This window comes from uncultured Limimaricola sp. (assembly GCF_964022235.1).
Lineage (GTDB): Bacteria > Pseudomonadota > Alphaproteobacteria > Rhodobacterales > Rhodobacteraceae > Limimaricola.
The window spans coordinates 1-43,383 of record NZ_CAXHZL010000019.1; the positions used below are offsets into that span (position 1 = coordinate 1).

Here is a 43,383-nt window from a genome sequence, read left to right on the forward strand (position 1 = left end):
TCATGCTCCACCTTACTCAGGAGTTGAAGCCTCCGACAAAACCGGGGCGCTTCAGGTATTCCAAGTCCATGCGATCGGCGCCAGTGGCGCCGTGATGGTCAAAAGCAAACCCCGCCGTAGCGAAGTGCTACCGTTCTTTTCATCCCTGCCGCCATGCCTTGTTGGTATGAAAGCCTGCGCCTCCGCCCATCATTGGGGACGAGAGTTTCTTGCCCTCGGACATGAGGTGCGGTTGATGCCACCGGCCTACGTCAAACCATACGTGAAGCGCGGCAAGACGGACGGTAAGGCAGACCGTGGCCCCAGTGGGGCCGCGTAAGCTGACGAACGAGGCGGAGGCGATTTGCGAGGCAGTGACGCGGCCGACCATGCGCTTCGTCGCCGTGAAGAGCCGAGAGCAGCAGGGCGTGTTGATGCTTCACAAGACGCGGAATCTGCTGGTGCGGCAGAGAACGGCGCTGATCAATGCGCTACGTGCGCATCTGGCTGAGTTCGGGGTCGTTACCGCCACCCAGCCCGGTGGCGTGAAGGCGCTGACCAAGCTACTGCACGAAGCGCGGGACGAGTTACCTGCTCACGTGCGCACGGCCCTGGCATCGCTGGTGGCACAGCTCGACGGACTTGCTGCTGAGATCGAACGGTGGGAGGCCGAGATCATGGCTTGGCACCGATCCGACGACACCAGTCGGCGTCTCGCGACCATTCCCGGCATCGGTCCCATCACGGCCTCGGCCATCGCCGCGTCTGTCCCCGATCCAATTCAGTTCAGATCCGGCAGACAATTCGCAGTCTGGCTCGGCCTGACGCCAAGGCCGAACAGTTCGGGCGGCAAGGAGCGCTTGGGCGGTATCAGCAAGCAGGGCGACGGATATCTCCGACGTCTTCTGGTCGTCGGCGCGACCGCTGTCGTGCGGATGGTGCGACGAGATCCACGCCGCCAGCCGTGGCTTGCCAGCCTTCTTGAGCGAAAGACCGTCCGTGTCGCGACGGTGGGCTTCGCGAACAAGACAGCCCGGATCGCTTGGGCGGTCATGACACGAAAGGAGGTCTACGCGGTCTGAACGGCATTCCCAGCGCTGGCCCACAAGGCGCCGGGATGGTGGAAGGGGGCTGAGTGGTGATGACGAACCGGTCAGACCGGGGATCGGCCAAACCCAGGGGAGCAGAGCGCTGCGAGCGCGTTGACCTGATTAGGGACCCGATCTGCGGACTTTATCAGGGCCAGCAGGCATGTCGACCTGCGCAAACAGGCCGAACACATGGATGCACCCGACCAGTGCGCATCGCCATTGAAATCCCTTGCACCGCAGAGGCCGTCCACACATGGCTCAACGGCCAAATCATCGCACACTACGGTGGTGCAGAGGCCGTCCACAGCATCAGATCATTGCGCAAACAACGCACGTACTCAACTTCTTGAAGGACGGGCGTCGATGATGCTCTACCCCAGAAGCGAAGCCGCCGCTGCGGTTTGGCAACCTCCCGGTACCATAAGCCAAGATCCGACTTGTTCGAGGCACTGGCCTGTCGCATGCTTTGCTTCTGGAAGGCGCTCTCGACAGCATCTTCTTCGAGACCCCGGAAAACGGGGCCGAGCAGTGATGAGGGACCATGAACACAGGTAGCCTGCATGCGGGCCAAATGACTCGGCGTAATCTTGTCTGCGCACTTAGCGCAACCTTTGCCACACCGCTTCTTTCAGGCTGTGCCGCGCGCGGCTACGAAAAGCTGCCCCCGCCCACGCGGTCCGGCACGCGGTTGGACTTTATGTTCCCACGAGGGGACAGCTACCTTGACATCACGAATGCCCATACCGGCGAGCGGTCGGCCTTGCGGTTCATGAAGGACGGCCGCGCCGATCGGCGCGCCCTGCGCCAACTGGACTGGTTGTTCCGGGATTGGCGCGATGGAGAGGACCCGAGCATGGACCACAGGATTTACTGGGGCATGTCGGCCCTCTCGGATGCGGTGCGGCGGCAAGGGCATTCTGGCCAGATCATCTTGCTTTCTGGTTTTCGCACGCCGCAGACCACACGGCTTTTGCAGAGCCGCGGGGCAGGTGCCTCGTCCAACAGCTATCATATGAAACGACGCGCCGCTGACATACAGTTTGAGGGCATTCCGACGGACGACGTGGCGGACCTTGCACAATGGCTGCAGATTGGAGGCGTCGGCCGTTACCACGGCTCGAATTTCACGCATATCGACACCGGGCCGGTCCGCACCTGGCGAGGCTGATGCTGTCCGACTTCGCCAATATTCCCTATCCACTCGAATTATGGCGCTACGGAAAGATGAACGCAGTCAGAAAGTCGGCGCGTGCCGTGATGGTACGGTCTCCTGGGTGCTGGCCCAGATGTTTCGAGGGTCGTATCCCTTGAGGTGATATAGCTACTGGTAGCCATCGACGCGCAGGCGCGAGGCGACCTGTATGAGCGAGCGGTTTGCCTTCGAGTGCTCTATGACAGCCTAGCGCAATGCTGTCATCCGGATCAACTTTCGGCGCAGATAGCGTTGATCGGCGGCTTGCTTCTGGGCCAGTTTACCGTGATAGCCACGTAGGTAGAGCAGTTCGCTTTCTTCGGAATAGTTGTTTTGGATCTCGCGATAGGTTGTTAAGCGATGTCGAGACCCGCAGTGAGCCGCGCTCGCAGCGTGCGGCTCGCACGTCGCTACAAAATATGCTGCGGTCTCGATAAAGACCAGCTTGGGTGCCGAAGGTCTTGATGCTCGCGAGGTTGCGATCGTCCTCTAGCGCGGACATGGCCTGGTCAAGCTCAGTGCGTTTGAGCAGGCCGTCCTCCCCAAGGGTTCTACGACGCCGATGCCGTTCAATCGTTTGGGGCGTGCCGTCGGTCCCTGTCGGAAAGAGATCCGAGAACGATCAAGTGAAAGGATTGCGAATCCTTAGTCGCCCTTCAACCAGCAGGCCGTCATGCATGTCTTCGGACCACAGGGTTTCGCAATCGGCGATCAAGGCCGCAGCCACTATCATCGAGTCGTAGACCGAAAAGTTATAGCGTTCCTGCAGAGCTACGCCCACGTCATGGGTGTGTAGGTCGAGATTGCGGATTTGGCATAGTTGGCGAATACCGTGCAGGAACTCCTGCGCTTCGCCTTGATCCATGCGAGCCTTACGGCGGCAGTTGACGAGTGCCTCGTTCAGAACCTGAACGCTAATCGTGCCGCCTTGTGTCAGCAGCGCTTCGGCCTGATCGCATTTGCCCCCATCATCCAGCAGGTAAAGGATGACATTTGTGTCGAAGAAGCTGCCGGGCATCAGCAATTGTTCGCCTCGTCTCGGCTCAGCCGATCCCCTGCTGCTAGACGGCCACGGAAGCGGCGCAGCCCTGCGAGAACCTCCTCGGGTCGGGGCTGGCGGGCTACCGCAAAGCCATCAGCATCAGGGCGAAGAATAACATCGTCGCCTTCACGAAGATCGAGCGCTCTGACCAGTTCCGCAGGCAGGCGCACGGCTAGGGAATTTCCCCATTTCGCTATTTGCATGTGCTTGCCTCTTGGATTAATCTACATTTTTCAATGTATATCATTTTGTGTCAGTTAACAAGCCCAAGACGTCGGATGCGACGAGAACTAATGGCGTTCATTGCTGGTCATGGCGGGCTTCCTCGAAGAGAAGCCCCGCCTGCTTCGCGCGCTCCAACAGATGCGCCACCGAGGACGTCGCCCATTTCGACCGCCCCAGTGGCGTCGGCTCGCGCATCGCCTCGAGCCGCTGAGCGATCTCCTTCAGCGTCATCTCGGGCGCCGAGCTCTTGATGCCAGCGATGATCGCCAGCAGCCGATCGTCCTTCTGAGAGGGTGGGGCGCGGTCGAGGACCTCGCGATCGAGAAGCCTGTCCATCACGAAGCGCCCGGCGGCGCGGCGCAGCCGCTCGACAGTCCAAGGCGTGGCGCCGGGATGGCGGCTGTTGATGATCCGGACGACATTCTCCCAAGGGAGCCGTGGCCGGAATTGCCTGACGGCGGGCAGCCACTGCTGGGCTTCCTTGTTGAGCTTGTGGAAGTAGCTGCGGACACGCGCACGGGCCACTTTGGCGATCGCCTCGGGGTCGCGGTTGCGCAGGCCGGGATTGCCGCCGACACGACCCTTCTCACGCGCCGAGGCCAGCCCCGCCAAGGTCCGCTCGCGGATCAGCGCCCGCTCGAACTCGGCCGTGGCGCCGAGGATCTGCAGCGTAAACTTGCCCTGCGGCGAGGTGGTGTCGATCGGATCGCCCAGCGACCGGAAATGCGCACCCTTGGCCTCCAGCGTCTCGATGACCTCGAGGAGGTGCGACAGCGAGCGGGCAAGGCGGTAGATCCGCACCACGACGAGCACGTCGCCGCGCCCGGGGCTCGCCACGAGCTTCGCGAGCACCGGCCGCGCACGCATGGTGCCCGAGGCGAACTCTTCGTGGATCTCGGTGCAGCCCGCCGCCTTCAATTCACGGCGCTGCGCAGCCGTATCCCGTAGGTCGGTCGAGACGCGGGCATAGCCGACAAGGGACATAGACCTTCGCATGGGGTGCCAAACGCCCCTATACAATTTAATACGTCCAGAGAATACGGTTGTAGAGCTCTGCGAGGCGCCGCTCGGCGTGGCGGACCACCTCACCCTCGCCGAGACGGCCGATCTGCTGCTACTCGACGGGGTGCCACGCTTTGGACCCGGCAGTCCCGACATCAGGCGGCGGTTCGTGACGCTGATCGATGCGCTCTACGACGCCCGGGTCGAGGTGTTCGTCCGCGCGGATGCCGAGCCCGCCGCGCTCTGTGCCGAGGCTGACACCGCCAGGGACTTCACGCCGACTGCCAGCCGGCTGGAGGAAATGCGCAGCACGCGCTGGCCGAAAGCGTCTCTGCAATAGCTTGCCCATGGCGGCTGAACGCGTCCCGCGTGGCCTTCATGTCGTTCGTTCCGCCCGGCACCGTCATTGCCCTCAATGCCACCTTTCCCTCCAGATTGTTGACAGTTGACATGTGCCTGACTTACTTGGTTCAAGCAGATGCTGAGGGAAGCATATGGCGGAGCGCAAACCAATGACCAAGTTCGCGATTGCACTCGGTCTGTCCGCCTTGGGCGGCGCCCTTTGGGCAAGCCTCGGACTGCCGCTGGGCTGGCTGATGGGAGCGGCGCTGGTGACCGGCGCGTTGGCCATGTCGGGATGGACCATAGATATCCACAAGCTGCCACACCGCGCCGGGCTGATCGTGATCGGCAGCAGCGTGGGCCTGACGCTGACGCCGGACATTGCGCTGCGGATGGTGGCCTGGCTGCCGATGATGCTGCTTGTCGCCGCGCTCGGCATCGTCGCGGCTGCGGCCTGTGCACCACTGCTGGCGCGGGTGGGACGAATGAGCCTCTCCACCGCTTATTTCTCATTGTTGCCGGGCGGGGTCATCGAAATGGCGCGGATCGGCGAAAGCCATGGGGCCGATCGCACCATCATCGCCGCGCTGCACGCGGTGCGCGTGGCGCTGGTGGTCGGGCTTTTGCCCTTGGTGCTTCTCGGATTACTGCCGAGCGACGCCGCCGCTGCGACTGAAGGCGCCACGGCGGCCTGGCCGCAGCTCCTTCTGGCGCTGGCGGTGGGCACCCTGGGCGGCTGGCTCGGCACCAAGGCAGGGCTGCCCGCCGCATGGCTGCTGGGGGCCGTGCTGGCCGTCGGCGCTGTCGCGGCGAGCGGCGCCGTGGGGGGGCGGATGCCGTCCGAGCCTCTGGCAGCGGCGCAAGTCGTCGTCGGCATGGCGCTCGGCGCGCGGTTCCAGCGAGACCGGCTGGCGGCGATTCCGCGCGCCCTGGCGGCGGGGTTGCCGGTTCTGCTCGGGATCATCGTCGTGATGGCGGCGGCGGCGGCGCTGGCGACGATCTGGACCGGACAAAGCGTGGCATCGATGGTACTGGCCTTTTCGATCGGCGGTATGGCCGAGATGGTGCTGACCGCCAAGGCGCTGCATCAGGACGTCGCCCTTGTCGCGGCGTTCCAGGCCCTGCGCGGCGTCGCGGTCAATGCCGCCGCAGGGTCGGTCTGGCGGATCCTCGACGCGCGGCTGTCACGGCGGCGTGGCCGCGACTGAGCGGCGCTCAGCGTCGAGGCAGGATCACCTGCGGCACTACCATGTTGGTGAGAACCGAGCGCAGGATCTGAAATTCGGCGACGAGGCCGACCGACGCGCCACTCGACTTGGCCGCGGCGATCATCTCGCCCAGCCCGCCGGGCGCCACGCCAAGCGCTACCGCACCCGGGGCGAGACCGCCGAGCGCCGCGATCGCGGGCGCGGCACCCTGCACCATCACGAGGGTCAGCACGAGACTGCACGCCGCCCCCGCTAGCGCGGCGCGGGGCAGGCGTGCCAGCAGATCGGCCCGCAGCCGCAGGCCGAGCTCATGTCCGATCAGCAGCGGGGCAAGTACCAAGCCCGCCGTCGGCAAGGGAGCGACGGGGATCCCCCATGCCACAAGTAAGGCGCCCAAAATCATCGGCGCCACTACATATGGGTTCAGAAATCCGACCTGGCTCGCGCCCTGTGGCACTAACCAGCCACCGCCGAGGCAAACTAGCAGGGCTGCGATACTGCTCTCAGCACGGATCTCCGTGAGCGATTCACCCGGCGCCAGATTGACTAGCAACGGCACCAGTACCACCACCTGCACGACGCGCAGCATGTGCACCACCGCCACTACCTCGCCCCGCGCGCCCAGATCTTTGGCAAGCAAGGTCATTTCAGCCATGCCGGCGGGTAGCGAGGCAAGCAGTGCGGTGGTGCGGTCGACGCGCGCAAGCCGGGCGAGTAGGATCCCGGACATGTTGGCCAAAAGCTCCGCAGCGCGCATCAGTGGCAGCATGGCGGTGATCTGTTGCGGGGTGTCCGGCGTCAATGCCCCTGCCGCCGCGGCGCCGATCAAGAGCTGCCCGGCGCGCCGGATCCCACGCGTCCCGGGTGGCATGGTTGAGAAACTGGCCGCCATGGCGCCCCCCGCGAGGGCGCCGAGCATCCAGGCCAGAGGTACTTCGACCGAGGCCAGCGCCGCCCCGAAAGCAACCGAGAGCAGCGCTCCGAGCAACTGCCGAGCCGCCATGGCTTCGCTCACGCGAGGTAGGCGCCGCCGTTGAGCTGCAGGGTTTCGCCAGTGATGTAGCGCGCCTTGGGCGAGCACAGGAAGGCCACCGCGTCGGCCACCTCCTGCGTCGTGCCACGTCGGCCCACGAGGTTGGTGCGGCTGTCGTGATGTTTAGGCGCTGTGCCGCCCTGCGCCACGCGTGCCGTATCGATCAGCCCCGGCGCGACGCAGTTCACGGTGATACCGCGCGGGCTCAGGTCATGCGCCATGGCCTTGGTCAGCCCAACGATCGCGGCCTTGGAGGTGATGACATGCGCCCGATCGCCTGCGCCGGAGTGGCCGGTCAGGCCACCGAGGCTGACGATGGCGCCGTTGGGGCTTTGCGCCAGATGCGGGACCGCCGCCTGGCAGACCAGAAACACGGCGTCGAGATTGACCCCCATGACGCGGCGCCAGTCGGCGAAGGTGAGATCTTCGAACGCTGCCTCGGGCCGGATCGCGGCATTGTTGACGATGATGTCTAGGCGGCCGCGGGCCGCGGCCGCCTCGGCGACGACCCGCTTGGCGGTGGTCTCGTCCGACAGGTCGCCCTGCAGCACCGTAGCGCTGCCGCCCCCGGCTTCGATTTCGGCCATGGTCTCGGCGGCGGCGTCGGTGTCGCGGCCGACGTGCACGGCGACGTGGGCACCCATCCGCGCCAGTTCAACCGCGATGGCGCGGCCGATGTTGCGCGAGGCGCCGGTGACGAGGGCAGTGTGGTCTTTGAGTGGCTGTGTCATGCGAGGGCGAGTCCTTGGAGCAGAGCGGTGTCGGCATCGCCAGAGGCGATGCGGTTGCAAGTGTCGAGAAGCGCCTTGGCCTGCGCCTCGGTGGCGCCACCAAAAGCCAGATTAGCCTCGAACTTCGCGTCGATTTCGTCGCGGCTCAGCGGTTCCTTCACGCCGCCACGCATGTGGCCTTGTTCCTGTTCCTCGACCCGGCCGTCGGCATATTCGATGCGGACATGGCCGGTGAAAGCGGCGGGGTAGGGATTGTCGGGGTCGACCTCGAAGCCAACCTTGGCGGCAAGCGCCCGCAGGTCAGGATCGAACACCGCGGCTTCGGTGAACTCCTCGAGCGTCGCGCGCCTGCGCGCCAGCCCGAGCGCCACGCCGTAAGGCACCGAGAACTTGGCGGCGTAAGCGGTGGGCGGCGCCTGTTTCAGATCGAGCGGCTCCCAGAGCCGGTGCACGATGCCCTCGGCGGTCTTGCAGGTGATCCGCTCGATGCCCTCTAGGGAAGCGCCGCGCTGCCCGAGCGCCACGGCGCAGTCGATATAGGGCTGCACCATGGTGCCGCAGGGGTAGGGTTTGAAGGTGATGGTCTGCATCACCCAGTCGCGGCCCAGCCCTTCGGTGATCCGGGTCGGGTCGGCCTCGATCGAGGGGGCGAAGGCGCGGAATGCGCCATGCGTACCTTCGAAGACCCGGCGCGGCCCTATAAAGCCCGCTGCGGCGAGGGCATGAGCGCGCAGCGCCGATTGCGCGGCCCAGCCCGGGTGCATCCGCTTGGTCCAACTACCGTCGCCGAGATATTCGATAATGCCCGACGCCATGGAGCCCACGGTGCCGAGTGCGTTGGCTGTGGTGCGCCGGTCGGCGCCGGTGGCGGCGCAGACCCCGGCTGTAGCGGCAAAGGCGCCGAGCACGGCGGTCGGGTGGAACCCCGCCTTGTGCACTGCTTTGGGCACGGCGAGCGCGAGGCGGCACAGAAGCTCGGTGCCGACCGCGAGGCCTAAAACAAGCCGGTCGTTGCCGAAACCATGGGTCTGCGCGGCAGCAATCATCGCCGGCACCAGCACCACGCCGGAATGCACCGGCCCGCCTTCGAAGGTATCGTCGAAATCCTCGCCATGCGCGGCGGTGCCGTTGACCAGCGCGGCCGAGGAGGCGGCGGCGCGGCGCGATTGGCCGATGATGACATGCTCGCCCGGCTCGGTCGCACCTAGCGTCGCGGCGACGTAGTCAGTGTGACGAGCGGCCACGCAAAGCCCGGTGATATCGACGAGGATATCGCGTGACTTGGCGCGGCTGGCCTCCGGCAAATCGCTCGGCTCCAGACCCGCGATCCAATCCGCGATCTGCTCGGATAGAGTGATGTCGTCGAGGCGAGCGGTCTGGCTCATGCGGAATCTCCGGTATGGGGGGCGGGAACAGGTCGGCGCAGCAGATCGACCAAGCGCTTGCCGAGCGAGCCGAAGATGAACACCGCGGCTAGAATGAGCAGCCCCAGCGAGACCTTGTCGGTCAGGAAAATCGTGTAGTCGTCGCCCGACAGCACCAGCGATCGGCGGAAGTTGCTCTCGACCAGGTAGCCAAGCACGAGGCCCAGCACAGCAGGTAGGAAGGGGAACTTCAGCATCCGCATCAGAAAGCCGATGACGCCGGCGGCCATCATGATCGACAGGTCGAACAGCGAATTGTGGATCGAATAGATGCCAGACATGATCAGCGCGAAGATGAAGGCCGAGAGCCAAGGCCGGGGCCGGTTCACCATCCAGATGCAGATCGGCAGCATCGCCATACCGATGAACAAAAGGCTCACCGCCGCCACCAGCAGCCCGCCGTAAAGGCCGTAAACGACGTCGCCGGAGCGTTCGAACAGCATGGGGCCGGGCACGATGCCGTGGATCAGGAAACCACCGAGCAGGATCGCGGTGGAGTTGGAGCCGGGGATGCCGAAGGACAGCAGCGGCACCAGCGCGGTTTCGGCAACGGCGTTGTTGGCGGCTTCGGGGGCGGCGATGCCCTCGGGCGCGCCTCTGCCGAACTGGTCGCGGTTGGGGGACCAGCGACGCGCCTCGTTGTAGGCCATGAAGGAGGCGATGGTGCCGCCGGCGCCGGGCATGCAGCCCTCGAAGGTGCCGATGCTGGCGCCGATGGTTTGGGGCACGAACAGCCGCTTGGCCATGGCGAGGTTTGGAAAGCTGATGCGCGGCCGCGAGGTGACGCGCTCGCCCTTGCTGCGGTCGGCGGCTTGCACCAGCAGTTCGCTCATTGCGAAGAGCCCGACCATGACCATCACCGGCTCGATGCCCGACAGCAGGTCCGAGCTGCCAAAGGTGAAGCGGTTGCCGCCCGTCACCGGGTCGGTGCCGATGGTGGCGACCATGAGCCCGAGCGTGGCGGCGGCCATACCCTTGAAGATGCTGTCACCCGAGAGCGTCGCAATCACCGACAGGCCGAGCACGCCGAGCGCGAAATAGGCGGGCGGGGTGAAGGCCAGCGCCACCTCGGCCAGCGGCTTTGACAACAGCACCAGCATGATCAGGCCGAACAGGCTGCCGAGCACGCCCGAATAGAGCGAGATGCCAAGCGCCTCGCCGGCCTTGCCCTGCTTGTTCATCTCGTAGCCGTCGATGACGGTAGCGGCGGCGGCGTTGGTGCCGGGCGTGCGGATCAGGATCGCGGGGACCGAGCCGCCGTATTCGGCGCCGACATAGGTCGAGGCAAGCAGCACGATCGCGGCGCTCGGCTCCATCGTGTAGGTAAAGGGCAACAGCAGCGCCATGGTGATCGAGGGCGAGATGCCGGGCATCGCGCCGCCCATGATGCCCCAAGCGACGCCGATGATCGCCGCGAGGATGATCGACATGTCGCCAAGGGATTGCAGCGAAAGAAGGATCGTCTCCATGGGTCCTTGGCCTCCTTGAATGAATGGGCGGTCAGCCGGGCAGCAGCACGCCCGAGGGCATCGAGACGCCGAGAAGCAGCACGAAGATGCCCCACAGTGCGGCGGCGCCGCCTACCGAGACCGCAAGCACGCGCCAGCTTGGCGGGGCGCCGCGGTACAGCGCGGTGGCCATCAGTAGCAGCGCGATGCTGATCGCGTAGCCGGCCCAGTTCACCAGCAGCAGATAGGCGATGCCGATGCAAAGGAGCCCGGCGGCGCGCAGGATCTTCTGGCCCTGTCCTGTCCACTGGGCTTGCGGTGCGATGCCCGCCGCCCGATTTCGCCGCGCCCGCAGCAGGGAGTCGGTGGCGATCGCGAGACCGAGGACGATCATGATCAGCCCGTAGGTCTTGGGCAGACCGGCCGGGCCGAAGCTGTCGTCGAGCGCGCTGACGCGCAGCTGCGAGGCATAGTAGTAGTAGACGGTTCCGATAATCGACGTGCCGAGACCGCCGACGAGATCGCGTGACATCTGCATCTGCGCCTCCTCCCGAGGTTTGCATCCGCTTTCAGGGTGCGCCCCGCCGGGGCGGGACGCGGAGCGGCTTACTCGATGATGCCGCTTTCGCGCAGGAAGCCCGCGGTCTCGTCCGCGAAGGACTGCATGAAGGTCACGTATTCGTCATGCGGCATGAATTCGGGCCGCAGGTTGTTGGTCTCGTATTTCGCCATGTACTCGGGGTTCGCGAGCACCTCCTGCGCCGCCGTCTCCCAGGCCGCGATGATCTCGGGCGGGGTGCCCTTGGGGGCTGCGAGGCCGCGGAACTTGCGCACGGTGACGCCGTGGCCCAGCTCGTCGACTGTGGGCAGATCGGGATACTGGTCGATCCGGTTGGCCGAGAAGGTCGCCAGCAGCCGGATCTCGCCCGCCTCGAGCTGCGACTTCAGCTCCTGCACCTCGCCGACGCCGATCTGCAGCGTGCCGTTGAGCACGTTGATCATCATGTCGCCGCCACCCTCATGGGTGACGATCGCCGCCTCGACGCCGGTCTGGGTCTTGAGCTGCTCAAGCGCCTGACGCTCCAGCGAAGCCGGGTTGGCCGCGCCCCAGCGGCCGTGATCCTCACGCGCCGCGTCGAGAACCTGGTCGAGCGTCTCAGAGCCGCTGTCGGAGGCGGTGAAGATCACCTCAGGGTCGATGAAGAAGTTCACCAGCGGCAGCAGATCGTCATAGGTGTATTCGGGATCCGACAGCAGTGAGGTGTAGATGAAGGTCGGCGTGGTGGCGTAAAAGCGCGACCCGTCCGGCGCGGCGGTGGCCAGATCGGCCATCGCCTTGGCACCCGATCCGCCGCGCACGTTCTCGACCACCACGTTGGCGCCGAGCACCGGCGCGAGATAGGTCGACATCTCGCGCAAGAATACGTCGCTGCCGCCGCCGGGGCTGGAATGGGTGATGAGCGTCACCGTGTCGACCGGGTAGTCTTGCGCACCGGCAGCTCCCGTCACGGCGATACCGGCGGCGAAGGCACCTGTCGCGATCATGGTTCTCAGCATCTTGTACTCCCTGTGTTGGCCCCGTTGTCAGGCCCTGCCGGACCCTTCGTTCTCCCAACCCCGCTGGGGCAGCATGGTCGGTAAATGTAAATCGTCAACAATCTGAACCGTCATGGCGCCACAGCTGGCGGACTGCGGCGCTGTCAGGGTTTTTGCGGTATCGCGCCGGGATCGCTCTTGGCGGCGCGGCGCGCCTTGCGGGCGCGGCGGTAGTTGCCGAGCGAGGTGAGCGCGAGAGAGCCGATCATCAGCGCCAGGATCAGCATCGCACCGGGCCGGTCGAGCAGATAGCCGATCTCGCCGCGGCTGATCTGCAGCGTGCGAATTAGGTTCTGTTCCAGCAGGCTGCCGAGCAGCAGCCCGACCACGGCGGCGGCAACGGGGTAGTCGTAGCGCATCATCCCCCAGCCGATCAGCGCGAAGACATAAAGCGTGATCGGCCCTGCCAGAGAATTGGTGATCGCGTAGGCGCCGAAGGTCGAGACTGCGAGAACGCTGGGGATCAGGAAGCGCAGCGGCACCCGCACGATCGAGGCGGCGACGTAGACGAAGAGCAGCCCGACGAACAGCAGGCAGACCGCCTGGATCACGTTCGAGAAAATGATCGTGTAGACGATGTCCTTGTTCTGCGCGATGAATTGAGGCCCACCGATGATGTTGTGCATGGCGAAGGCCGCCAGCAGGATTGCGGTGGCGCCGCCGCCGGGAATGCCAAGCGCGAACATCGTTGCCATGGCGCCGCCCTCGGACGAGGAGTTGGCTGCCTCGGCGGCGATGACGCCTTTTGGGTTGCCCTTGCCGAAGCTGTCGGCGTCCGGTGCATTGCGCTTGGTCTCGGAGTAGGAGATCAGGTTCGAGATCGACGAGCCGACACCGGGGATCGCACCGATGATCGCGCCGATGGTGGCGCCGCGGAAGATGATCGCCGGATGCGACACCGCCAGCCTGACGCCGCCGATGATGGCCGAGAAGCTGATCTTCCGATCGTCCTCATTCTCGATCAGGTAGGTGGTGTTGATCAGGTTCAGAAGCTGGCTCGCCGCCAGCAGCCCCATCATCGCCGGGATCGTCGGCACGCCGTCCAGCAGCCATGGCACGCCCATCGTGCCGCGGATGTACCCGGCCGTGTTCATGCCGATGGTGCCCAAGAGCACGCCGAAGGTGCCTGCGAGCAGGCCGCGCGCCATCGAGGTGCCCGACAGCGAGCCGAGCAGCAAAAGCCCCCAGACCGCGATCGCGAACATCTCGAGCGGGCCGAGCTTGAGCACCACCGCCGAGACCGGCACGATCAGAAACAGCAGCAGCACATAGGATGACAACGTGCCGATCACCGAGGAGGCCAGCGCCACGCCGAGCGCCTCGTTGTGGCGTCCGGCGCGCGCCATAGGGTAGCCGTCGAAGGTGGTAGCGACCGCCGAGGAGGTGCCGGGAATGTTCATCAGCACCGCCGGGACCGAGCCGCCGAAGCCCGCGCCGGTGTAGATCGAGGTGAGGAAGATGATCGCCGGCAGGAAATCCATATACAGCGTCAGCGGCAGGAAGATCGCCATCGCCATGGTGATCGAGATGCCGGGCATCGAACCGAAGACGAGCCCCACCATCAGCCCCGGGATCAGGTAAATCCAAGCCGCGGCCGATGAGGTGAGAAGGTCGATCGCCGAGGCGGCGGAGCCGAGATCGAGCATGGGGTCAGAGCACCATCATGGGAAAGGGATAGGGGACCAGCATCTGGTAGCCGGTGACCACGAGATAGGCGAAGACGAGCGCGTAAAGCCCGATCACCCACAGGCGGCGTTCGCCGCACAGGTAGAGACCGCAGGCCACGAAGACGAATGTCGCAAGGTCGAAGCCCAGCGTTTCGAGCGAGAAGACGAAGGCGCCGAAGGCCATGGCCAGCAGGGCGACGCGGCCCGTCTCGGCGCGGCGCGCGGCGCGGATCTCTGGGCGCTCCTCGGCCGGGTCGCGCTTCGGGAACGCCTGCGACAGCACCACCGCCGAAAGGATGAAGACGAAGATCGCGGCGGGCTGCACCAGTGCCAGGTTGCCGGTCTTGAGCGAGGTGCCGCGCGCGTCGATCAGATAGGCGAGGCTGCAACCGGCCATCAGCGCGATCAGCGCGAGATGGCCCCAATCGATCCGGCGTCCGCTGTTCCGAAACAACATGCTGCGTCCTTTCAGCTCGGTGGGGTGTCGGGATGGCACGGCCACCCCGACAGGTGCAGATCAGCTGCCCTGAAGCAGGTCCACATGCTGCGCCATGACCTTGGCGGTCCGCTCGGTGGCCGCGTTCGAGCTTTCGGGTCCGAACCACTCGGTTGCGAGATCCTGCGCCTGAAGGTTCTCGATCACCGCCGGATCCTTGGAGACCGTCTCGATCGCCTCGAGCAGGGTCTGATAGCGGTCCGGGTGGCTTTCGAGCATCGAACTGTGCACGCCCCAGCCGCGCTGCGAGCCGGCCACGAACTCGGCCTCGGGGCCCGCGATGTCGGTGATTGTCGGCGCATCCCATCCGTCGCGCGGCTCGCTGTCGAAGACCAGAAGCGGCGTGACCTGCTCGGAGAGCGGCAGAAAGCCCTGACCGCCGACCATGCCGATGTCGACCACCGCACCCGCCGTGGCGTTGCGAGCCGGGCCGCCGCCCGAATAGGTAACGAAGCGCAGGCCGTCGCGGTCGATGCCGTTGGCATCGGCGAAGAGCATCATGTTGACCAGGTCGCCCGAGGCCGGCTGGATGCCGATCGACAGGCTGCCCGCGTCGGCCTTGAGCTTTTCGACAACCTGCTCAACGGAAGTGATGCCGGTATCCTTGGCGGTGGTCATCATCGTGTAGTCGCGCGACGGCGTGTTGATCATGTGGAAGTCCGAGACCTCGAACTCCGCGCCCTGGATCAGCGTGTTCAGCGGCAGGTAGGGGGCCGAGGAGGTGCACAGGATGGTATGGCCGTCATCGGGCTGCTGCATGAAGTATGTATGGCCAAGCAGGGCTCCGGCGCCACCGCGGTTGACGATCACCAAAGGCTGGCCGAGCGCCTCTTGCAGGAAAGGCGCATAGGCCCGCGCCAGCCGGTCATTGTAACCACCGGTGTCGAACGGCACGACGACGTTGATGGGCTGGGTCGGATAGGCGCCTTGGGCGCGCAGCACAGCGGGTGCCGCCATCATGGCGCCCGCAGCGCCCGCCATTCTCAGCACGGAACGTCGATTCATCTTGGTCATTCGGTTCTCCTCCCTTGCGTCGCGCCCTCGGTCATCGGCGCAGCGATGCGGGGCGGAATGGGGGGACGCTAGACTGCGCTCCATATAACTGTCAACAATATTCAGATCGCACGCGGATGGATCGATATCACATCCTAAGTCAGCTATTTTTCTGACAATATGAGTGTTTTCGCATGTTCTCGTATCAATCTTCCTCCTGTTTAGCGCCACAGAAATCGAGGAAAGCGGTCCAAATCAGGGGAAATCCGCTACAACCGCAAACAGTGTTGACAGTTTGCAGGGGGTGGCGGTATTCCTCTGACTGACCCCGTATGCGTGGCGGTGGCGCCCCCTGCCTGCGCGGGGCCAAGCCCGCCTGCATCCCGACTCAAGGAGACCACGATGAGCGGACACCAACCCACGCCTCCCGGCACCCCGAACGTTACCGAAATCCTGGCCGATTGGGTGATCGACATCCAAGGTGCCGACATCCCGAACGAGATCCGCTACGAGGGGCTGCGCACCTTCGTGAACTGGGTCGGATGCGCGGTCGGCGGCGCCTCGCACGAGACGGTAGATGCCGCGCTCAAGGCACTGATGCCGTTCAGTGGCAAGGCCACGTCGAGCGTTCTGGGTCGGGCCGAGAAGATGGACGCGCTGCACGCGGCGCTGCTCAACGGCATTACCTCGCATGTGCTCGACTATGACGACACGCATCTCAAGACGATCATCCACCCGGCCGGGCCGGTGGCTTCGGCAATCCTCGCGCTGGCCGAGACCCGCAAGATCTCGGGCTATGATTTCATCACCGCGCTGATCGTCGGGGTCGAGGTGGAGTGCCGGATCGGCAATTCGGTCTATCCCGACCATTACGACCGCGGCTGGCACATCACCGGCACCGCGGGCGTCTTCGGCGCCGCCGCCGCAGCGGGCAAACTGCTCGGGCTGAACAAGCAGCAAATGCGGTGGGCCTTTGGTCTCGCCGGCACCCAGTCGTCGGGCTTCCGCGAGCAGTTCGGCACCATGACCAAAAGCTTCCATCCGGGCCGCGCCGCGCAGAACGGCTTGTGCAGCGCGCTCATGGCGCAGGCGGGCTTCGACAGCTCCGAGCGGGTAATCGAAGCGCCGCGCGGCTTTGCATGCGTGATGTCCGACAAGCAGGACTGGAGCGAGATCATCGACGGTCTTGGCGATCACTGGGAAGCCGGGCTCAACTCCTACAAGCCCTTCGCCTGCGGCATCGTCATCCATCCGGCGATCGACGGCTGCATCCAGCTGCGCGACGAGCTGGGCGACCGGGTCTCCGAGGTCGAGAGCCTGCATCTCGACGCGCATCCGCTGGTGCTCGAACTCACCGGAAAGCGCGACCCCAAGACCGGGCTGGAAGGCAAGTTCAGCGTGTTTCACTCGGCCGCTTGCGCGCTTTTGCGCGGCGACGGCGCACCGACGGCCTTCACCGACGAGGTGGTGCGCGCCCCCGAGATCGTGGCACTGCGTGACGCCGTTACCGCCACCGCCAACCCCGACCGTCATAGCGCCTCGGTACGGATCGAGGCCAAGATGCGCGACGGCACCACCGTCACCAAGGAGGTCGAGCGCGCGCTTGGCAGCCGTGACAAGCCGCTCAGCGACGAGCAGGTGACCGAAAAGTTCCGGGTGCAGTCGGCGCTGGTGATCGGCGAGGCGGCGACCGATCGGCTGCTCGACATCGCCTGGAAGAGCGCGGATCTCGACGACGTGGCCGAGGTGGCGCGGGTCTCGTCTGAGGCGGTGCGCAAGAAGGGCGCCGCCGCATGAACGGTGCCGGTCTGAGGATCGGCGTTCTGGAGGGGGACGACATCGGCCATGAGGTCGTCCCCGCCTCGGTCGAGGTGGCCCGCAAGGCCGCCGCGATCGCCGGGCAGGACGTCACTTGGGTCGAGGTGCCGATCGGACGCCGGGCGCTAGACACCCACGGTCACACCATGCCCGAGGGCACACTCGAGACGCTCGAAAGCCTTGATGGCTGGATCCTCGGGCCGATCGGACATCGCGAGTATCCCAAGATGCCGGAGGCGGTGAACCCGCACCCGATCTTGCGCAAACGCTTCGATCTTTTCGCCAATGTGCGGCCGACCCGGTCGTTTGCCGATATCGGCTGCCTGCATAACGACATCGACCTGGTCATCGTGCGCGAGAACAACGAAGGCTTCCAGCCGGATCGCAACGTGGTGGCGGGCTCGGGCGAATTCCGTCCGACCCAGGACGTGACGATCTCAGTGCGGGTGATCACCATGGAGGGCTCGCGCAAGGTGGCGCGCGCCGCCTTCGAGATCGCGCGCTCGCGCAAGAGGCGGCTGACGCTGGTGCACAAGAACACCGTCTACAAGCTCGGCTGCGGCATGTTCGTCGATGGCTGCTACGAGGTGGCGCGCGACTTCCCGGATGTCGAGGTGGACGAGGTGATTGTCGATACCATGGCGATGCGGCTGGTCCGCGACCCGCAAAGCTTCGACGTGGTGGTGACCACCAACATGTTCGGCGACATTCTCACCGACGAGGCCGCCGGGCTGGTCGGCGGGCTCGGCATGGCGCCGGGGTTGTGCATCGGGCGCGGCTCGAAGGCGATGGCGCAGGCGACGCATGGTTCGGCACCCGACATCGCCGGGCAGGGCCTCGCCAACCCCTATGCGATAATCGAGTCGACGCGCATGCTGTTCGACTGGCTCGGCCACAACCGCGACCTTGCGGGCGCGCGCCGCGTGTCGGAGCTGATGAAGACGGGCATTGATGCTGCGCTTGCCGATCCGGCGAGCCGAACCCCCGATATCCGGGGGACCGGCCGGCAGCGCGATATGGTCGAAGCCATCCTCGCCGCGATGGCATGATCGTCTCCGCGAAGTTGGCCGCAGCCCCACGGCTGCGGCGCCAACGTCATTCGCCGCAGCGGCTTCTCATCTCTCATACGACTGTCTACAATCTATCCGATGGCTAACCAGACCTCAGACAAGGTGAATACGGTGCTTCAAGCGGGCGATCTCGAACTTTTGCGGACCTCGTCTCTGACCGGGGCTGTCGAGAAAGAGCTCGAACACCTCATTCTGACTGGTGAGTTGAAACCCGGCGAACGGCTGAACGAGATACGGCTCTCGAACCGGTTCGGTATCAGTCGGGGGCCTTTGCGTGAGGCGACACGCAGTCTGGCGGCGCGCGGGTTGCTGGACGTCGTGCGCAACAGGGGCGTCTTCGTCCGGTCAATCTCGGTCAAGGAAGCGTTGGAGATCTACGACCTGCGCGCCGCCATCTTCGGTCTCGCTGGGCGGCTGCTTGTCGATCACGTGACCGACGAGATGTTAGCGACGCTGAACGACTACCTGCAACGGATGGATGCCCTCGCCGAACAGCGCAATTTCGACGATTATTACCCGACCAACCTGGCCTTTCACGACCATCTTATCGGCGCGACCGGCAGCGCCTCTTTGGTCAATGAGTATCACGGGCTGGTCGATCGGCTGCACCTATGCCGGGCCAAGGGATTGGTGCAGGCAGGTGGCTTGGCGGTGTCGAACCGCGAGCACCGAGAAATGGTCGATAGCCTTGCGGCGGGGGACAAGCTCAGGGCGCAGGAGGCCTTCTTCCGACATGTAGAGCGATCTAAGCGGCGCTTCGAGATGGCCGCGGAGGCGGATGCTCGAGAAGATGAGGAAAAGAGGGACGGCCGTTAGTGATCCGAGAACGGTCTCAGCGAGCGGTCCCGCCAGCGCAACTCCGCCGTGTGGTAGCGGGATAGGGACTCCCCCCACGCTCCTTCGCCAGCATACCGTGGTAACCACTGAGCAGAGGCAGCTCGCTGCCTTCAAACCGATTGCGCGGAAACTCGCGGTAAATGGTTGAGCGATGGCGAGACATTGCCGTCGCAATCTTTGCGACAGGCATCTTCGCCTGTAGAAGGTCTTCAACCAGACGCCGTTCTCGCAGATCCAGCTCTCTGCGGGCCATCTTCCAAACGCCTGTGTTTGCCACAGAATAGAGCGGTTGTCGCAACCCAGTTTAGAAAGTGCCCCAGATCCTCGACGGCGTCTCTCTCGAGGCCCGCCCCGGCGAGGTAACCTGCGTGATGGGCACCAACGGCGTCGGCAAGACCAGCCTTCTCAAGGCGCTTCGGGCCGCCACCCGGCCAGCCGCGGCGAGATCCGGCTCAATGACGACGTGGTCACCGGGCTTTTGGCCATGCCAAAGCGCGGCATTGGCCACGTGCCGCAGGGGCGCGAGGTGTTCCCGCTCCTTACCGTGCGCGAAAACCTCGAGACCGCCTTCGCCGGGCTGCCCCACGCCGAGCGCCGGGTTCCAGACCAGATCTTCGATCTGTTCCCGGTGCTGCACGAGATGCGGCACCGCCGCGGCGGCGATCTCTCCGGCGGCCAGCAGCAACAGCTCTCGATCGCCCGCGCGCTGGTGCAGAAACCGCGGGTGCTGCTGCTCGACGAGCCGACAGAGGGGATCCAGCCTAACATCATCGCACAGATCGGCCGAGTGATCGCCAAGCTGCGCGATCCCGGCGACATAACGATCGTACTGGTCGAGCAGTATTTCGACTTCGCTTGCGACCTCGCCGACCGCTTAGTGGTGATGCAGCGCGGCGCGGTGACGCTCACGGGTGCGCGGGACGACGTGCCCTGCGCGCGGCTGCTGTCCAAGGTCTCGGTCTGAACATGGCTCGCGGCGACTTCGAAGGCAGCATGCGCGCGACCGAGACGGCGTGGGGGTGTTCGCCGTGGTGAGCGATCCGCTGCGGGTTCAGGGTCGGGCGCTCGCATCCTCGTCTCCGGTATCCTGCCCCGGAACACTCCGGCAGGGTTCTTCATCCGAGGCATTTGCCGGGCGAGGCAATGTGCCCCATCATCCGCCGCGCCCACTCAAAACCTTTCGATCAGCCGCGCTTCGAGGCGCCGCTCGACCGCGCCGGTAAAGCCGCAGTCACGGCAGCCCGTGCCGCCGCATCCGCCACAACTGCGCAGGACAAGAGACTGCGACAGCACCCCACGCAGCACGTCCTGCACGAGGTAGCGCGGAACGCCCAGGTCGCCGAGACGCGTCGCGGCGGCTTCGGCCGAGTTGGCATGCAACGTCGACAGAACCATCCGTCCCACCTGCGCAGCGCGGCAGGCGATCGCTGCGGTTTCCTCGTCTCGGATCTCGCCGATCATGATCACATTGGGATCATGCCGCAGGATCGACCGCAGCACCCGCGCGAAGCTCAAACCGATCGCCTCGTGCACCTGCACCTGCTGTATGCCCGGCAGCTCGTATTCCACCGGGTCCTCGACCGTCACGATCTTGCTCAGGGGCGAGTTCAGATGGCGCAGCGCCGTGTAGAGCGTCGTGGTTTTCCCGGAGCCGGTCGGGCCGGTCACTAGGAACAGGCCGTTCGGCTTCTCGATCGCCCGGGTGATTCCGGCGATCAGATCGGGTGCGAAGCCGAGATCGGCCCAACCCCGTTCGAGGGCGCGCGGATCGAGCACACGCAGCGCGATGCTCTCGCCGTGCTGGGTCGGCAGGGAGGAGAACCGGAAGTCGACGACACGTCCCGCGATCGGCAGTTGCAGCCGCGCGTCCTGCGGCAATCGCCGCTCTGAGACGTTGGCGCGCGCCATGACCTTCAGCCGCGCCAGCACCGCCGCCGGGTTCAGTTCCGGGTCGACCGCCTGCCGTGACAGCAGGCCGTTGATCCTCATCCGCAGCGCCAGGCTGGAGACGGTGCTTTCGAAATGGATGTCGGACGCCCCCAGCGCCACCGAGTCGGCCAGTTTCTCGTTCACGAAACGGATAACCGGCCCCTCCATTTCGGGCGTCCCCCCTGCTTCCTCGCTCGACTCACCCTGCGCCGGGGCCGGCGTGGAGGGGCGCGTGCCTTGCCCCGGCGACAGCAGAAACCGGATGGTCCGCCGGGTCGCGCCGCGCGGCGCGATCCGGCGCCCCAGCAGGAACTCGAGCTCCCGGCATAGCGCCGCGTCACCCGGTACGGCCATCAGAACGGACTGAGGCCCGGCATCCGGCGACGACAGCGGGGCCACCGCCTTGGCATTCAGGTAGGCCAGTGAAAGCCGGCTCGCGGCCTCAGGGTCGAGCACGGCGCCGTTCAGGTCTCCTGCATCGAGGTGATCGATCTGCAAGAGCTCGCAAACCATCGGCAGCAACCGGTCCTCGTCGATCAGCCGCTGCTCGAGGAGCAATTGCTCGAGCAGCATGCCGCGTGCGTCGGCCTGATCCAGGACCTCGGCCATCTGCGCTTCCGTCAGGTCGATCGAACCGTACAGATGTTGCGCCATGCGGGCATTTCGCGTTTGCCCTTCACTCTTCACTCGCACCGTCATGACAAAAGCCGTAATCCTCGTACGGAAGGCCCCGCGCATCGATCCGGGGACTTCCCGTGCATATGAACGTTTCGGTTCTACATTGTATTGGTTCTTCGAATGACGGTAGCCCTGACCCGAACCTTGGGAAAGCTCCGCGCTGCGGGACGCCTGCTATTTCCGACCTCTGTCTTCACCGCCGGCCTGCCACCTCGGCATGTACTGACACTGCAACTCGAGCGGCCCCTCATCGGCGCGGCGGATCTCGCGACGGTGACGGCCGCCGCGCGGCACGGACGCCCGGTGGACCTCGTGCTTCCGCGCGATGCCTTCCTTGAGAAATCCGTCACCCTGCCGCGTGCCGCCCGGCGACAGGCCGCGGCCGCGATTGCGGTCCAGATGCGCCAGGAGATGCCGGCGCAGGGACACGGGCTGGTCTGGCGCGCCGCCCCGGCCGAACGGCGAGGCGACCGGCTCGTCTACGCCGTGCTGTTGATGAAGCAGGACGATCTGGCGGCGCTGCGCCGCGCTGTGGACAACACCGGTGCGAGCCTGCGCAGCGTCCGGACGATGGATACGCCCGGGATAATGCCGTTTCTCGATAACAGGCGGCTGGCGAGCCGGCCCGAACGAAGGTGGAGCCTGGCGCTGGTCGCCCTGGTTGCTCTGACGGCCGGTTGGACCATGTTCGCGCAATGGCGCGAGCTGTCGCATCTGGCGCGGGACATTGCCGGGTTGCGGCAGGAGATCACGGATTTGGCCGACCGGGCCGTGCAGGCGCAGCAGGAGGCGGTGTCGCGCGAGGCCTCGCGCGCCACATTGGCCTCGGACCTTGCGTGTTTCCGGGCGGAGTATCACCGGTTGCTGATCCTGTCGAACCTGACCACGCTGCTGACGGAGGGGGTGTGGCTCGCGGCTCTGTCTCTGGAGGGCGACGACCTGCGGCTTGTCGGTTTCGCGGAAGGTGACGTGACGGCGGTAGTCGCCGCGATCCGGGACGCGCCATGGGCCCTCGACGTGGAACTCGATGGGCCGGTCGTCGTCGATCCCGTGAGCCGGCAGAACCGGTTCCAGCTGCGTGTCGCCCTGCGCGGCGAGGTGCCGGCGTGAAGTGGATCGGCGCCGCGCTCGGCCTTTGTCTTCTGACGCTCGCCGGTGCGGCCCTCGCGCTCGGACTGACCCGGCTCGGTGACGGACGAGAGGCGGCCCTGACCGCGCAGGCCGCGCAACTGCGACAGCAGACCGAGGCGCTGCGGTCGCGGATCGCGCTGTGGCAGGCGGCGGGCGCTACGCTGATGCCGCCGGACGACATCGCCGGTCGCTACGCTGATGCCGCCAGTGGCGCGCTCGAAGTGCAACGGGCGCTGACCGAATTGAGCGCCGAGACCGGTCTGACTCTGACCACGATAGGCACCGCACCGCCCGTGCAACTCAGCCAGCCGGTGGTCTCGGTCGAACTCGAAGCCACGGGATCGCTTGAGTCGGCGGCGCGTTTCCTGGCCGGGCTGGAGCGGATCGAGCCGCGTCTGGCAGTGTCGCAGATGGCGATCCGGGCCGCCCCCGGCGGGTCGGCGTCCGATGCCGGCAGCAGGGTCGCGATGCGGATCGTGGTCTGGGGCTTCTGGCTTCCCGGGGGGGAGGTGCCCGGATGAGCTTGCTGCGGTACTGGCCACCGCTGGCGCATCTTGCGCTGGTCGCCGGCTTCGGATCGGTCATCGCCCTTCACCGGCAGCTGCCTTTGCCCCCCGCGCCACGCCCGGACGCCGCCACCCTTCCCATCTCGCCGCAGGCCGCACGGCCGCCGGTGTCGGTACCGACACCGCTTGATCATGGCGAGCGGATCGAGCAAGTCGTCGCCCGTCCGCTTTTCGTAGAGGGCCGGCGGCCCGACACGCAGGTTCCGACGCCGCTCGCAGCCCCACTCCGGGTCGCGACGGAGATCGACGGGTTCTCCGGGATCGAAGTGAAGGGGACGCTCGTCTCCAAGGGTGGCAGTCGCGCGCTTCTGGGGACGTCCGACGGTGCAGGCGAAGCCTGGGTCGAGGTCGGCGACGAGGTCGGCGGCTGGAGAGTCGAGGAGATCCTCGCGGGCGAGATACGGCTCTCGCGCAATGGGACCGACCAGATGATCCGCTTGTTCGAATAGGCGCCCCGGCCCGGTGACGGGGCCGGGAGCCGGGAGCCGGGAGCCGGGAGCCGGGCCGGGGGCGCACATGCCGGCACAGATTGGGAAGGAAGCCGCTCGTGCCTGTCTTCGTCTACAAGGGCTACAACCGCGCGGGCCGCCGCGAGCGCGGACGTCTCGAGGAAGCGTCCGAGACGGCGGCCTACGAGACATTGCGCGCGATGGGGCTGTCGGTGGTGGAGCTGAACGATGCCGGGGCCGCCCGGGCCGAGCCTTGGTATCAACGCGAGATCGGAACCGATGCACGCCAGATTCCGCTCGAGGCCCAGGCGGCTTTGGCCGAGCAGATGGCCGTGCTGTTCCGGGTTCGGCTGCCGATCCTCGATATCCTGAAGGTCTTGGGCGCAGGCACGCGGCGGCGCGACCTGAAGGGCCACCTCGAACGGGTGGCGCGGCTGGTGGCCGAAGGGCTGCCCTTCGCCGAGGCCTTCGCCCGGGCCGGGCCGCGCGTGGCGCCGGTCTTCACGACTCTGCTGCGCATGGGCGAGACCTCGAACGCGATGCCGGATCTCCTGCGTGACCTGGCGGGGCATCTGCGCAGCCAGCTCAGGTTGCGCCGCCAGATCGGCGCGGCGCTCGTCTACCCCACGGTGCTGGTGGCGGTCGGCATCGGTGTGCTGGTGCTGGTCAGCATGACCTTCGCCCCGGCCCTCGAGCCCCTGTTCGCGGGCCGGGGCCTGGAACCGCCCGCCGGGCTGGCGCTGTTTCTGACGCTGCGCGATCTGCTGTCGGCTTGGGGCCCTTGGATCGGGCTGGCGGCGGTCGGGCTGCTCGGGTTGGCGCCGATGGTCCTGCGGCTGTCGCAGCGCCGGATCGTACCCCGCTTGCCGGTGATCGGCGCGCTCGCGCGCGACATGGCATTGCTGCGGATGACACGTGGGCTCGACCTGCTGCTCCGCTCGGGCCTGTCGCTCTTGGAGGCGCTCGAATTGCTCGGCACGCTGCAACCCAAGGGTATGTACGCGGCCGAGATGCGCGCGGCGGCCGAGCGGGTGAGAACCGGCGGCCGGGCCTACGAGGCCTTCGCCGAGGCGCCGCACCTTCCGGCGCTGTTTCTCGAACTGTTCCGGATCGGCGAGCGGACCAACACGCTCGACGCCGTACTCGGCACGCTGTCGGACGCACTCGCGCTGCAGATCGAGGGCCGGATTGCGCGGCTCCTGCAGGGCCTGGCCCCCGCACTGACCCTGCTGGTGGGGGGGCTGGTGGGACTTCTGGTGCACGCGGTGATGGGGGCCGTCTTCTCGGTGAGCGACCTTGCCGTCTGAGCGCCCCGATCCGCGGCGCGTGACGCGCCGCCGCGCCGCATCGGGCTTTACCCTGCTCGAGGTGTTGCTTGCCTTCGCGATGTTGACCACCGTCACCGGCGCGACCCTTCAGGTCACGAGCGCCACGCTGCGCGACAACGCGATCAGGCTCGAACGGGCCTGGCTTGCCGAATTGGCCCGGTCGGTTGCCGAAGAGCACCTCGTCACCCGCCCCGCGGCCGGGCTGCAGGGCTCGCTATTGGGGTCCATGGCCGACTGGCACTGGCGCATCGAGGAACGACCCGCACGCGCAGAGCCGGGGCTGGCGCCAGAGGCGCTCGGCAGGATCGTGGAGGTGACCGTCAGCGCTTGGAAGGCAGGCGCGCCCGAGCGGATGGTCACGCTCGAGAGCCTTGTCGCGGACGGAGCGCCAAGATGAGGCCGCCCATGAGCCGTCGCGCTCCCCGCGCGGGGGTGACTCTGCTGGAGCTTCTGGTTTCGCTGGCGATGACGGCGGCGCTGGCGCTGATCCTCGGGAGCATGCTCGAGACGACGGCGCGTAGCGCGACCCGGCTCGGCACCGGAGCGGAACCTCTCGACCCGTTGCTCGACCGCCTGGAGCTGCGGCGCTGGATCGAGGAGATTCCGGTCGGCGTGGCGTTCGAGGGCGGCGCGGCTGATTTGAGCTTCGAGACGCTGATCGATGCGCCGCCCTTCACGACGGCGGTGCTGACCCGGGTTGCGCTTGGCCGGACGAACGGCGCGCTCCGGGCCGTTGCGCAGCTGCCCGATGGCAGTCCCGGCCGCGTCGCTGTCCTGTCCGCCGCGACCGATGGGCTTCTGCTCGAATACTGGGGCCAGCCTCCCGGTCACGAGCGCCGCTGGCACGCCGCCTGGCCGGCCGGCGCCGGGCTGCCTGAGCTGGTGCGCATCCGCTACGACCTCGTGGGACGCGCGCTGCCGCCGTTGAGCGTCCGGCCGGCGCGTGCCGCCCGTCAAAGCACGATATCGCTGTCTTCCCTGCCGCCGCCCGGCTGACCGTCCCGCCCGAGAGTCAGGATCTCGAAGCCACCGTCCTGGACCGGGTAACGGTAGAGATAGTCTCGGTCCCAAGGGTCGACCAGGCCCTCCGGTCCGTCGAGATACGGGCCGCGCCAGTCGCTCGCGGCGGCCGGCGCCGAGATCAGCGCTCCGAGCCCCTCCGCCTCGGTCGGGTAGCGGCCGACGTCGATGTAGTAGAGCTGCAGCGCGCTCTTGAGGTTGGCCAGACCGATCTGCGCCGTCTGCGACTTGGCGCGGCCGAAGTTGTCCATCAGCCGCGGCGCCGCCAGCCCGGCCACCAGCACGATGATGGCCATGACCACCATGATCTCGAGCAGGGTGAGCCCGGCCCGGGGATTGCGTCGAACGGGGACTCGGTTCAGTGCCATGACATGCTCGGAAACTGCAGCAGAAAGACCATGTAGATGGCATAGGCTAGGAACGGCCCGAAAGGAATGCCGGATTCGCGACCGAGACGCCCGGTGCCGCGTCCGGCGAGCAGCATCGCAATCCCGCCGAGGCAGGCGAGCAGCAGCGCCCACCAGATCCCTGCGAAACCGGTGCAGAGTGCGCCGGCGCCGATCAGCTTGGCGTCGCCGATACCCAGCCCCTCCCGCCCGGTCCGCTGAAAGAAGACCCCGCCGCCGATCCACAGGACCGCGGTCAGCGCGCAGGCGAACGCGACCTCGATCCACAGCGTGTCCGGCCGCGCGACCCACTGGAACCACAGGCCGCAAAGCGCGATGATCAGCGTGGCGGTGTCGGGGATCTCGAACCGGCGCATGTCGGTGACGCTCAGCCAGATCAGCGGTGCCGCGAGAACCAGCGCGAGCGAAGCGCCGCCGCCGAGGGGGGCGAGCCATGCCGCCGCCAGATACGCCACGGCGTAGCTTGGGACGAGCACGATGAGGATCGGAAACGCGGAGTTGCGCATGCAGAGCTATCCTGGGGCCGGGCGAGAGAAAAAACGCGGGATCGCCTTGCCCGCCACGCTGGCCGGGGTGCTGCTCCTCGCATCCATGGCATTGTTGCTCCAGTCCCGCGGCGCCGCGACGGCCAGGGTGCTCGCCGGAATCGAGCGACACCACCGCGAGGCGCTGGACGAGGCGGGCGCGCTGGAGGTGGTGCGTGCCCTCTTGGCATCTTCAGCGCCCGGTGACATCGCGCGTTCTAACCTGCCTCGGCTCGACGGAAGCCCGTTTGTCCTGCTGCTGAACGGCACGAGTTGGGAGGTGCGCGCAACCGACGTAGAAGGGCTCATCGATCTCTACCTTTCGCCGCCCGAGGTGCTGGCGCTTCTGCCGGCGGAGGCAGCCGGCATCGACGCGCGCCGCGCCGCGCTTCTGGAGGGGCTGCCGCCGGGCACCCGGTTTCCGAGCGAAGCCCAGACCTTGGCCCGCCTGGGCTTCGACGCTGCGGCGCGGGCAAGGCTGGCGCCGCTGGTCACGCAGATGGCCCGCACCGGCGAGATTAACCCCGATCTGGCCCCGGCGTCGATCCGGGCCGCCGCGGCGACCCTGGCCGGCGCCGACCGCGCCGCGGGGCAGACTGCCGAGATCGATCTGCGCAAACGCGCGGTCAACCCTGTAACTGCCGCGGCGCCCCGCTGACCCCGGTCGAGCTTCGGCCGCGGTCCCCCGGTCATTCGCGGGCCGCGCCATGGGCATGGACGGCGTGATCATGCGCGGCATGATCAGGATGGGCGTGATCCGCCGCCGTCCCTCCGCCCTCGCGGGTCAACTCCTCGAACTCCGCCTGCAGATAGGTGAGTAGGTCCTCGATGTCCGTGGGCGACAGGTCCATGAACGGCATCCGCACATCGGGGAACCGGGCATCGAGCGCCACGGCCACCGGATCCCCGTCCCGCAGCAGGATGTCCGGCGCCGCGAGATACCGCCGCAGCCATGCCCGTTCGCGCCGGAGCGTCACCCCGGCAAGATCCGGGCCGATCCGCGTGCCCGCACCGATGCTATGGCAGGCGGCGCAGCCTTGGAGAAACAGCGCCTCGCCCGGGTGGCCGTCGAGCCTGTAGGCCTCCGGTGCGTCGACGACGGCGCCGACATCGTCAGGCACCCAGTCCGGGTCCAGTTCCAGAATCGACTGCATCAAGGTGCCGAGGTTGCCCATCACCGAGCTGCGCCGCCAATGGCCGGTGCGGTCATTGCCGATTACCATGTCGCTGCGGTGCTCCGACAGGGAACGGCTGCGTTCCCCGAGCCTGTGCCGGATCGTGTCGATGTCCTCCGCCTGCCCTGTCAGGAACAGCCATCCGTCGCCCACCCCGAAGGCCTCGGCGAACCGGGCCAGCTTCTCCGGCGTGTCGGTCTCGGGGGTCAGCGATATCGAGTAGAAGAAGATGTCCCGCCCCATCCTGTCGCCGAGCCAGTCGTAGACCTGCGCCAGCCGGGCCGTCGAGAGCGAGCACAGGTCGGGGCAGTCGGTATAGATGAAGCTGATCGCCACGATGCGATCCTCGATAAGCTCGTCGTAGAACCGGACCTCCTCGCCCGAATGGGCGATCAGGGGCAGGTTCGTGAAATAGCTCGCGTCGCGGGGCGTGGCGGCGACGGAGCCAGCGGTTGCCAGCCCCGCCAGCCCGGCCGCGGCGAATGTGGTCCATGCGTGTCTCGGCATCTCGGGCCTCCTGCGCCATCGCACGTGCCGATCCTCAATCGGGCAGGAGCGAGGGAAAGGGTTTGAAGGTCGCGCTGAATGGGTTGCCTTCCGGCGTGATTTCGGGATGGGAATAGGTGACCCCGCGTTCGGTCGGATGCGGCGTCGGCACCACCACTGCGTGTATCCGGGAGGTGCGGGGATCGTTCGGATCGGTCAACACGTCGAACCGCATGATCATCGCCGAATCTTCGTGCAGCGTGTTGTGGCAATGGCTGACGAACGCGCCGCCGTATTCGCCAAACTGCACTTGGATCCGCACTTCGCCGGTGCGTCCCGCCGCCCAGACGTCCTTGCGCGAACCCTTCTCGACCTCGGAGAGCGGTCTGAGGCCCCTGTCGATCGTCACCCCCTCCTCGAAGTGCAGGTGCACCGGGTGGTCCCAGCCGCCGCCGGGGTTGCGCAGCACCCAGTGCTCGACCTCTCCCGGTCGCGGGATCAGCGTCGAGATCCGGTTGGCATTGAAGGCATGCGACCGCTCGCCGTTGACCCGCATCGTGTAGGGGTAGGCCTCGCGATCCGGGCAGTCCGGCGTGCATTCGCCGGTCTTGGAATCGCGCGGGTCGTCGCCGCCCTTGCGGAACTCGATCAGCCTGACGCGAACCGGCTCGACCACCGGGATCGGGTCCGTGAGGCGCAACGGCACCCGGCTCGGATCGGGCTGGGTGGCGCGGTGCCGGACACCCGGCACGTCGACGCTGTCCACCTCGCCGACGATGCGGAACTCCAGCAGCGCGCCCACCCCCGGATCGACGACCTTGCCGCGCTGGATATCGCGGAAGTGCTCCAGGTTGTCGGCCCCGCGCCCGTCCTGGTGGCTGAGCATGTTGTAGAGCTTCAGCCGGTCGCCGATCCTGAAGTTTGTAAAATCGATCACCACGTCGAGCCGCTCGCCGATGCTTTGCTGATCGAGGATCGAGACGGTCACGGGCCGGGTGATGAGGTTGCCGTCGGTGGCGATGACGGTCATCGGCACGATCCGATCGCGGCGGTCGCGCAGCTGCAGCTGGACGAAGCGTGACATGCCGGCGTTCAGGATGCGGAACCTGTATTTGCGCGGCAGCACCTCGAAGAACGGCTTGTAGGCGAAGTTCACCAGCATCAGGTCGCCGACGAAGCCGTCAGTGTTGAAGATGTCGAAGAAGTATTGCCCCTTCTTGTCGAGCGCGCCGTCCGAGATCATCAGGTTCACGTCGAAATCGATGTTGCCCCAGTCGAGCAGCGATCCGCTGGGCAGCCGCAGATTGACCCCGTCCTGCAGGGTTTCGTTTCCCCGGTCCGGACCGCTGTAGTAGTTCAGCATGCCGACATGGCCCTTGTAGACGTTCTCGGCGGTGAAGAAGAACCGGTGGTCGTGGAACCACAGGCTTGACTGCAACTCGCGGTAGTCGCCGGGCAGGTGAATGAGGCCGCCATTGCCGTCGGGTCCGGACGCACGCGGATCCGTGGCATCGGTGTTGATGCTGTCGGCCCGCGCCAGCGTGGTGCTCCAGTGATAGTCGTAGAACTGGCCCGGGAAGAAATGGGCGTTCGACGCGCCATCGCTGGCGGAGGCGTTGTGGGCGTTGTGGTTGTGCGTCGACTGGCTGATGGAGCCGAAGCCGCCGTTGTCATGTTCGTTCTCGGGCAACATGTTGTAGTTGCGGAACAGCGCCGGCTCGCCGTAGCGCATCTTGATCAGCGGCGGCTTCGCGGCGGTCTCGAACGCCTGGCCCGATGCGAAGGTCCAGACCGCGTTCGCCTCCTGCGGCGGCATGTCGGGGTGGAACGACCAACCCTTCGCGACCGGCGTGTGCGACATCACGAAGCCGACCTTCGGGAGGTACTCCCGCCATCTTTGATGCGCGAAATACTCCCCCGGCGGCCGCCCTTCCATCGGGCCGCGCTTGGTCATCGGATTGACATAGAGTTCGCCATCCGTGGCCGAAAAATCGGTGTGGTAGGACATGCGCCGCCCGGCGTGCCACTCTGTGCCGTAGGGAAAGACGACGTCTATCTCCTGGCCCCGCTGGGCCGGGGTCAGAGGCAACGGCGATTGCAGGTTCAACCGCGGCAGCTTCTGGGTGAAGGGCTGGACCCCGAAGGTGGGACTACGCGGCACCCCGGTGATGTTATCGCTCCCGGCGGCCAGGGCGCTCTGCGCGAACGGACTGAGACCGTTGATGCAGGCCAATGCGCCGGTGGAGGTGAAGATCCCCCATTTGAAAAGCTCCCGCCGGCTGACCTGCCCGGTCGACAACGCCTTGACGATCTCGGCCCTGTTGCGGCGCGCGTTCTCGGCTTCCCTGATCCGTTCCTTCGAAGCCCCCTGTTGAATATACATGGCATACCTCAATACATGTCACACCGACGGAACCGCCCGGACAATATCGCCGACGCATGTTCCGATCGCGCAATCGAACTATATACCCGTCACGAAGACGGCATACGAAAATGGAATTGAAATTCGGGTATTCGTCACGCGAACCAGATCGTTCGCGCCCGGTCAGAATTGATCCCCATCCATCGACCGGATTGCCTGTCCCCAGAATAGCGTCAGCCTTGGAAACGATCAAATAATTAATGTAAAAACTACCGTTGGTACGCTGTCGCAGGGCTTTCCAGCCAAAGAGCCTAAGCCACTGTTATAGATGTATGAATATGAGAACAGGCCACGGATGTTCCGGCACCGGAATCAGACCTGCGCCAAAGTGCACCGCGCGTTTCCCCAAGTACGAAAAACAGGACCTCCGAAAGGCAATGACATGAAGGAACGAGCCGCCTGTCGCCCCGACATTCTGGCATTCGACCTGATTCGATTCGGCCCCTTTTTCCGGTGGCGCCGCGACTGGATCGAGGCCAGTCTGATCCGAATACTCGGCTTGCCTCGGAGAGTTTATAACCCCTGAAAAGGGTATCTTCGTTGCTCGACATTCGACCGCGCCCGTCGTGTCCGATCAGCCGAAGTTGAGACCGGGTTCCCTCCATGCCACGCCCTGTGACGTCACCGGAAATTCGGTCGTCGGCCGGATAAACTTGGGTTTATGTCCGTCCCCTATTGGTTCAATTTCCTACTCTAAACCACCGGCGCATGGCGCGGCCCGCCGATCTCTGTCGCAATGGACCGGACTGGACCCGGGCCGTCGTCCGGGCAGTTCATCGGGAGTTGAAACCCATGCCAAAGCGTTTTTTTGCAACCACGGCCCTGTTCGTGTTCGGGGCAACCGCCGTTGCGGCTTCGCCCGAGGGCGAAGCCCTGTTGCGCGAGTATCGCGCCGAGAACTTCACTCGCGTCGAGGTCAAGGAAGGGCCCACGCAATACAAGGTCGAAGCGTTCAAGGACGGGATGAAGGTCGAGGTCATCTACGACCGGAACCTGCGCATCCTCAAGCAGGAGACGGAGCGCGCCGATCCCGGCGAGGACCGGCCGGGTTTCGAGCTTCGATCGGAAACGCGCGACTTCCTGCGGGTCGACGATCGCGTCAAGGGAAGGGATGACGATCGGCCCGAAGATGAGGCCGACGAGGACGAGCAGGACGACGGCAAGGGACGTGGCCGAGGTCGCGGGCGGGGCGACGACGATCGCGACAGGGATCGTGACGACGAAGACCGTGATGACGAAGACCGTGATGACGATGATCGGGACGAAGATGACAATGACGACGACGACGATGACGACGATGACAAAAACAGGTCGGGCGACTAGATCGACCCCCATGGGCCGGGCCGCGATCCTGCGGCCCGGCCACCGCACTGTCGGAACCCGGGAAATGGTATTGGTATGACGGCGCAATTCGGACTCCGCGCGATGATGCGATACCTCGCTCGCGTATCGGTGCTGTGCCTCGGCCTATTGGCCCTGCCGCTTCCGGCGATGGCGCAGCCCGTCCAGGACGCCATCGTGAGTCAGCTGCAGTCGCAGGGTTTCACCGACATGGAGATTTCACGCACGCTGCTCGGTCGCACCCGTATCGCGGCTTGGCGCGGCAGCACCTACCGCGAAATCGTCTTCAACGTCGCCACAGGCGAAATTCTTCGCGATTATTGGGAAGACAGAGATCGATCCGGTACGCGAAGCGTTCCTCGGCTGATCAACCCGGGCGGTGCACGATCCGGCGGCGAGGGTGACGGCAGGGATCGCGATGACGACGGCGGCGATGATGACGCGGTAGACGACCGTGACGAACGGGATGATGCTTCCGGCCGTGGGCGAGGCCGCGGACGCGGCGGCGATGACAATGACGACAACGAGATCGAGGACCGCAGCGACGACGATTCCGGGCGCGGGCGTGGTCGAGGCGAAGACGACGATGAGGACGAGGACGAGGACGAGGACTGATCAAACTTGGGGCTTCCGCCTCCTACCGGGGAGTTTCTACCGCGATGATTCATCGATGGGCCATCCTCTGGATCCTCTCGATCCAGGCCGTCTGCGGGCTGTTCTTCATCGGAAATATCGTCATCTCGGTTCTCGGCACGACCACGATCGCCTGGCTCGCGCACGAGCTGATCGAGATCGGCGCCGCGATCGGTCTGCTCCTGGGTAGCCTGCTCGGCGGCTTGGCACTGCGACGCAGCCAGCAGCGCAACGCGCGCGTCGAAGCCCAGCTTCGAGCGGCGTCGGGCGCCTTCATGGACCTGCTGGACCAGAGGTTTCGGGAATGGGCCCTGACACCGGCCGAGCGCGACGTCGCCCTGTTCGCGATCAAGGGCTTGTCAATCCAAGATATCGCGGCCATGCGCCGAACCAGCGAGGGCACTGTGAAGGCGCAGACCGCCGCGATCTACCGCAAGGCCGCCGTGTCCGGACGGCCACAGCTGCTGAGCCTGTTCATCGAGGACCTGATGGATGGCGCGGTTCTGCCGCGCCGTTCGGGCGAACCGTCCCGGACCGCTGGCGGGAACTCGGTCGCCGAAACCGATGCGAAGGATGCGATTGCCAGCCAGTCGTCGGAGGCGCGGGCCGCCCCTCGCTCCGGTGTGCGCTGAACCGAGACCACACCCCCCGGAATTTTTAAGGTGGACCCGGCGTAGGCGTCGAACCGAGGCGCAAACTATGCCGCCGCAAAGAAGCGAAGGCCGCCATCGCGATGATGGCGGCCCTGCTTCGTGCTGTAACGTGGTGGGATCATAGCGCCGATCCGGCCAGCGGGGGACTACAGCCTGAAGTCTTCGGCGGTCAGGTCGTACAAGCCGAGAAGTCGGATGCGCGCTTCGGCGCCAGTGTCGAGATCGGTATCGAGCAGCACGATGGTGTTCTCGCCTTCGTGTACAAAGCGGACCTGGTTAGTGCTTCCGGCGGTGAAGGCGGCGGAACCAACAAAGTCGAACGGCATGGCAACGAGACCATTGAGATCGATCACATCGCCACCGGCGACGCCCGCCCCCTCGAAATCGAGGATCGTGTCGCTGGCGCTCAGGCTGCTGTGGTTCAGCGCGACGAAGATGAACACGTCGCTGCCTTCGCCCCCCGTCAGCTGGTCGGCTCCGACGCCGCCGATCAGCTCGTCGTCGCCCGCCCCACCGTCGAGGATGTCGTTGCCGCTGTTCCCGAAGAGCTGGTCGTCGCCCGCGCCGCCAGACAGGTCGTTCACCGCTCTGCTGCCGAAGAACAGGTCGTTCCCGGCGCCACCGATCAGGTTCTCGACACCGATGACGGTGTCCGAGGTTTCGGCGTCGATCCCGCTGCCGGTCACGACCGCCTGAGACAGCCCGAGATCGATCAGGAGGTTGGAGGTATAGGCGCCGTAATCGACCGTATCGAGGCCGGAGCCGCCGTTGAAGACGTCGCGGGCCGCGTCGACCGTGGCGACTAGCAGATCGGACCCTGACCCGCCGGACAGCAGGTTCGCCAGCGCATTGCCGGTGATGCTGTCGTCGCCCGATCCGCCGGTGACGTTCTCGATGTTCAGGATCGAGCTGAAGCCGGTCGCGGTGCCGGCGCCGAGGTCCACCTCCACATCCTCGGAGCTCTTGGCGTAGGACAGCAGGTCGGTACCGTCCGCGAGATCGAGATCGATCGCCTCGACGTTCAGGATGCTGGAGAACCCGGTCATCGCGGTGATGTTGACGCCGTTCCAGAACGCGCTGACCGAGTTGTTGCCGGAGCTGCCGGCCATGCGGATCGTGTCGGCATCGCTGCCGCCGTCCACGCTGTCGGTGCCGTCGCCCCAGTTGTAGTAGATCAGGTCGGATCCCGCTCCGCCGGTGATCAGGTCGGTGCCGGTGCCGCCCGCAATACGGTCGTTGCCGTGGCCGCCGTGGATCGTGTCGTTGCCCGACTGGCCGTAGAGCACGTCGTCCCCCCCGAGCCCGGAGAGGCTGTCGTCGCCGCTCGAGGCGAAGATGACCTCGTCCATCGCCTCTCCGGCGAAGACGTTGACGCCGGTGCTGCCGCTGCGCAGCACCATCGTCTCGTCCTGCGTCGCGCCGTTCAGGTCCAGACGCAGGTTCATGACGTGGTTCTGGTTGCTTCGAAGCGCCCCGGTGAGCGAAAGCCGCCCGTCGGCGGCGACCGAGATCAACGAGCTGCTGTTGTCCCGCAGGCTGAAAGACCCTCCGCCGATGTCGCTGGTGAGGAAGCCGAGCGTCGCCCCCTGGCCGGGGAAGGAGGTGCTGCCGGGCAGGACCAGCGCCCGAAGGCTGATATTGGCATCGAGCACGGTGCCGATCGGACGGGTCAGATCGACGATCTGGTCGGCGAACTGCAAACGCTCGATGTTCTTCAGGAAATCGGTGTCGTCGACCCGTCCGCCGCGGGCGGCCAGCGTGTCGGTGATTGCGATGAAACCGTCACCGTTCATGTCGTAGGCGGCCTGCAGGATGTTCTCGCCGCTGTCCCCAACGTCGCCATCGCCGTTCAGGTCGATCCGTTCGCCGCGGCCCTCGATGAGATATTCGTTCAGGTTGCCGGAGAACAACGCGGTGTCGACATCACCCGCCGCTTCGGAGCTGCGGATCTCCCGGACGATCGACATGTCGCCCGGGTTGATGGTCCGGTCGAGCAGAAGCGAGGTCAGCGAGCGGCCGCCGAAGGCCGGTTTGGTGAAGTCCGGGTCGCCGTTGTCGTGGGTGTGGAAAACCCGGCCCGCGAAGGGCCCGGCCGCGGCCGTCGAGCTGTTGAGCGACTCGGCCGAATAGACCTCGGTGCCGACCAAGATCCTGATGCGAACGTTGAGCCAGGCGTCGCCGTCGATGACGTCGAAGCCGCCCCGGCCCTCCAGCAGGTCCGAGCCCGCGCCGCCGAGCAGGATATTGCCGTCGCGATACATCACCGTTTCATCGTCGAAGGAGCCGGGCGCGAGCTCGGCGAGCGTGGCGCGCAGGTCGCCGAACCAATCTGTCATGCCCGTAATCCGGGCCAGGCCCTCGCGGTTCAACGCGTGGTCCGCGAAATCCAGCCCCGCATCGAGTCCCCCCACGGCGCCCAGCGAACCGCGGTTGTCGCCGCGGATCACGTCGTCATGCCTCCACCCGGAGAAGGCCTCCATCGCGTCGAAGCGGTCGCGGAGGATATCCGACGGGACCGACGTGAAGATCCTGAGATTGGCGTCCCAGTTCACGCCTGCGATGTCGTACTTGCCGATCGCCCAGTCGAAACCGAACATGCCCTCGAAGCGCTGCACGCCGACCCCCGAAAAGGCGATGTCGTCGCCGGATTCCAGGTCATAGTCCTGGTCGTTGCCCTGACCCCAGGCCACGTCGTGGCCGATGATCGAGGAGTTGAAGAACAACTCCGAGTTCTCCCCCGAGATCGTGTCAAAGCCCTCGCCGCCCTCGATCCAGTCGTCGCCCTCGTTGCCCAGCAGGTTGTCGGGCCCCGAACCGCCGAGGATGAAGTCGTTGCCCTCGCCGCCAAAGCCCTCGCTTCCATCCTGGCCGATGATCAGCACGTCCTGGCCCTGTCCCCCGAACAGCAGGTTCACGCCGCGCGCCGCGGCGATCACGTCGTTGCCGCGCTCGCCGCGCAGGAAGTCGTCGCCGAACGGGTTCTCGATGACATCGTCGCCGGCGCCGCCGAACACCTGATCCGCGCCTTGACCGCTGTTGATGTCATCGTCGCCCCCGTCGCCCCAGATGGTGTCGTCGCCGATGTCGGAGATCAACGTGTCGGCACCCTCGGTCCCGCCGAGCACGACATGCTCGCCGCCGCGGAAAACCAGCGTGCCGCCGTGGTCATGACCGCCGTCGGTCTTCGTGGAGCCCTCGTAGTCGCGGCGCACTTTGGGATCGATGGTCTGCAACTTCGGGTCGTCCCAGATCGGATCGAGGCCAAGACCATCCGGGTTGTAATCGCGCTGCGCGATTCCACGGTCCAGCTCGAGGATCATGTCGGGCGTCAGGAAGGCGCTGCCGCTCATGTGCGGCGCGTGGACCGACCCAAGGGCCGAATTCCGCATCATGATATCGGTGAAGGTGTTGGCCTCGAGCGCATCGAGCAGATTCAGCCCCTGGGTCCGGGACAGGTAATAGAACCGGTCTCCGTTCTGCAGCTGCTGCATCTGGTATTCGAAGATGAAGTTGAAGGTCGAGCCCAGCATGCCACCGAATTCATTGATCTTTTCGGCAAGCCCGCCGACCCAGAGATCGACCCGGTCGAGACCGCCACGCTGGCTCGGCCCGGTGGCCCCGGCAGCATAGGCGCCCCTGCCGTCGAGAAAGTCGCGCCGGTCGAGCGGCACGTCGTCGTCGATCCCGTCGCCGTCCACGTCGAGGGGGGCTCCCAGCACGAGAAGCGTCGCCGCCGCGCGCTTCTCCTCCAGGGTCGCCGCCTGTTCGATCAGCTCGTGGTTGCCGTAGGCGGACACGAAGTTGATCAGGGACAGCGGGTTCTTGAGATGCTGCGCGAAATCGTTCCAGCTCGCGTAGGGCTTGAGATCCGCCACGCCGAAGTCGTTGTAGAGCTCGGCGCGCACCTTGTTCAGCGAGGCGACGCCGGTCTCGCGCGCCCGGGCGATGTTGAGCGCCGCGAGATCGAGCGGCAGGCCGAGCAGGTTGCTTCGCAGGGCCGGCACGATGAACTCGTCGATCTCGGCCCCGACGTCCATGCTCAGGCCGCGCAGGATCGCGCCCTGAATGTCGGCGATGTCGGTCGCGGTGGCGGTATAGGCCTGCGGGTTGAGAAAGGCCTCGATCAGCGAAAGCTGCGAGCCGTCCCCGCTGGTCGGCTGCAGATCGTTGCCGATCCGGTCGACCGTGTCGGTCAGCATCGAGTGACCGAAACGGTAGACCGCGTGCGCGAACTCGGCGAGGATCGACGGGTCGATGTCGGCAGTGTTGGTGAAGACGAAGGGATCGACGGCCGGCTGGATCCGGCGCGCGAATTCCTCGAACACCATGTGCTGGTACTGCATCTCGGTCGAGAAGCGGGCCGCCTGGAACAGGCGTTCGCCGTTCCAGTGCAGCATTTCCGCGAATTGCTCGAGCGCCCCGCGGTCAGTCGGCAGCGCATCGAGCTGAGCCTGCGTCATCTCCTTGAGCAGCCACTCGTTGATCACCGCGAGATCGCGGCTTTCGAGGATGGTCAGCTTGTTCTCCTCGAAGATGCGGTTGTGCTCGGCATGGAACACTGCATGGACCGCCGTCAGGCCGATGTTCTCGTTGCCGCGCCCGTCGCCGGTGATGAAATGCGCGTCCAGCATTTCGTCGTCATAGGTTCTGGGGTCGAGATCGTCGTCGACACCGGGGTCCACGTCCGGGCGCATCGGCGTATCCGGGATCCGGTCAAAGTTCGAGTCGTACTGGCCGGGGTTGGCGTGGTGGGCGATGTCGTCGAGGAACGCGGCGCCGGCCGCAAGGCTGCCCTCGGTCGTGATGCCTTCGGCCGTGCCCGACTTGAGCGTGCCATCCTGCATCACCAGCTGCGCGTAACCGGTGTCGCTGAGGGTCAGGTTGCCATAGGCGTCGGTGGCCAGAAGTGGCACGCGGTGCACGTCGAAATCGGTGAGCCTGATGCCAAGCACGTCGAGCGCCTGCTTCTTCACATCCGCCCAGGTGCCGATGGTGCCGTGCATCTGGCCGTCGAGAAGCCGTCCGGTGGAGTAGGCCCTGGGGCCGTCGCCGATATCCATTCGGACCTGCTCGCGCAGGAACACCTGATGCGAGGCATGCGACGTATAGGTCTGGTTCTGATCGACGTAGGGCGTCGTTGTGTTGGTGTGCTGCGGCACCCCGTTGGCGTCCACGGGGGTGGCCCGCGTCAGCGCCATGAAGCGCAGCATCGGCGGCAGGTCGTCGGCGGTGCCGAACACCTTGTCGGCCCCGGCGATCAGCGGATCGTCGGCCGCGAGCGGCATGTAGACGGTACCGTTGCCGCCCTTGGTGACCAGGTCGAGCCCGTGGTCGAAGAATTGGCCGAAGATGGTGAACAGGCTGTTAAAGGAGGGCGACAGGCCGATGTCCGGCGAAATATTCTCGATGCGAAGGCCGCCTTCCGGTCCGACCTGCAGATCGTAACTGGCCATCAACCGGTCGAGATACGCCAGTGCCTCCTCATGGCTGCCGGTAGCACCGCCTGCATTGGCGAAGGCGACGGCGTAGTTCGCCTGCGCCGTATTCAAGGCGGCTGTCGCCGTTGCAAGCGTCGCGCCCCTTAAAACCGCCTCAGCTATCGCCGGCGCGAGTTCGGCCTGAAGACCGTCCACGACCTGCTGCGCGACACCACCCGGAACGGCGGCATAGGTCTCGGCGGCCGTGGTGGCGATCCCTAGGGAGGCCGCGTCGGTCACGTCGACCGACGCCAGCGCATCGATCAGTTTCGACGTCTTCTCATGCAAAATCAGCGCCGCTTCGGTGGGGGAACTCCCCAGCTTCGTGATCAGGGCCGCGACCGAGGTCGCGGCCGCCGCGGCGGCCGTCTGCGCGGCTTCCAGGAACGCCGCCAGATCCTGACCCTCGGGCGCTGCGAGTGCGTCGGCCAAGGCCTCGACGGCCGCCTGCGCCGCGATTGCATCCTGCTGCGCCGTCAGCGCGGAGGCCTGAGCGTCGTCCAGGAACAGGACCTTCGCGGAGGCCGCGCTTTCGGCCTGTGCCGCGGCCGCGTGATCGGCGACCGCCTTAGCCATTTCGGCCTGCGCCTTGGTGACCGCAGCGCTGGCGCTGCGGCTCGAGACGGCGGTGGTCAGCGTGGCCTTGTAGGCCGAGGTGATCGCATCCACCGCGTCGTTCGCCGCGGTGCCGGTGATCCCGATCACCTTCAGCGCGGCATAGATCGCGGCCGGGTTGGCGACGGTCTGGTCCACGATCAGGTTCGAGATCACGCGCGGATCGGCATCGACCACGTTGCCCGGCAGGCCATAGTTGGTGTTGGTGAAGTGGCCCAGTCTATCCATGTCCTTCTCGTCGATGAACACCGGCGTGGTCAGGCGCGGGAACGGCTGGTCGGCTGCGCCGAGCTTCTCCTGGCCGGGCAACAGGTTGTTGTCGGTCCCGTCCACGGTCCGCAGACCCGCGGGCAGAAGCGCCGCGTCGACCGCCGAAACGTCGTAGACCTGCTGGATCGCCGCGATCGTCGACATGCCTTCGGCATGCAATTCGGCGATCCGGATCTGTTTGAGGATGTACTGGAGGTCATGAAGATTGACGTGAAAACTCGTCGTCATGGCAAAGTCCCCTTTTGCACAGGCGGCAGGAGACCAATTCCCGAATTCAGTTTCCGAGCACGATGTCTCGCCTGCGCCCAGGCAAGAGCCCGGCGATGCTGCAGGTTTCGATTCTGCGGAAACGTTCTGGACCCCTGTCCGACACCTGCAGTTAGAGGGCGCGGGCGTTGGCTGGCAATGGAGACTGAAGTCGGGCCGCCATCAGACTTAGGTCGCCCGACTCGGGCTCGCCCCGGCAGGGCCCGTGCCGGGACTGTTGTCGGTTTCGACCCGCCCTCCCGACGCGCCCTGATCCGCTGCGATGGCCGCGTCCGGCGCGGTCAGCGTCAGGTTCTGCAGCGACCTCGCTTTCGGAACCCCTCGAAACCTCGATTTTTTTTCCGGTTTCCATGCCCGGAACTGGCCGTGCAAGGTCCGTTTCATACCAAGCGAGATCCGTTAACCATTTCGTTTGCCAGATTCAAAAACTTAGCCTAAATTATTCTCACATGTTTTAGTCGTTTTTTCGCGGCAGATTTCGCGCTTTTTCACGGCGCCCTTCGAAATCGCGTCCGCCACTCGGGTTTTTGCGACCATGTATAGCCCGTTGCGTTTGCCTCGGCCCGAGTTGGGATTGCTGCAGAAGTTTCTGTATATCAGCCTTCTCTTCATTCTCCCCGGCGCCGTGCTTGTCGGCATCTGGACCGCCACGCGGATCGAAGCCTTCGTGATGAAGGATCTGGGCCTGCATGCCGGAATTCACCTCGATGCAGTCATGGCCCTACGACGGCCCGACAGGGGATTGCCCCCCGGTTCGGCGGTCGAGCGAGCGCTCATGGCGTTCGAGGCGCGCTCTGCCGGCGCGCACATGTCGGCCGAGCGGCTCTGGGCGCCCGATGGCCGGGTGATCTTCGCGGCGGATCCAACGCAGACGGACCGACGGTTGAACATCGGGCATGGCATGGCCGAAGCCTTGGCCGGTCGCATCGGCGTGCAGCCGGGTGGGGCCGACCTCCCGGGGTCCCCGCCCACGATCCGGGCCTTCGTTCCGGTTCGGGACGATGTCACGGGCGCGGTGGTCGCGGTGGCGGAGTTCGCCCAGGACGCGACATCGGCGATGTCTCTGCTGTCGTGGAGCCGCAGCCGCACCTGGTTGATCGTCGGGCTCGCCATGGCGGCAATGTTCGGGGCGCTGTATCCCGTCATCGCCCGCGGTCAGTCCCAGATCACGCGGCAGCGGCTGGACCTCGACGATCGGCTGAGGGAGTTGACGCGCCTGCATCGATCGAACGCCCTGCTGCAGATGCGGCTCGATCGGGCCAGAACGCGGCAGGTTGACGTGGAACCGCATCTGCGCCGCATCGGTGCCGACATCCATGACGGGGTGGGCCAGCTTCTCGCCATCGCGCTGCTGAAGATCGACCAGCTGTTTCCCGACGGCGCCCGCAACGCGGATCAGCGCGCGATCCGCGACATGCTGGAGGACGCCATGGCCGAGATCCGCGCGATGGTCGGACAGCTGATGCTTCCACACCTGAAGTCCATGAGCCTCACCACCGCCGTGGAAACCATGGTCGCGAAGCACCGCCACCGCACGTCGACCGATGTCGACCTGTGGATCGAGCCGGATCTCGGGCCGGTCGACGATGCCGTGAAGGTAGCAGTCTGCCGCTTCGTTCAGGAAGGGCTGAACAACGCTTTCAAGCATGCGCATGGTTGCGGACAATCGGTGGTCCTCACCACAAGCGAGGCGTGCCTCCTCGTTACGGTCAGCGATCTCGGTCCGGGGTTCGATCCGCAGGACAGCCCCGGTCTGCACGGCGGCATGGGGCTCGTGGGCCTGCGGGACCGGGTAGAAAGCGTCGGCGGCGCATTTGTCATATCCAGCACGCCCGGCGCAGGCACGGTGCTGTCGGGTCGATTTCCGATGACGGGGGAGGCATGATCATGTCCAAGCAGATACAACTCGCCGTTGTTGATGATCACCCGCTTGTACGTGACGGGATCGTTCATGCGATCTCATGCGCCGCGTCGCTGCGTGTCGTCGCCGAAGGTACAACGGCGCAAGACGCGGTGGGAATCGTCCGCTCGCACGAGCCGGACCTTCTGTTGCTGGACCTGAACCTGCCCGGCCATGGGCTGGGCGCGATCACCGAGATCGCGGCGCTGCAATGCCGGACACGGGTCGTCGTGCTGACGGCGTCCGAGGCGCCGGAGGATGTGATGGCGGCGCTACGCGGCGGTGCCAGTGGCTATCTGCTCAAGGGGATCGGCGGCGCGCAACTCGTGGAGATCCTGATCCGGATCCACGGATCCGAACTCTATGTTTCCCCCGAACTGGGGGCCCGAATGCTTTGCGACATCAGCCGCGCAGGAAAAGGGATACCGGCCGACAAGGCACCGCTCCTCAGCGAGCGCGAGACCGAAATCCTCGTGCTGATCCGCCGTGGGCTCGGGAACAAGGAAATCAGCTTCGCACTTCAACTGAGCGAGAAGACCGTGAAGCATTATCTGACCAACATCTTCCGCAAGATGGGGGTGCACAACCGAACCCAGCTGGCCATGAGGGGATGACGCGATCGGTGGTTATGCGGGAGCCATGATACGGACATTTGGTTGCAGAGCGTACGACTGACCGCGCCGCTGGCAGATCCATTGCAATCGAGGTGCTGCGCATTGTAGGAATCTGGTTGCTGTGAGCGATACTTGAACCGCGACTCCGCGGTAGGTTCAGGGTAGGGCGCTCACGTCCTCTTCTCCAGCATCTTGGTCCGGAACACCTCCGCGGGGGTCTTCCATCCGAGGCATTTGCGGGGCGTGGCATTCAGCCGGTCGCAGATTTCGCGGATGTCGTGGTCCGAGAGTTTGCCGATGTCGC

General features: G+C 65.8%; 38 protein-coding genes and 3 pseudogenes. 20 read left to right on the forward strand and 21 right to left on the reverse strand.

Annotation, left to right across the window (positions count from 1 at the left end; all coding sequences use genetic code 11):
* Positions 1-94: 94 nt before the first annotated feature.
* Positions 95-1,061, forward strand: a pseudogene (locus AADJ02_RS17615) (IS110 family transposase).
* Between the two features lie 706 nt (positions 1,062-1,767).
* On the forward strand, positions 1,768-2,238 hold the full coding sequence (locus AADJ02_RS17620; protein WP_341214350.1) for a DUF882 domain-containing protein: 471 nt from the start codon (positions 1,768-1,770) through the stop codon (positions 2,236-2,238).
* A 646-nt stretch (positions 2,239-2,884) separates the two neighbouring features.
* Here the strand turns inward: AADJ02_RS17620 and AADJ02_RS17625 are convergent.
* The 3 genes from AADJ02_RS17625 to AADJ02_RS17635 all read right to left on the reverse strand — a co-directional run bounded on the left by AADJ02_RS17625 (position 2,885) and on the right by AADJ02_RS17635 (position 4,513).
* The gene (locus AADJ02_RS17625; protein ID WP_341214313.1) at positions 2,885-3,280 is read right to left on the reverse strand and encodes a PIN domain-containing protein; all 396 of its coding nucleotides are present in this window, start codon (positions 3,278-3,280) and stop codon (positions 2,885-2,887) included.
* Positions 3,280-3,507: an AbrB/MazE/SpoVT family DNA-binding domain-containing protein gene (locus AADJ02_RS17630; RefSeq protein ID WP_341214314.1), complete on the reverse strand. Its 228-nt coding sequence runs from the start codon at positions 3,505-3,507 to the stop codon at positions 3,280-3,282. Before AADJ02_RS17630 ends, AADJ02_RS17625 begins: the two co-directional genes overlap by 1 nt.
* A 97-nt stretch (positions 3,508-3,604) precedes the next feature.
* Positions 3,605-4,513 (reverse strand): recombinase family protein, encoded by a 909-nt coding sequence (locus tag AADJ02_RS17635; RefSeq protein WP_341214315.1) that lies wholly within the window; start codon positions 4,511-4,513, stop codon positions 3,605-3,607.
* Positions 4,514-4,523: 10 nt separating this feature from the next.
* On the opposite strand from AADJ02_RS17635, the gene zapE reads away from it, so the two are divergent.
* Both zapE and AADJ02_RS17645 read left to right on the forward strand, forming a co-directional pair.
* Positions 4,524-4,871, forward strand: a complete 348-nt coding sequence (zapE, locus tag AADJ02_RS17640; protein ID WP_341214316.1) for an AFG1/ZapE family ATPase — start codon at positions 4,524-4,526, stop codon at positions 4,869-4,871.
* A gap of 172 nt (positions 4,872-5,043) precedes the next feature.
* A complete protein-coding gene (locus tag AADJ02_RS17645) occupies positions 5,044-6,081 on the forward strand; it encodes an AbrB family transcriptional regulator (protein WP_341214317.1) in 1,038 nt (345 codons plus the stop codon).
* 7 nt (positions 6,082-6,088) lie between these two features.
* Here AADJ02_RS17645 and AADJ02_RS17650 read toward each other — a convergent pair whose 3' ends face one another.
* From AADJ02_RS17650 to AADJ02_RS17690, 9 genes are all read right to left on the reverse strand, one after another.
* Complete coding sequence (locus AADJ02_RS17650) at positions 6,089-7,096, reverse strand: AbrB family transcriptional regulator (RefSeq protein ID WP_341214318.1); 1,008 nt, start codon at positions 7,094-7,096, stop codon at positions 6,089-6,091.
* Positions 7,093-7,845 carry an SDR family NAD(P)-dependent oxidoreductase gene (locus AADJ02_RS17655; RefSeq protein WP_341214319.1) on the reverse strand — a complete coding sequence of 251 codons (753 nt, stop codon included), beginning with the start codon at positions 7,843-7,845 and terminating at the stop codon, positions 7,093-7,095. Before AADJ02_RS17655 ends, AADJ02_RS17650 begins: the two co-directional genes overlap by 4 nt.
* On the reverse strand, positions 7,842-9,230 hold the full coding sequence (locus AADJ02_RS17660) for an MmgE/PrpD family protein (RefSeq protein WP_341214320.1): 1,389 nt from the start codon (positions 9,228-9,230) through the stop codon (positions 7,842-7,844). Before AADJ02_RS17660 ends, AADJ02_RS17655 begins: the two co-directional genes overlap by 4 nt.
* Positions 9,227-10,738 (reverse strand): tripartite tricarboxylate transporter permease, encoded by a 1,512-nt coding sequence (locus AADJ02_RS17665; RefSeq protein ID WP_341214321.1) that lies wholly within the window; start codon positions 10,736-10,738, stop codon positions 9,227-9,229. The genes AADJ02_RS17660 and AADJ02_RS17665 overlap by 4 nt, the downstream gene beginning before the upstream one ends.
* A 31-nt stretch (positions 10,739-10,769) precedes the next feature.
* Entirely contained in the window at positions 10,770-11,255 is a 486-nt protein-coding gene (locus tag AADJ02_RS17670; RefSeq protein WP_341214322.1) for a tripartite tricarboxylate transporter TctB family protein, read from the reverse strand.
* Positions 11,256-11,323: 68 nt separating this feature from the next.
* Entirely contained in the window at positions 11,324-12,274 is a 951-nt protein-coding gene (locus AADJ02_RS17675) for a tripartite tricarboxylate transporter substrate binding protein (protein ID WP_341214323.1), read from the reverse strand.
* 143 nt (positions 12,275-12,417) lie between these two features.
* Positions 12,418-13,959, reverse strand: a complete 1,542-nt coding sequence (locus tag AADJ02_RS17680) for a tripartite tricarboxylate transporter permease (protein WP_341214324.1) — start codon at positions 13,957-13,959, stop codon at positions 12,418-12,420.
* 4 nt (positions 13,960-13,963) lie between these two features.
* Positions 13,964-14,437, reverse strand: coding sequence for a tripartite tricarboxylate transporter TctB family protein (locus tag AADJ02_RS17685; RefSeq protein WP_341214325.1), 474 nt, complete (start codon positions 14,435-14,437; stop codon positions 13,964-13,966).
* Between the two features lie 60 nt (positions 14,438-14,497).
* A complete protein-coding gene (locus AADJ02_RS17690) occupies positions 14,498-15,490 on the reverse strand; it encodes a tripartite tricarboxylate transporter substrate binding protein (RefSeq protein WP_341214326.1) in 993 nt (330 codons plus the stop codon).
* Positions 15,491-15,871: 381 nt separating this feature from the next.
* On the opposite strand from AADJ02_RS17690, the gene AADJ02_RS17695 reads away from it, so the two are divergent.
* The 3 genes from AADJ02_RS17695 (at position 15,872) to AADJ02_RS17705 (ending at position 19,173) form a co-directional block, all read left to right on the forward strand.
* Complete coding sequence (locus AADJ02_RS17695) at positions 15,872-17,266, forward strand: MmgE/PrpD family protein (RefSeq protein WP_341214327.1); 1,395 nt, start codon at positions 15,872-15,874, stop codon at positions 17,264-17,266.
* Entirely contained in the window at positions 17,263-18,336 is a 1,074-nt protein-coding gene (locus tag AADJ02_RS17700; protein WP_341214328.1) for an isocitrate/isopropylmalate family dehydrogenase, read from the forward strand. Before AADJ02_RS17695 ends, AADJ02_RS17700 begins: the two co-directional genes overlap by 4 nt.
* Positions 18,337-18,435: 99 nt before the next feature.
* Positions 18,436-19,173, forward strand: coding sequence for an FCD domain-containing protein (locus AADJ02_RS17705; protein ID WP_341214329.1), 738 nt, complete (start codon positions 18,436-18,438; stop codon positions 19,171-19,173).
* A gap of 16 nt (positions 19,174-19,189) precedes the next feature.
* Here the strand turns inward: AADJ02_RS17705 and AADJ02_RS17710 are convergent, their stop codons facing one another.
* Positions 19,190-19,447, reverse strand: coding sequence for a helix-turn-helix domain-containing protein (locus AADJ02_RS17710; protein WP_341214330.1), 258 nt, complete (start codon positions 19,445-19,447; stop codon positions 19,190-19,192).
* A 58-nt stretch (positions 19,448-19,505) separates the two neighbouring features.
* Here AADJ02_RS17710 and urtE point away from each other — a divergent pair.
* Positions 19,506-20,158: pseudogene (urtE, locus tag AADJ02_RS17715) on the forward strand (urea ABC transporter ATP-binding subunit UrtE).
* Between the two features lie 206 nt (positions 20,159-20,364).
* Here urtE and AADJ02_RS17720 read toward each other — a convergent pair.
* Entirely contained in the window at positions 20,365-21,861 is a 1,497-nt protein-coding gene (locus tag AADJ02_RS17720) for a GspE/PulE family protein (protein ID WP_341214331.1), read from the reverse strand.
* A 60-nt stretch (positions 21,862-21,921) separates the two neighbouring features.
* On the opposite strand from AADJ02_RS17720, the gene AADJ02_RS17725 reads away from it, so the two are divergent.
* From AADJ02_RS17725 to AADJ02_RS17750, 6 genes are all read left to right on the forward strand, one after another.
* The gene (locus AADJ02_RS17725) at positions 21,922-22,911 is read left to right on the forward strand and encodes a PilN domain-containing protein (protein WP_341214332.1); all 990 of its coding nucleotides are present in this window, start codon (positions 21,922-21,924) and stop codon (positions 22,909-22,911) included.
* Positions 22,908-23,453, forward strand: coding sequence for a GspMb/PilO family protein (locus AADJ02_RS17730; RefSeq protein ID WP_341214333.1), 546 nt, complete (start codon positions 22,908-22,910; stop codon positions 23,451-23,453). The genes AADJ02_RS17725 and AADJ02_RS17730 overlap by 4 nt, the downstream gene beginning before the upstream one ends.
* Positions 23,450-23,947, forward strand: a complete 498-nt coding sequence (locus AADJ02_RS17735; protein WP_341214334.1) for a hypothetical protein — start codon at positions 23,450-23,452, stop codon at positions 23,945-23,947. Before AADJ02_RS17730 ends, AADJ02_RS17735 begins: the two co-directional genes overlap by 4 nt.
* Before the next feature lie 98 nt (positions 23,948-24,045).
* Entirely contained in the window at positions 24,046-25,254 is a 1,209-nt protein-coding gene (locus tag AADJ02_RS17740) for a type II secretion system F family protein (protein WP_341214335.1), read from the forward strand.
* 19 nt (positions 25,255-25,273) lie between these two features.
* Entirely contained in the window at positions 25,274-25,672 is a 399-nt protein-coding gene (locus AADJ02_RS17745; RefSeq protein WP_341214336.1) for a type II secretion system protein, read from the forward strand.
* A gap of 8 nt (positions 25,673-25,680) precedes the next feature.
* On the forward strand, positions 25,681-26,271 hold the full coding sequence (locus AADJ02_RS17750) for a hypothetical protein (RefSeq protein ID WP_341214337.1): 591 nt from the start codon (positions 25,681-25,683) through the stop codon (positions 26,269-26,271).
* Here AADJ02_RS17750 and gspG read toward each other — a convergent pair.
* Both gspG and AADJ02_RS17760 read right to left on the reverse strand, forming a co-directional pair.
* Complete coding sequence (gene gspG / locus AADJ02_RS17755; RefSeq protein WP_341214338.1) at positions 26,229-26,663, reverse strand: type II secretion system major pseudopilin GspG; 435 nt, start codon at positions 26,661-26,663, stop codon at positions 26,229-26,231. The genes AADJ02_RS17750 and gspG overlap by 43 nt on opposite strands.
* Positions 26,654-27,208 carry an A24 family peptidase gene (locus AADJ02_RS17760; RefSeq protein ID WP_341214339.1) on the reverse strand — a complete coding sequence of 185 codons (555 nt, stop codon included), beginning with the start codon at positions 27,206-27,208 and terminating at the stop codon, positions 26,654-26,656. The genes gspG and AADJ02_RS17760 overlap by 10 nt, the downstream gene beginning before the upstream one ends.
* Between AADJ02_RS17760 and AADJ02_RS17765 the strand changes: the two genes are divergently transcribed.
* The gene (locus AADJ02_RS17765) at positions 27,207-27,884 is read left to right on the forward strand and encodes a hypothetical protein (protein WP_341214340.1); all 678 of its coding nucleotides are present in this window, start codon (positions 27,207-27,209) and stop codon (positions 27,882-27,884) included. The genes AADJ02_RS17760 and AADJ02_RS17765 overlap by 2 nt on opposite strands.
* Before the next feature lie 31 nt (positions 27,885-27,915).
* Here the strand turns inward: AADJ02_RS17765 and AADJ02_RS17770 are convergent, their stop codons facing one another.
* Positions 27,916-28,908, reverse strand: a complete 993-nt coding sequence (locus AADJ02_RS17770; protein WP_341214341.1) for an SCO family protein — start codon at positions 28,906-28,908, stop codon at positions 27,916-27,918.
* A 34-nt stretch (positions 28,909-28,942) separates the two neighbouring features.
* Complete coding sequence (locus AADJ02_RS17775) at positions 28,943-31,270, reverse strand: multicopper oxidase domain-containing protein (RefSeq protein ID WP_341214342.1); 2,328 nt, start codon at positions 31,268-31,270, stop codon at positions 28,943-28,945.
* 747 nt (positions 31,271-32,017) lie between these two features.
* Here AADJ02_RS17775 and AADJ02_RS17780 point away from each other — a divergent pair.
* The 3 genes from AADJ02_RS17780 (at position 32,018) to AADJ02_RS17790 (ending at position 33,915) form a co-directional block, all read left to right on the forward strand.
* Positions 32,018-32,632, forward strand: coding sequence for a PepSY domain-containing protein (locus tag AADJ02_RS17780; RefSeq protein ID WP_341214343.1), 615 nt, complete (start codon positions 32,018-32,020; stop codon positions 32,630-32,632).
* Between the two features lie 75 nt (positions 32,633-32,707).
* The gene (locus AADJ02_RS17785) at positions 32,708-33,265 is read left to right on the forward strand and encodes a hypothetical protein (RefSeq protein WP_341214344.1); all 558 of its coding nucleotides are present in this window, start codon (positions 32,708-32,710) and stop codon (positions 33,263-33,265) included.
* Between the two features lie 44 nt (positions 33,266-33,309).
* Complete coding sequence (locus AADJ02_RS17790) at positions 33,310-33,915, forward strand: LuxR C-terminal-related transcriptional regulator (protein ID WP_341214345.1); 606 nt, start codon at positions 33,310-33,312, stop codon at positions 33,913-33,915.
* A 167-nt stretch (positions 33,916-34,082) separates the two neighbouring features.
* On the opposite strand, the gene AADJ02_RS17795 is transcribed toward AADJ02_RS17790, so the two are convergent.
* The gene (locus AADJ02_RS17795; RefSeq protein ID WP_341214346.1) at positions 34,083-40,526 is read right to left on the reverse strand and encodes a peroxidase family protein; all 6,444 of its coding nucleotides are present in this window, start codon (positions 40,524-40,526) and stop codon (positions 34,083-34,085) included.
* Between the two features lie 493 nt (positions 40,527-41,019).
* Entirely contained in the window at positions 41,020-41,256 is a 237-nt protein-coding gene (locus AADJ02_RS17800) for a hypothetical protein (RefSeq protein ID WP_341214347.1), read from the reverse strand.
* An 84-nt stretch (positions 41,257-41,340) separates the two neighbouring features.
* Here AADJ02_RS17800 and AADJ02_RS17805 point away from each other — a divergent pair, with 84 nt between their 5' ends.
* Both AADJ02_RS17805 and AADJ02_RS17810 read left to right on the forward strand, forming a co-directional pair.
* Positions 41,341-42,450 (forward strand): sensor histidine kinase, encoded by a 1,110-nt coding sequence (locus AADJ02_RS17805; RefSeq protein WP_341214348.1) that lies wholly within the window; start codon positions 41,341-41,343, stop codon positions 42,448-42,450.
* Between the two features lie 2 nt (positions 42,451-42,452).
* A complete protein-coding gene (locus tag AADJ02_RS17810; protein WP_341214349.1) occupies positions 42,453-43,079 on the forward strand; it encodes a response regulator transcription factor in 627 nt (208 codons plus the stop codon).
* A 170-nt stretch (positions 43,080-43,249) separates the two neighbouring features.
* Here AADJ02_RS17810 and AADJ02_RS17815 read toward each other — a convergent pair.
* Positions 43,250-43,383: pseudogene (locus AADJ02_RS17815) on the reverse strand (IS30 family transposase); the annotation flags it as partial.

Excerpts from the sequence above, each read along its gene's own strand:
- AADJ02_RS17620 (WP_341214350.1), top strand. The coding sequence starts at position 1,768 with ATGTTCCCACGAGGGGACAGCTACCTTGACATCACGAATGCCCATACC.
- AADJ02_RS17625 (WP_341214313.1), bottom strand. The coding sequence starts at position 3,280 with ATGCCCGGCAGCTTCTTCGACACAAATGTCATCCTTTACCTGCTGGAT.
- AADJ02_RS17630 (WP_341214314.1), bottom strand. The coding sequence starts at position 3,507 with ATGCAAATAGCGAAATGGGGAAATTCCCTAGCCGTGCGCCTGCCTGCG.
- AADJ02_RS17635 (WP_341214315.1), bottom strand. The coding sequence starts at position 4,513 with ATGTCCCTTGTCGGCTATGCCCGCGTCTCGACCGACCTACGGGATACG.
- zapE (WP_341214316.1), top strand. The coding sequence starts at position 4,524 with ATGGGGTGCCAAACGCCCCTATACAATTTAATACGTCCAGAGAATACG.
- AADJ02_RS17645 (WP_341214317.1), top strand. The coding sequence starts at position 5,044 with ATGACCAAGTTCGCGATTGCACTCGGTCTGTCCGCCTTGGGCGGCGCC.
- AADJ02_RS17655 (WP_341214319.1), bottom strand. The coding sequence starts at position 7,845 with ATGACACAGCCACTCAAAGACCACACTGCCCTCGTCACCGGCGCCTCG.
- AADJ02_RS17660 (WP_341214320.1), bottom strand. The coding sequence starts at position 9,230 with ATGAGCCAGACCGCTCGCCTCGACGACATCACTCTATCCGAGCAGATC.
- AADJ02_RS17665 (WP_341214321.1), bottom strand. The coding sequence starts at position 10,738 with ATGGAGACGATCCTTCTTTCGCTGCAATCCCTTGGCGACATGTCGATC.
- AADJ02_RS17670 (WP_341214322.1), bottom strand. The coding sequence starts at position 11,255 with ATGCAGATGTCACGCGATCTCGTCGGCGGTCTCGGCACGTCGATTATC.
- AADJ02_RS17675 (WP_341214323.1), bottom strand. The coding sequence starts at position 12,274 with ATGCTGAGAACCATGATCGCGACAGGTGCCTTCGCCGCCGGTATCGCC.
- AADJ02_RS17680 (WP_341214324.1), bottom strand. The coding sequence starts at position 13,959 with ATGCTCGATCTCGGCTCCGCCGCCTCGGCGATCGACCTTCTCACCTCA.
- AADJ02_RS17685 (WP_341214325.1), bottom strand. The coding sequence starts at position 14,437 with ATGTTGTTTCGGAACAGCGGACGCCGGATCGATTGGGGCCATCTCGCG.
- AADJ02_RS17690 (WP_341214326.1), bottom strand. The coding sequence starts at position 15,490 with ATGACCAAGATGAATCGACGTTCCGTGCTGAGAATGGCGGGCGCTGCG.
- AADJ02_RS17695 (WP_341214327.1), top strand. The coding sequence starts at position 15,872 with ATGAGCGGACACCAACCCACGCCTCCCGGCACCCCGAACGTTACCGAA.
- AADJ02_RS17700 (WP_341214328.1), top strand. The coding sequence starts at position 17,263 with ATGAACGGTGCCGGTCTGAGGATCGGCGTTCTGGAGGGGGACGACATC.
- AADJ02_RS17705 (WP_341214329.1), top strand. The coding sequence starts at position 18,436 with ATGGCTAACCAGACCTCAGACAAGGTGAATACGGTGCTTCAAGCGGGC.
- AADJ02_RS17710 (WP_341214330.1), bottom strand. The coding sequence starts at position 19,447 with ATGGCCCGCAGAGAGCTGGATCTGCGAGAACGGCGTCTGGTTGAAGAC.
- AADJ02_RS17720 (WP_341214331.1), bottom strand. The coding sequence starts at position 21,861 with ATGCGCGGGGCCTTCCGTACGAGGATTACGGCTTTTGTCATGACGGTG.
- AADJ02_RS17725 (WP_341214332.1), top strand. The coding sequence starts at position 21,922 with ATGACGGTAGCCCTGACCCGAACCTTGGGAAAGCTCCGCGCTGCGGGA.
- AADJ02_RS17735 (WP_341214334.1), top strand. The coding sequence starts at position 23,450 with ATGAGCTTGCTGCGGTACTGGCCACCGCTGGCGCATCTTGCGCTGGTC.
- AADJ02_RS17750 (WP_341214337.1), top strand. The coding sequence starts at position 25,681 with ATGAGCCGTCGCGCTCCCCGCGCGGGGGTGACTCTGCTGGAGCTTCTG.
- gspG (WP_341214338.1), bottom strand. The coding sequence starts at position 26,663 with ATGGCACTGAACCGAGTCCCCGTTCGACGCAATCCCCGGGCCGGGCTC.
- AADJ02_RS17765 (WP_341214340.1), top strand. The coding sequence starts at position 27,207 with ATGCAGAGCTATCCTGGGGCCGGGCGAGAGAAAAAACGCGGGATCGCC.
- AADJ02_RS17760 (WP_341214339.1), bottom strand. The coding sequence starts at position 27,208 with ATGCGCAACTCCGCGTTTCCGATCCTCATCGTGCTCGTCCCAAGCTAC.
- AADJ02_RS17770 (WP_341214341.1), bottom strand. The coding sequence starts at position 28,908 with ATGCCGAGACACGCATGGACCACATTCGCCGCGGCCGGGCTGGCGGGG.
- AADJ02_RS17775 (WP_341214342.1), bottom strand. The coding sequence starts at position 31,270 with ATGTATATTCAACAGGGGGCTTCGAAGGAACGGATCAGGGAAGCCGAG.
- AADJ02_RS17780 (WP_341214343.1), top strand. The coding sequence starts at position 32,018 with ATGGCGCGGCCCGCCGATCTCTGTCGCAATGGACCGGACTGGACCCGG.
- AADJ02_RS17785 (WP_341214344.1), top strand. The coding sequence starts at position 32,708 with ATGACGGCGCAATTCGGACTCCGCGCGATGATGCGATACCTCGCTCGC.
- AADJ02_RS17790 (WP_341214345.1), top strand. The coding sequence starts at position 33,310 with ATGATTCATCGATGGGCCATCCTCTGGATCCTCTCGATCCAGGCCGTC.
- AADJ02_RS17795 (WP_341214346.1), bottom strand. The coding sequence starts at position 40,526 with ATGACGACGAGTTTTCACGTCAATCTTCATGACCTCCAGTACATCCTC.
- AADJ02_RS17800 (WP_341214347.1), bottom strand. The coding sequence starts at position 41,256 with ATGCAGGCCCAGATCCTTCATCACGAAGGCTTCGATCCGCGTGGCGGT.
- AADJ02_RS17805 (WP_341214348.1), top strand. The coding sequence starts at position 41,341 with ATGGCGTTCGAGGCGCGCTCTGCCGGCGCGCACATGTCGGCCGAGCGG.
- AADJ02_RS17810 (WP_341214349.1), top strand. The coding sequence starts at position 42,453 with ATGTCCAAGCAGATACAACTCGCCGTTGTTGATGATCACCCGCTTGTA.